This window comes from Blastococcus tunisiensis (genome assembly GCF_900112815.1).
GTDB classification, from domain to species: Bacteria; Actinomycetota; Actinomycetes; order Mycobacteriales; family Geodermatophilaceae; genus Blastococcus_B; species Blastococcus_B tunisiensis.
This window is the reverse complement of record NZ_FOND01000023.1, coordinates 1-56,361: the sequence shown is the minus strand read 5'-3', so window position 1 is coordinate 56,361 and position 56,361 is coordinate 1. Positions and strand designations below refer to the sequence as shown.

Sequence of the window (56,361 nt, the reverse complement as noted above, 5' to 3'; positions counted from 1 at the left end):
CGCCGTCCCCGGGCTCGAGGAGTGGGACGGCACGACGTTCTCCCGCGTGCTCGACCTGCCGCACGGCGCCGCCGTCGTGCGCCTCTCCCCCGCGCCCGGCGGCGGCACCGGCGTCGTCGCCCGGCTGCGGCTGGCCGAGCTGCGCGACCTCGGGGCGGCCGTCAGCCGCTGCCGGCGGATGCTCGACCTCGACGCCGACCCGGCCGCCGTCGACGACGTCCTCGGCGCCGACCCCGCCCTCGCCCCGCTGGTCGCCGCGGCCCCGGGACGGCGGGTCCCCGCCTCGCCCGACGCGGACGAGCTGGCGGTCCGCGCCGTCCTCGGCCAGCAGGTGTCGGTCGCCGGTGCCCGCACGCTCACCGCCCGCCTGCTGCGTGCCGGCGCCCCGCTCGCCGAGCCGGTGGGCACGCTGACCCACGCCTTCCCGCGCCCGGCCGCGCTGGCCGACGCCGACCTGGGCGAGGTCGGGCTGACCGGCGCCCGCCGCCGGACCGTCGCCGCGCTGGCGACCGCCCTCGCCTCCGGGGCCATCGCCCTCGATCCCGGCGCCGACCGCGAGGAGGCCGGCAGGGCGCTGCTGGCCGTCCCGGGCATCGGCCCCTGGACGGCGGCGCTGGTCGGCCTGCGCGGGCTGGCCGACCCCGACGTCTGGCTGCCCGGCGACCTCGCGCTGCGGAAGTCGCTGGCCGCCCTCGGCAGCTCCGACGCCGACGCCGCGACGCGCTGGCGGCCCTGGCGGTCCTACGCCGTCCTGCACCTGTGGGCGCTCGCCGTGCCCGCCCTCTTCACCCGCCCCGTCCCTGCCCCCGCCCTCCCGAGGAGCGCCTGATGACCGTCCCGACCCCGGCCCGGCACGCCACCGTGACCACTCCGCCCGGCCCGTTCACCGTCGTCGTCGACACCGGCCCCGACGGGCAGGACGTCGTGATCGCCAGCGGCTGGACCGCCGACGTCGCCGACCTGCTCCCGGTCGTGCACGCCTCGCTGCGGCCGGCCGGGAGCGAGCTCGTCGACCGGCTGCCGGTCCTCGACGAGGTGGAGAAGTTCTTCGCCGGTGACCTGACCGCCATCGACGGGGTCGTCGTCCGCCAGCGGTCGGGCCCGTTCCTGCAGGAGGCCTGGGAGGTGCTGCGGACGGTGCCCGCCGGCCGGCCGGACACCTACGCCGCGTTCGCCGCCCGCTGCGGGCGCCCGGCCGCGGTCCGCGCGGCGGCGAACGCCTGCGCCCGCAACGCCACGGCGCTGTTCGTGCCCTGCCACCGCGTGCTCGGGTCCGACGGCGGGCTGGGCGGCTTCCGCTGGGGCACCCCGGTCAAGCGGTGGCTGCTCGACCACGAGGCCGAGCACACCCACGCCGCCGCCTGAGTAAGGACCACCCTTCCCCCCACGCCTCGCAGGCTCGGCGCGGGCCCCTGAAGGGCGGCCGTTCCAGCACCTTCTGAGAACTGTCGGTGGCTTCCGGCACCCTGCGACGCATGGACGCCGCTTCCCTGCTCACCGGTCTCCTCGTGGGTGCCCTGCTGGCCACTGCCGTGACTCTCGGCGTCGTCGCCCTGCTGTCCCGCCGCCGGCCCGAGGGCGCCGGCCTCGACCCGGTGCACGAGTCGCTCGACCACCTGCACCGGCTGCTGGCCGGCATGGAGCGCGAGCGCGCCACCGCGCACGGCGAGCTCCGCGAGCAGATGGGCACCGTCGGGCAGGCCTCCGCCCAGCTCCGGCACGAGACGGCGGCCCTGGTGACCGCGCTGCGCACGCCGCACGTGCGCGGTCGCTGGGGCGAGGTCCAGCTGCGCCGGGTCGTGGAGGTCGCGGGGCTGGTGGAGCACTGCGACTTCGTCGAGCAGCCCGGGGGCACCAACGACGAGGGCGCCGGGGTCCGGCCCGACCTGGTCGTCACGCTCTCCGACGGCCGCCAGGTGATCGTCGACGCGAAGGTGCCCTTCACCGGGTACATCGAGGCGGTCCAGGCCACCGACCACTCGGTCCGCGACCAGCGGGTGGCGATGCACGCCCGCCAGCTGCGGGTGCACATCGACCAGTTGGCCGCCCGCCGCTACCCGACCGCCTTCCGTCCGGCGGCGCCGTTCACCGTGCTCTTCGTGCCCTCCGACGGCTTCCTCATGACGGCACTGGAGGCCGAGCCGGGGCTGCTCGAGTACGGCTTCTCCCGCGACGTCGTGCTGGCCACCCCGAGCACCCTGCTGGCGCTGCTCCGGACCGTCGCCTACTCGTGGCGGCAGGAGCGGCTGGCCCGCGACGCCGACCAGGTGCTCGAGGTCGGCCGGCGGCTGCACGCCCGCCTGGGCACGCTGTCCGGCCACCTGACCCGCCTCGGCTCCGCCCTGGGAACGACGATGACCCGCTTCAACGAGACGGTCGGCTCCTACGAGCGGTCGGTCCTCACCGCCGCCCGCCGGTTCGACGACCTCGGGATCGCCGAGAGCCCCGTGCCCACCCCGGAGCCGCTGGAGGCCAGCGTCCGCACCCTGCACCCCACCGGCCCGCCGTTCGACGGAGCGGACGTCGCGGACCGCCGCGATCGGGACGGCACGACCGGCTGAGCGGCCCGCCACGCCGTCACCGCACCGACCCCGGTCGTCCCACCGACACCACCCGTCCGTCCCGGGGCCCGTCCGGACGCGACTCGGTGGCGTCCTGCACGTCAGTGGGGCGCTCGGTGGTTACCGTGACCGCGAACAGTTCGGCCGTCCGAGGCCGACCACGGCCGCACGGGGACGGAGGAGTGCCATGGCGACAGCTGATGCATGGCCTCGCAACGGGGCCCGCCCGGGTCGGGTGCCGGGCGCTGCCGAGGCCCGTGCGGCCCGCCCGGCTCGTACCGGGCGGCCGCAGGGAGGCCCGCGGCCACCGTCGGCCCGCCGGAGCCCGGAGCCGCCCGCGCGTCGCCGCGCAGAGGCCCCCCGCCCCCGCGTCGACGACTACGACGAGTACGGCGACCCGCGCCCCGCCCCCCGGAGCTCAGCCGGGGCGCGCGGCCGCGAGACGGGCACGTCGGCCGGGCGGGGCGGCCGGATGCGCGGCGTCGTCGCCGTCATCGGCATGTTCCTGATCACCCTCACCGGCGCGGCCGCCGACTCGTTCATCGGCATCGGCCTGGGCCTGGTGACCCTGGGGTCGCTCGTCGGCGCCACCGTGCTGGCGGCACTCGTCGTCCGTCGTCGCGACCTGGTGTCCGTCGTGGTCGCGCCCCCGCTGGTCTTCGTCGGCGTGGCGCTGCTGAACATCGGCCTGGCCCCGTCGGCCAACTTCAACCTCGCGACGGTCGCGACCCTGCTGGTCCGCGGGTTCCCCACCATGGCGATCGCCACCGGGGTGGCCCTGGTGCTGGCCCTGGTCCGGGCGGCCGCCCGGCGCTGACCGGTCGCGGTCAGTCCCTGGCCGCCCCGGCCGCCTCGGCCGCCTTCTCGGCGCGGCGCAGCTCGTGCGGCAGGGCGAACACCAGCCGCTCCTCGGCGGCCTTGACCGTCTCGACGTCGGCGTAGCCGCGCTCGGCCAGCCAGTCGAGGACCTCGCTGACCAGGACCTCCGGCACCGACGCCCCGCTGGTCACGCCGACCGTCCCGACGCCGTCCAGCCACGCCGGGTCGATCTCGGCGGCGAAGTCGACCAGATGCGAGTCGCGGGCGCCGGCCTCCAGCGCCACCTCGACCAACCGCACCGAGTTCGACGAGTTGGTGGAGCCGACCACCAGCACCAGGTCGCACTCGGCGGCCATCTGCTTCACGGCCTGCTGCCGGTTCTGCGTGGCGTAGCAGATGTCGTCGCTGGGCGGTGACTGCAGCCCCGGGAAACGGTTCTTCAGCTGGTCCACCGTCGCCAGCGTCTCGTCGACCGACAGCGTGGTCTGCGACAGCCAGACCACCTTCTCCGGATCCCGGACCTGCACGTTGGCCACGTCGTCGGGCCCGTCGACCAGCTGCACGTGGGCCGGCGCCTCGCCGGCGGTGCCCTCGACCTCCTCGTGGCCGCGGTGACCGATGAGCAGGATGTCGAAGTCGTCCCGGGCGAACCGCTTCGCCTCCTGGTGCACCTTCGTCACCAGCGGGCAGGTCGCGTCGATGGTGCGCAGCTGACGGTCGGCCGCCTGCTCGTGCACCGCCGGGGAGACCCCGTGCGCGCTGAACACGACGACCGAGCCCTCCGGCACCTCGTCGGTCTCCTCGACGAAGATCGCCCCGCGCCGCTCCAGCGTGGCGACCACGTGCTTGTTGTGGACGATCTGCTTGCGGACGTAGACCGGGGCGCCATGGATCTCCAGGGCCCGCTCGACGGCCACCACCGCCCGGTCCACGCCGGCGCAGTAGCCCCGGGGATCGGCCAGCAGGACACGTCCGCGCTGATCAGCCATGCCACCCATCGTAGGCGGGGTCGGCACGGAGCCCCCGGTTCCGCCGGGTGGGACCGGACACGGCCACCTCCCCGGGTGGATCTGCCCACATCGGGTGTCGGCTCGCGGGATGTGGGGCAGGCTGTGCCCATGGCCCGAGAGATCCCTGAGGTTGTCCGCGCTGCCGCCGGTCTGGCCGCCACCGTGCTGGACGAGGCCCGCAAGCTCCCGGAGACGCTCCCGGGCATCCCGGTGCGCCTCATCGGCATGGCGATGCAGCACGCCATGAAGGTGCAGCAGCAGTACGCCGGCCTGGTGGCCCGCGGCGACGAGCTGTTCACCGGGCTGCGGGGCGAGAACGAGCCGGGCCTGGCCACCTTCGACGACGACGAGGACGTCGAACCGGTCACCGTCACCCGGCCGTCCAACGGCTACCGGGAGTCCGCGTTCGACCGGGCCGGGGACACCGTCGCCGTCGACGAGACGCTCCCCGACGGCGACGGCGACGTCGACGCCCTGCCCGCCGACCCGCCCGCGGACGCGGTCACCGCCGTCGTCGACGAGCTGGCCGACCAGGTCGAGACCGGCCAGCAGTCGATCGAGGAGATCGTCGAGGACGCACCGGAGATCGAGGAGATCCTCGACGAGATCGCCATCGACGAGCTCGTCGACCAGGCGCCCACCCTCGAGGAGACCGGTCCCGACGCCCCGCCGCTGTCCGTGGTCCAGGACGCCCCGGCCACCGAGGACGCCGACGCGCTGGAGTCCGCGCTGCTGGAGTCCGACGAACCGTCCACCGCCGCGAGCGAGCCGACCGCGGACGTGGCCACCGACGTCGACGTCCTCACCCCGGACGGGGAGGTCGCCACCGTCGAGGCCGCGGTCACCGACGAGGGCGTCGCCGCTCCGGAGGCACCCGGCGCCCCGGCCGCCGAGCAGCCGGCCGAGGCCGAGCAGCCGGCCGAGGCCGTGAAGCCGGCCAAGGCCACGAAGGCGGCCAAGGCCGCGAAGGCCCCCAAGCCGCGCAAGGCCGCCAAGGGCAAGGCCGGCAAGGCGTCCACCGACACCGACACGGCGGCCGCCGGCACGGACACCGCCACCGACACGGCCGCCACCGACACCGCCGCCACCGACACCGCTGCCACGGGCACGAACGCCGGGCCGGCCACCGCCACGGACGAGAGCGGTTCCGACGTGGCCGCGGCCGCCGGCGTCCGCACCGACGAGGGCCCGGCCGACACCGCGGCGGAGGACCGGGCGATCGCCGAGGGTGCGGCCGTCGACGCGGTCGGCGAGACGTCCGCCACCGCTCCGACCGACGACCCCCAGGGAGCCAGCGAGCTGTCCGGGTCCCAGGCCGCCGGTGCCGCGCCGGTCGACGGCTACGACAGCTTCTCCATCGCCCAGCTGCGCGGGCGGCTGCGCGGCTACACGCTCAGCACCGTGCAGGAGCTGCTCGCCTACGAGGAGGCCACCCGGGCTCGGGAGCCGTACGTGCGGCTGCTGCGCAACCGGCTGGAGAAGCTCGAGCAGCAGGCGGTCGAGTCCAGCCCGCTGGCCCCGCGCGGCACCTGATCGACGGCCCGTCTACCTCACAGGCTCGGTGCGGGGCCCTGCAGAGGGGCCATGACAGGCTCTCGGGGTGACCGCACCATCGTCTCCCGAGGCGCCCTGGCCGGTCCGCACCGTCGCGCGCAAGATCGCCGACTGGATCGGGCGGCTCGGCGAGGTCTGGGTGGAGGGGCAGGTGGCCCAGCTGTCCCGCCGCGGTGGGGCGGCGACGGTCTTCCTCACCCTGCGGGACCGGGCGGCCGACCTGTCCGTGCCGGTCACCTGCCACCGGGACGTCGCCGAGCGCCCCGGGCTGGAGCTGACCGAGGGCGCCCGCGTGATCGTGCGCGCACGCCCCGACTACTACGTGGCCCGCGGCTCGTTCTCGCTGCGGGCCACCGAGATCCGCGCCGTCGGCCTCGGCGAGCTGCTGGCCCGGATCGAGCGCATCCGCCGGCTGCTGGCCGCCGAGGGGCTCTTCGACGCCGCGCGCAAGCGTCCGCTCCCCTTCGCGCCGGCCGTCGTCGGCGTCATCACCGGCCGGGACAGCGCCGCCGAGCGCGACGTCCTGGTCACCGCCCGCCGACGCTGGCCGGCGATCCGCTTCGCGATGGTCAACTGCGCGGTCCAGGGCCCGCAGGCGGCGCAGAACGTCATCGACGGGCTGCGCCGGCTCGACGCCGACCCCACCGTCGAGGTCATCGTGATCGCCCGCGGCGGCGGGTCGGTCGAGGACCTGCTGCCCTTCTCCGACGAGGGCCTGGTGCGGGCCGTCGCCGCGACCCGCACGCCGGTCGTCACCGCCGTGGGGCACGAGACGGACACCACGCTGGTCGACCACGTCGCCGACGTCCGCGCCGCCACCCCCACCGACGCCGCCCACCGCGTGGTGCCGGAGATCGGCGAGCAGCGCCGGCTCGTCGACGGGCTGCGGTCCCGGGCCCGGCACGTGCTCACCGGCCGGCTCGAGCAGCAGGAGCGCTGGCTGGAGTCGATGCGGAGCAGGCCGGTGCTGGCCTCGCCCGACCGGCTCCTGCACGGGCGGGAGGAGGACGTCGTGTCGCTCCGCAACCGCGCCCGCCGGACCCTCGTGCACCGGGTCGAGGGCGCCGAGCGCGACCTCGAGCACGCCCGCGCCCGGGTCACCGCGCTCTCCCCCGCCGCCACGCTCGAGCGCGGGTACGCCGTGCTGCAGAAGGACGACGGAGCGCTGGTGCGCGACCCGGCGGAGGTCACGCCGGACGAGCGGCTGCGCGTCCGGGTCGCGGGCGGCCGGCTGACCGTGCGGGTCGAGGGCGGCACCGACGACGGCACCGACGAGGATGGGCAGCGATGACCAGCGCCGAGAACCCAGCGACCAGCGCCGAGAACCCAGCGACCGGCCCGGAGCCGACGACCACCTACGAGCAGGCCCGCGAGGAGCTCGCCGACGTGGTCCGCCGGCTGGAGACCGGCGGCCTCACCCTCGAGGAGTCACTGGCCCTCTGGGAGCGCGGCGAGGAACTCGCCACGCTGTGCCAGCACTGGCTGGACCGGGCCAGGGAACGCCTGGCCGCGGCCGCCCCGCCGGGCGGTGCCGAGCAGGCCTGACCGGCACCGCCCGCCGGGCGGTCAGGCGACCCGGGAGAGCCCGGTGTCCGCGGTGACCACGAGACCGGCAGCGGCCATCGCGGCGATCATCCGGTCGGCGCGCCGCCGCAGGATGCCCGACATCCGCAGGTCGTCCGGGCGGTGATCGGCGGCGTCCGCGGCCAGCGGGTCGCCGGGCCCGTCGTAGAGGCAGCGGGCCAGGAGGTCCCGCACGTCCGGCGCCACCAGGGGCAGCGGCGCCGGCAGGTCCGGCCGGCTCGGCACGCGGGTCACCATCCCGCAGTCGCACGAACCACCGGTGGACGGGGGCCGGTGGTCACCACCGGGGCAGTCGGCACGAAAGGGCATCGGTGCTCCTCCGAAAGCGTGCGAGGGGAACTCGCGTGGCTGATGGTGCGGAGCGTCCCGGACGCCGGAGCCGGCCACCACGCGACGCACCCGGCAGACACCAGGTCGTGATGTCCGACACGGGATCGTCATCCGGCCGGCCGGCCGCTCAGCCCCGGTAGGGCGCCACGGCCGCCGCCACCGTCTCCAGCTCCTCGTCGGAAGCCGAGCCGGTCACCAGGGCGGTGACCCCGTCCGCCTCCCGCCACAGCGCGGTCTCGCCGTCCACCGTCGTCGAGCGGGTCCAGCTCTCGCCGGCCAGGTCGACGCTGCCCTGCTCCTGCGCGCCGTCGAGCACCGCGGCCAGCGGATCGGCGTCCCGGTCGTCGCTCACCACGAAACCGGCGTACTCCTCCTCCGGCGTCAGGTAGCCGATCTCGAGGGTGACCGGGTCGCCCTCGCCGGCGTTGCCGGCGTCGGTGCGGGCACTGGTCGTGCGGTAGTCCTCGTCCAGCCCGGCCGGGACGAGCAGCTGGTACCCGGCGCGTGCGGCGGCGAGCTGGACCGACGAGGACGGGTCGACCGTCCGCACCCCCACGTCGGGACCGGAGCGGAAGGCCTGCCACGCGACGATCAGCAGGCAGATGACCACCAGCGGCAGCAGCGAGCGGACCATGTTGGCCGCGTTCATCCGGTTCGCCCGCTGGATCGCCGGGGAGACCGGCGGCACCTCCCCGGTGCGGTCGGTCGTGTGCTCGCTCGTCGGGCCGGGTCCGGTCATGCACCTAGGATCGCAGCAACGCTCTGCCACCTCGCCGCCCATGGCCCCGTCCTTGCCCCGAGTCCGCGGAGGGCGGGAGGACGGGGTCCGTTTTCCCAGGAGGTCCCGTGTCGCTGCCCGTGCCCGAAGGCCCCGTCCCGACGAGCGGCGGCTTCCGCACCGACCGGCCCGCCCCGGACCGCAACCTGGCCCTCGAGCTCGTCCGGGTCACCGAGGCCGCGGCCATGGCCGCCGGGCGCTGGGTGGGCCGGGGCGACAAGAACGGCGGGGACGGCGCGGCCGTCGACGCCATGCGGGCGCTCATCGGCACGGTCAGCATGCGCGGCGTCGTGGTGATCGGGGAGGGCGAGAAGGACGAGGCGCCGATGCTCTACAACGGCGAGCAGGTCGGTGACGGCCGGGGGCCGGAGTGCGACGTCGCCGTCGACCCGATCGACGGCACGACCCTGATGGCCAAGGGCATGCCCAACGCCATCGCCGTCATGGCCGTCGCCGAGCGGGGCGCCATGTACGACCCGTCGGCGGTCTTCTACATGGAGAAGCTGGCCACCGGTCCCGCCGCGGCCGACGTCGTCGACATCACCGCCCCGGTCGCCGAGAACATCCGCCGCATCGCCAAGGCCAAGAAGAGCGCCGTCGGCGACGTCACCGTCTGCATCCTCGACCGGCCCCGCCACGAGACGCTGGTCCAGGAGGTGCGGGAGGCCGGCGCCCGCATCAGGTTCATCACCGACGGCGACGTCGCCGGCGCGATCGCGGCCGCCCGCGAGGGCACCGGCGTGGACCTGCTGCTCGGCATCGGGGGGACGCCGGAGGGGATCATCACCGCCTGCGCGCTGAAGTGCATGGGCGGGGCGCTGCAGGGCCGGCTCTGGCCCAAGGACGACGACGAGCGGCAGAAGGCGATCGACGCCGGCCACGACCTCGACCGGGTGCTGCACATCGACGACCTGGTCCGCGGCGACGTCTTCTTCGTCGCCACCGGCATCACCGACGGCGAGCTGCTGCGCGGCGTTCGCTACAGCTCCGGGGGCTGCACCACGCAGTCGCTGGTGATGCGGTCCAGGTCGGGCACGATCCGCTCGATCGACAGCCTGCACTCGCTGGAGAAGCTGCGCGCCTACTCCGCCGTCCCCTTCGACCGGGAGCCCTGACCGCCCGGTCGTGCAGACCGGGACGGCGCCGTCCCGCCGCCGGTCAGATCGGCGGCGGCGGGAACGGCGGCGGCGCACCCGTCGCCGGCGGCCGCGGCGGGAGCTGCTTGCGGGCGGCCAGCTTCTCCATCAGGGCGCCCCAGCGGCTGGGTGAGTCCCCCGGTGCGAGACTGCGCAGCCGGAGGTCGCCGAAGATCGCCTTCGCGTGGACGACGACCAGCGGCGTGCCCGCCAGCCTCGGCAGGGGGGCCAGCTCGACCTTCCGGTCGCCGAACACGGTCCGGCCGTGCAGCTCCCCGTCCACCCCCTCGGCGACGATGACGTCGATGTCGCCGAAGACCGTGCTGAGCGTCAGGTCGATCCGGTCGGCGTCGGTCCGCAGCCCGCGCAGGTCGATGCGGATGTCGCCGAACACCGTGCCGACCCGCTGCGGTGGTGCCGCCGTCACGGTCAGCGTGATGTCGCCGAAGACGCTGGTCACCTCCTCCGCCGTGCGCTGGCCCACGATCTGCACGCGCGGAGCGGCGTCGGACGGCAGGTCGGCCACCAGCTGGTCCAGCTCGGCGCGGGTCGACGCCGCGTAGGCCGCCTCGGCGCGCTGGCCGAACTCGTCGAGGTCGAGACGCCCCTCGGCGACGGCGGTCTGCAGCCGCGAGACGACCACCTCCCGGTCGGCGTCGGAGGCCCGGACGGCCGGCGGGCCGGCGAGGTTCTCGTCGTCGGTCACGGGCCCGACGCTAGCCGACGGACACCGGCTCCGGACGACGCTCGGCGCCCGCACCCACGCCAGGTGCGGGCCGCCGCTCCCCCGGTCAGCCGTTCGGGAAGCTCTCCGTGCAGAAGGTGTCCGTGCCCGGTGGCTGCCGGCCGGCGCAGGTGTCGCCGTAGACCTCGTAGGCCGAGTCGGGCTCCGACTCGAAGTACAGCGAGTCGCAGGCCACCATGTCCCCGGCGTAGCAGTCCTGCGCGTAGGCGTCCATCACCGGGTCCTCGCCCAGCCCGTCGGGTGTGACGGTCGCCGGCGGGAGCTCCCCCGCCGGCTCGGACTGCGGCGGGGTGGCCGACGTCCGGGGGCTCGAGGAGGTGGTCCGTTCGGACGTGGAGGTGCGCGGCTCGCTGCTGCTCGTGCCCGGGGCCGAGCTCGTCGGCGCCGCCGTGGTGTCCACCCCGTCGTCGGCCAGCAGGATCCACAGCGCGATGCCGACGGCCGCCAGGACGACGACGCCGGCCACCGCCAGCGCGATCAACGTGCTCCGGTTGCCCGACGGCGGCGGCCCGCCGGGCGGGCCCCACTGCTGGCCCGGCTGCCCGTACCCGTAGGGCGGCTGGCCGTACGGCGGCTGCCCCGGTTGGCCGTAGGGCTGCTGACCGTAGGGCTGCTGACCCGCCTGGCCGTAGGGCTGCTGGCCGTACGGTGGCTGCCCCGGCTGGCCGTATGGTGGCTGGCCCGGCTGGCCGTACGGTGGCTGGCCCGGCTGGCCGTAGGGCTGCTGCCCCTGCTGGCCGTAGGGCTGCTGCCCCTGCTGGCCGTACGGCGGCTGGTCGAACTGCCGGGTCTCGTCGCGCCCGCCCTCACCCGCCGGTGGGCCGAACTGCCGGGTGGGCTCGTCGGCACCGTCCGGCGGCGGGTACGGCGGCTGCGACATGGGGACACTCCTCGGACGGACGGCGGGATCAGCGCTCGTGGATGGTAGGCCCGGGTCCTCCCGCCACAGCCGGTGCCCGGCCCGGGCCGCCCACGTCCGGTGACCGCCGCCCCCGCCGGTGTCTAGGGTCCCTCCCGGAGCACTGTCACCATCGACCACAACCGGGAGCGCAGCGTGGCCCCTCAGCAGGACGGCAGCGAGTACCGCATCGAGCACGACTCCATGGGGGAGGTCCGCGTCCCGGCCTGGGCGAAGTGGCGTGCGCAGACCCAGCGCGCCGTCGAGAACTTCCCCATCTCCGGCACGCCCATCGAGCGCGAGCTCATCGGTGCCCTGGCCGCCATCAAGGGCGCCGCGGCGACGGTGAACGCCGAGCTCGGGGTGCTGGACGGCGAGATCGCCGAGGCGGTCACCGCCGCCGCCGCCCGGGTCGCCACCGGCGAGTTCGACGAGCACTTCCCGATCGACGTCTTCCAGACCGGGTCGGGCACGTCGAGCAACATGAACACCAACGAGGTGATCGCCACCCTCGCCACCGAGGCCCTCGGACGGCCGGTGCACCCGAACGACCACGTGAACGCCTCGCAGTCGTCCAACGACGTCTTCCCGTCGGCGATCCACGTGGCCGCGACCGGGGCGATCGTGCGCGACCTGATCCCGGCCCTGCAGCACCTGGAGCTGTCGCTGTCGCGCAAGGCCGACGAGTTCGCCACGGTGGTCAAGAGCGGCCGCACGCACCTCATGGACGCCACCCCGGTCACCCTCGGCCAGGAGTTCGGCGGCTACGCGGCGGCGGTCCGCTACGGCGTGGAACGCCTGCAGGCCTCCCTGCCCCGCGTCGGCGAGCTGCCCCTGGGCGGCACCGCCGTCGGTACCGGCATCAACACCCCGCCCGGGTTCGCCGCCGCCATCATCGAGCGGCTGGCCGGGCAGCTGGACCTGCCGCTGACCGAGGCGCGCGACCACTTCGAGGCGCAGAGCTCCCGCGACGGGCTGGTGGAGGCGTCCGGCCAGCTGCGCACCATCGCCGTCGGCCTGGTGAAGATCGCCAACGACCTGCGCTGGATGGGCTCCGGTCCGCGGACGGGCCTCGGGGAGATCTTCCTGCCCGACCTCCAGCCGGGCAGCTCCATCATGCCGGGCAAGGTGAACCCGGTGATCCCGGAGGCGACCGTCCAGGTCGCCGCGCAGGTCATCGGCAACGACGCCGCCGTCGCGTTCGCCGGGACGACCGGCAGCTTCGAGCTCAACGTGACGCTGCCGCTGATGGCGCGCAACGTGCTGGAGTCGATCCGGCTGCTGGCCAACGTGAGCCGGCTGCTGGCCGACCGCTGCGTCGACGGCATCACGGCGAACGTGGACCGCTGCCGGGAGCTGGCCGAGTCCTCCCCCTCGATCGTCACGCCGCTGAACAAGTACATCGGCTACGAGGAGGCGGCGATCGTGGCCAAGCAGTCGCTCAAGGAGAAGAAGACCATCCGCCAGGTCGTCGTCGAGCGCGGCTACGTGGAGCAGGGGAAGCTCACCGAGGAGCAGCTCGACGCCGCCCTCGACGTCCTGTCCATGACGCATCCCTGATCGGCGTCCCGGGGCGGGGGGTCATGACGAACTCGTGACCGCCCGCCCCGCGGGGACGGCCCGGGCGGCGACCCGCCGCCGGGCGCAGTAGCGTCCGAGATCGTGACCGACTCTGATGTAGCCCTGCGCTATCCCGGTGGAGAACTGCCCCTGCCCGTCGTGAAGGCCTCGGAGGGGTCCGACGGCTACGACACGAGCAAGCTCCTGTCGACGACCGGCAAGGTCGCCCTCGACATCGGCTTCGTCAACACCGCCGCCTGCACCTCGGCGATCACCTACATCGACGGTGACGCCGGGATCCTGCGCTACCGCGGCTACCCGATCGACCAGCTCGCGGAGCACTCGAGCTTCCTCGAGACCAGCTACCTGCTGATCTACGGCGAGCTGCCCACCGCCGACCAGCTCGGCGAGTTCGACCAGCGGATCCGCCGGCACACCCTGCTGCACGAGGACCTCAAGCAGTTCTTCAAGGGCTTCCCCCGCGACGCGCACCCGATGCCGGTGCTGTCGTCCGCGGTGAGCGCGCTGTCGACCTTCTACCAGGACTCGCTCGACCCCTTCGACGAGGAGCAGGTGGAGATCTCCACCCTCCGCCTGCTGGCGAAGCTGCCGACCATCGCGGCCTACGCGTACAAGAAGTCGGTCGGCCAGCCGTTCCTCTACCCGGACAACTCCTGCGGGCTGGTCGAGAACTTCCTGCGGATGACCTTCGGGTTCCCGGCCGAGCCCTACGAGCAGGACCCGGAGCTGGTGCGGGCCCTGGACCGGCTGTTCATCCTGCACGCCGACCACGAGCAGAACTGCTCGACGTCGACCGTGCGCCTGGTGGGCAGCTCGCACGCCAACCTGTTCGCCTCGGTCTCCGCCGGCATCAACGCGCTCTTCGGCCCCCTGCACGGCGGCGCCAACCAGTCGGTGCTGGAGATGCTGGAGGCGATCCAGGCCGACGGCGGGAACATCCCGCGCTTCGTCGAGCGGGTGAAGAACAAGGAGCCCGGCGTCAAGCTGATGGGCTTCGGCCACCGCGTCTACAAGAACTACGACCCGCGCGCGGCGATCGTGAAGTCCACCGCCGACACCGTCCTCGACAAGCTGGGCGGGAACAACGAGCTGCTCGACCTGGCCCGCCAGCTCGAGGAGATCGCGCTCAACGACGACTTCTTCATCCAGCGCAAGCTCTACCCGAACGTCGACTTCTACACCGGCCTGATCTACCGGGCGATGGGCTTCCCGACCCGCATGTTCACCGTGCTGTTCGCCCTCGGCCGGCTCCCCGGGTGGATCGCGCAGTGGCGGGAGATGATCGCCGACCCGGCCACCAAGATCGGCCGCCCGCGTCAGCTCTACACCGGCGAGACCGAGCGGGGCTTCGTCCCGCTGGGCGAGCGCTGAGCCGACCGCCGCCTTCGGCGACACCGGGCCGGGCAGACCTCCCACCAGGGAGGAACTGCCCGGCCCGATGCCTGTCCGGAACACCGCGCCCTACGGTGGGACCGACCACCGCACCTGAGGAGGATCGTCTTGGCCGAGCCGCCGTCGCGCGACGACGTCCTCGTCGTGCCCCCGATCCCCCTCGCCAGCGGCAGCGTGCTGGAGCCGGAGGACGACGGGCCGCCCGTCCGCATCACGCTGGTGGAGGTCGTGGTCTCCACCGAGGACGGCGGCGAGCTGCGCATCCCGCTGACCCACCGGCACGGCGCCTGGTGGGCGCCCTGACCCCTCCCCCGCACGGGTCACCCGGCGTCCCGCCGGTCGAGGTTCACCCTCACCCGGAGGGGTGAGACCGCCTCACCCCCCGTTCAGCGCGCCCCCTCGGCACGTCGATACGAGGCCTGAACGCTCCTGCTGCACCCGCAGCCGGAGCAGGCCACGCACCGACGAGACCGCCGGGGGACGCTGCAGTGCCTGCACCACGCACGTCCCGACCCGTGCTGTCCGCCCGCGAGGCCCAGGCGCTCCGCGAGGCCCTCGCCCTGCGCGCGGCCCTCGCCGAGGGGCAGTCCCTCACGCCCGCCCAGGCCGCCGCGCTCCGCACCGCGACCGCTGCCGCACTGCGCACCGGTCCGGGCGCCGCCCGCCCCCCGGCTCGCCGTGGCGCTGCCCCGGGCCGGCCCGCCGCCCGGTCGACGGCTGCCCGCAGGGCCCCGTCGCGCTCGACGACGGCACGTCCGACGGTTCGCCCGGGCCGCCGCAGGACCGCGCGCCCTGCCCGCCGGACCGGTGTCGCGTGGTCGACCCGGCTGCGGGTGGTCGCCCTGAGCACCCTGCTGGTGCCCGCCGTGGCGGCGCTGGTGCTCCCCGGCACCGACGGGGGCGGCCTCGGCGACGGGCCGCTGGACAGCACGGCCCTCGCCCTGACGGCGCAGACCTCGCTGCTCGAGGAGGCCGGGCGCTACCGGCAGCTGGAGCAGGAGGTCACACAGCGGCAGGTCGAGCTGCAGCAGGCCCGCGACGCCGAGCAGGCGGCCCTGCTGCACCTCCGGGACCAGCAGACCGCGGTGGGCGCCACCGCGGCGGACCTCTACCGGGCGACCGCGCAGCAGCGGTACCCCCTCCTCGGCCTCACCGTGCACGACGACGCCGCCACCGCCGGCGCCCTCCTCGGTCAGGCCGTGGCCGAGCGCAGCGGGCAGGTGCTCACCGGGGAGGTCCTGCGCGCCCGACGCAGCACCCTCTCGCTCGCCGTCGCCCGGGACCGGGTGGCGCACGCCGAATCCGAGGTCCGGGCGGCCGCCGCACGCGCCGACGTGGTCCTGGCGACCGTGCGCTCGCAGGTCGACGACCTGACCCCCGAGATCACCTCCGCACTGGCCGGGCTGGGCTCGACCCCCGTCAGCGGCCCGCAGGAGGAGCGCAACCAGCGGGCGACGGCGCGCTGGCAGCAGTACCTGGGCCGGCTCGCCGCCGCCGGGATCGCGCCGCCGCCGGCGGCGGCGATCACCGACCCGGAGAACCTGCCCGCCGGGTTCTCGCCCGCCCTGTCCCCGGCCGGGCAGCCGGTGCCGGGTGTCGTCTGGGCGATCGTGGACACCAGCCCCGTCACGGTGCTGCCCGCCGAGACCGTCGCCGCGGTGAGCAGCGCGCTGTCCCAGCTGGGCAAGCCGTTCGTCCCCGGGACCAGCGGTCCCGACACCTACGACTGCGGCGGGTTCACCGCGGCCTCCTGGCTGCTCGCCGGGTACGCCGTCCCGGGCACCCCGCAGGACCAGTGGGCGGCCGGTGCCGCGGTGCCCCTGGCGGACGTGCAGGTCGGCGACCTGGTGCACGCCCCGGGCGGTCAGGACGTCGGCATCTACCTGGGCGAGGGCGAGGTCATCGGCGCGTCCGCCGGCACCTACCAGGTGTCGGTGCAGCCCCTGGCCGCCGGCTCGTCGGCGACCCGGGTGACCCTGCCGGCTCCGGCGGCGGCCAATCCGCCGCTGCCGGTGGCCGAGGCGGGCGCCTGCGGCGCCCCCCTCCCCCCGCCGGGCGAGCGCACCGCTGCCTGGGGCGGCTGGAGCAACGGCCAGATCCCTGGCGACGCCCTGTGCCGGCTCGGGGTGCACCGGCACGCCCTGCGCTGCGACGCCGCGGCCTCCTACGGGCAGCTCGACGCCGCCTACACCGCGGCCTTCGGCACCCGGCTGTGCATCACCGACTCCTACCGGCCGTTCGCGGCGCAGGTCTCGGCGTTCACCCGGAAGCCGAAGCTGGCCGCCGTGCCCGGCACCTCCAACCACGGGTGGGCGCTCGCGGTGGACCTGTGCGGCGGGATCAACGTCGGCGGCTCGGTGCAGTGGAGCTGGATGAGGGCCAACGCCGCGCGGTTCGGCTTCGTCCAGCCCGCCTGGGCCTCACCCGGCGGGGAGAAGCCCGAACCGTGGCACTGGGAGTACGGCTACATCTCCTGAGCCGGCCCCGCCCAGAGGCTCGCTGCGAGCGGTGAGGAGGGCGGGGTCCTTCGTCAGAGCCAGGGGAGGTCGGCGACCAGCGGCCAGGGCAGCGTGACGCTGGCCTCCGTCGTCTCGCCCGCGAGGCGGGCGGCGATCGACGGGCCGGCGCAGGCGACCGGTCGCCGCGGCGTCACGACCACGTGCATGTCGGGCATGACCAGGCCGGCGGCGCTGAGGCGCCGGAGCATCCGCTCGGGTGCGACCAGGACCGCGCTCGCGAGCACCGGCAGCCGCGGGTGCGACCAGAGGGCCACCGGCCCCTCGACCCGGAGGTCGAGGGCGACCTCGTGCGCCCTGCGGCCGGCCCCGCGGCGCACACGGTCCAGTTCGGCGCCGTCCGCCGAGGGCGACGGCGTCCACGGGAGGGCGAGGGCACCCCGGCGGACGACGATCCGCCAGCCGATCGCGGTCTCGCCCCGGTCGGCCCAGTCGAGCACCGCGATGCCCGACGTCGCCGCGGCCACGTCGGTGACCGGGCGGTGCGCCACCCAGGCGGCCAGGGCGGCGGCCATGCCCTCCGGCGTCGGGGTCACGCCGGCCCGCGACATCTCGTCCGCGAGCTCGGCGAGAGGGACGCGCACGGTCCGCTCGTCCTCCTCCAGCACGACCAGCGAGCCGGCGCCGGAGCGCTGCACCAGGTCGATCCGCAGTCCCGCTGCGGCCAGTCCCGGCAGGACCGCGTCGGCCACCTCGCGCAGGTCGTCGACGCCGATGCGGACCGGCCGCATGCGCTGCAGCAGGCCGGCCGAGCCCCCGAACCGGGCACCGGTCATGCGGCGGTCCCGCCCAGCAGGGCACGGACCGCGTCCGGCAGCTCGGGGAGGGCCAGCACGCTGGCCAGCTCGGCCGCGCTCAGCCGGACCGGGAGCACGTCGTCGTCCCAGCCGGTCGCCAGCCGCACCCGGGCCGCCGAGGCCGGCCACACGGCGTCGCGGGCGGCGGCGACGTGCAGCTCGGTGAGCACGTCCTCGAGGTGCAGCACGGCGACCGGAGGAACCGATCGGCCGGTCAGCGCCTGGCGCACCACCGTCGCCAGCTCGACGCGCTGCGAGGCGGCCAGCCAGTACGGGACCAGCACGTCGGGCCCGGGGACGCCGGTCGAGAGCGCGCTCACGCCGCCACCCCCGCGCCGTGTCGCCGCACCGACCCTGCGCGCACCCACGGCGGCACGCCGTCGCAGGTCGGGGGGCGGGCCGTCACGCAGTGGATATCGGCAGCGCAGCGGGCGGTTGGACCCTCCCGTGCCGCATTTCTGTCCCCCCGTCCCACGGAGTCCGCGTAACCCCACGCCGGTTCGCGCGTTGGCCTCGGCGTCACCGTCCGCCGGGAGGCCCGTCCATGCACCGCATCGCCGTCCTCGTCCCCGCACTCACCCTGACCGCCGCGCTCACCACGGGCGTCGTCGGCTCGCCGGCCGCCGCGCAGTCCCCGGCCGGCAGCGCCCCGCACCCGGTCATGTTCGTCGGCAACAACTGGGACGGCACCGCCACGGTCGTCGACGCCCGGACCCACCGGCCGATCCGGACGGTGGACACGATCCCCGACCGCGCGCAGCGGATGGCCGAGATCCTCACCAGCCCCGACAAGCTGGTCTTCTACCTGGCCGTCCAGGCCGCCATCGGGGAGGGCCACGCGCAGTACACCGACGACATGTTCACCACCCACGACGGCCGGTTGCTGGCGGTCAGCCGGCCCAGCTTCGCCGACGTCGTCGGCATCGACCTCGCCGGCGGCGACATCGTGTGGCGCTTCCCGATGGAGGGGTACCGCTCCGACCACATGGGCGTCTCCCCCGACGGCGAGCGCCTCCTGGTCAGCGACTCGACCGCGAACACGGTGCACGAGCTCGACATCCGCACCGGCGCGAAGACCGGTGAGTTCCCCAGCGGCGACAGCCCGCACGAGAACAACTACACCGCCGACGGCGAGCGCGTCTTCCACGCCAGCATCGGGCGGGTGTACACGCCCACGGACCGGCCGGTGCTCCGGCAGCCCTACGACACCCTGAAGGGCGAGCGGTACCTGCAGATCGTGCGCACCGACGGGCTGGCCGTGGAGTCGCGCTGGGACATGGGCAGGGAGCTCGAGGAGGCCGGCTACCCGGGCATGGCGTCCGCCGTCCGCCCGATGGCGCTGGCGCCCGACGAGCGGTTCGTGTACCTGCAGGTGTCCTTCTTCCACGGCTGGATCGAGTTCGACACCCAGGCGCCGGACCTCGACGGCGCCACCGGCTACGCGGGCGAGCCGGCGACCGGAGCGGTGACCCGCGTCGTCGACCTGCCCCGGCGCACCACCGAGCCGCGGGAGCGCTACGTGCTCGACTCCGCCCACCACGGCATGGCGATCAACCGTGCGGGGACGACGTTGTGCGCCGCCGGGACCATGGACGGGTACGCCGCGATCATCGACCGGGAGACCGAGGAGTTCGCGCTCGTCGAGGTGGGCGAGAAGCCGTACTGGTCGACCAACGGGGTGCGCGATTCCGAGTGCTGGGTGTCGGTGAGCGGCACCGACCAGGTCGTCGTCATCGACTACGAGACCGCCCGCGAGGTGGCCCGGATCGACGTCGGCGACCACCCCCAGCGGGTGCGCGAGGGCGTCGTGGCGCGGGACGTCCTCCGCACCTGGCGCTGACCCCACCGCCCCGCTCCATGATCAGGTGACCTGATCGTCGGGCGTCCTCCCTCACCGTGTGCGCCGAGGGAGGACGCTGCGCGGTGAGGGAGGACGACGAGCACCTGGGGCGGCCGGGCCGGATGCCCGCCGGCCTCGTCCGGACGGGCCGCCCGTCGGCGAGGTGCCGCGATCTGCCCACCGCGCCACATCCTCCCCCACGGTGGCGCGTCCTCCCCCACGGTCTGCGGTGCGGGAGGACGCCGTGGGATCAGGGAACCTGATCGTGGCGGGGCGGCGCGGGGCGGGCGGGGCGGGGCGGGGCGGGGCGGGGCGGGGCGGGTCAGTCGACGAGTTCGGCCAGGCGCTGCTTCATGGCCTGCTCCACCCGGTCGGCGTACACGTTCATGTTCCGCACCGAGGTGTTGAGGTCCTGCGACAGCTGGGTCTTGGTCTGGCCGCCCCAGGTGGTCAGGTACCAGGTGGCCCAGCCCAGCACGTTGGGCTGACCGGCCCGCTGGTCGCGGCGGGCCTCCGGGTCGGGGGCGCAGGCCGCGGTCAGCGCGTGCGACAGCAGGGTCTGCTCCGCCTCGCCCATGATCTCGTCCGGGGCCTCCGAGGAGTCCGGCAGCAGGATCTCGGTCGCGTCCGGGCCGCCGTCCAGCGACTGCAGGTTCCGCAGGCCGTTCAGGGTCGCCACGGTCTGGGAGTTGCGGCGCAGGGTGGCCACGCTCTGCCCCATGTAGGCGGCCAGCTCCTTCTCGCTCGGCCGTCGCTGGTGCTCGGTGATGAAGGCCGCGATCGCCTTCTGCTGCTTGTGCTCGGTGTCGGCCGCGGTCCGCCCGTGCGCGTTGCGGCCCAGGTCGTGCACCCACTTGGACAGCTGGGTGGCGAGGAAGGCGCCGAACGGGACGCCCTTGGTCTCGTCGTACTGCGCCACCGCCTTGAGCACCCACTCGTACACCTGCTGACCCAGGTCGTCGGGGTCGGGCAGGTGCAACCGGATGGTGCTCATGTTCCGCTGCAGCCGCTTGAGGCTGACCGGCCCGTAGTGCCGGCACAGGTCGTTCAGGAAGTCGGCGGGCAGGTCCCGCGGGGCGCGGCGGCGCACGCCGGTCTCGGCCCGCAGACCGATCGTCGAGGCCCCGTGCCGGGTGGTCCAGGCGCGGATCCAGTCCGCGAGCACGGCGGCGGACCCGCAGGCCCCGTCGACGCGGTAGAGGCCGTCGCCCTGGTCGTAGGTCGCCGTGACGCCGTCAGGCAGGTCGCTCCGGAACTCCGCCAGGGGCAGCTCGTGGTCGACGCGGAAGTGGACCCGGTCGCGGGGGGTGATGGGCGCGAGCGCCCAGCCCTCGGCCTCGGGGATGCCACCGAAGACGAGCGGTGGGCGGATCCGGCCGGGGGTGTCGGTGGCTGTCGAGGACGGGGCGTGGTCGGTCACCGGAGGCTCCTGAAACTGCGGGGAAGACGGGCCGCGGGGAAGGCGACCCGGGTAGTTCCGAGCGGCCCTCAGGCCGGGATGCGCTCACCCGGCCCCGGCATGCGGGGCGAGGGGACGGGGAACGCCGGCGTCGAGGGCATCCCCTCGAGCACGTCGGCGGCGGGCACGCCGGCCGCCGACCGCTCGAGCAGGGTCGCCGCGGCGGCGCGCTCGGCGCCGCTCGGCTCGGCGGTGTAGACGGGCATGTGGTCGTACAGCGTGGTGAAGACCGCGCTGACGAAGGCGTAGGCGGCCTGGGCCTGCGGCGAGAACTTCGCGACGGCGGCGCGGGGGCCCAGGTCGATGCCGACGGTCACGCGGACCACCCGGTCGTCCTTGCTGAGGCCGGTCACGGCGAAGGAGACCTCGTCGTGCTCGGCGGCCAGCGCGGCGAGCGCCGCCAGACACTTGCGGGTCGCCCCACGGCGCGGTCGGAGCTGGACGTGGACGACCACCGATTCCGGCTCGTCCTGGTCCTCGCCCCGGCCCTGTGCCTGTGCGTTGACTGCACTGCGTTCCATGCTGATCGCCCCCTGTCACTTGCGTGAAGGGAAATCTGCCCTATGCGGTCGGCAGCGAGGGGCACAACACTCGCCGTGTCCTACGCACTTGTGAGCACATTCTTCGGCAGAACTTGCCCGTGTCGCGCCCCGGTTCGAGCCAGCGGGCCGACACGTTGGCAGCGTCTGCCGAATTCAGCGCCGCACACGCCGTCCAGAACTGTCAGGAGGACGCGTCGTCCGGCTCGTCGGCGGTTCCGGCGGCCGCGTCCACCGACGACGCGGACGGCGCGAAGGCGGCGAGCGCACCCAGACTGTCGGCGGTCACCTGCGCGGCCAGGAGGTTGGCCTCGGCGATCTGCCGGTAGACCTCCTCGCGGTGGATCGCCACCTCGCGGGGCGCCTTGAAACCGAGCCGGACGGTGCCGCCCCGGACCTCGACGACGTGGACCTCGATGTCGTCACCGATGCGGATCGTCTCGCCGACGCTGCGGGTGAGTGTGAGCACGGGTACCCCTCCATGGGTGTGTGAACGGCCGTCCTTGGCATGTGGTGCGGGTGCTGCCCGACGCGCGGGCGGTCGGCTGCAGGATCGCACAGCCGCTCGGGACAGTTATCGGCGCAGCGGCCTCCGGAGCGGATGCGCGCCGTCCAGCAGGACGATCTGGCGGGCCTGGTGGGTGGCGGGGTTCACGACGACTGGGGCGCGCAGGTTCGCCGTGGCCGAGGCCACGTCCCCGTCCGGCACGGTGACCAGGCAGTAGAGCCGGGCGTCGGCCACGTCGCCGAGCCCGAGCTCGTCGCACGCGGCGGCCGGCAACCGGGGGGCGTACTCGGGGAAGTACGCCCCGGCCGGCACCGCCAGGAACCGCGGACCGTCGGGAGCCACCGACTGCAGCCAGAAGAGCCGGCCACCGTCCTCCGCCGGGACGAGCACGTAGTCCCGGTGACCGGGGAACCCGGGCAGCGGTTCGGCCAGGGTGAGGGCCTGGACCAGGAGCGGGGCAGCAGCCGGGACGCCGGCCTGCGGACGCGCGGGGGCACACGCGGGCGCGGGCAGGGTCGCGGTCGAGGGCGGCGTCATGCGGGCAGCCTCCCGGACGGGGACGGGTGAGGGGTGCTCATCAGCGGAGGTAGTCCAGCAGCGTGGGTGAGATCGCCTTGGCCGTGGCGGCCAGGGCCGCTTCGTAGCCCACCTGCTGCATCTGCAGCCGCATGATGGTCTCCGGCAGGTCGACGTTCTCGGTCTCCCCCAACCGGGCCGTGAGGGACAGCGACCGGTCGAAGTTCAGCTGCTCCGCCCGGTCGACCCGGGATGCGCGCGAGCCGACGTCGGCGACCGCGGTGGACATCCGCTTGATCGCGACGTCGAGGTCCGCGAGGTCGGTCTCGAGCAGCGCCCCCGCGTTCGGGTCGGTGAGGTTCGCCGTGATCCGCCCGACGATGTCGAACAGGTTGGCGCCGTCCGGGCCGAACGCCTCGGTGCCGGTGAGGTCGACCCGCACCGTCTCGCTCTCCGACAGCCGGCGGGTCACCGGCGGACCGGCCTGGCCCGCCCACGTGCCGTCGGCGTTGTAGGCCTTCGACCCGGTGGTGACCCCGCCGAACAGTGGCCGGCCCTGCACCAGGGTGTTCGCCAGGCTGAGCAGGCCCTCCCGGAGCGAGGCGACCTCGGTGGACAGCGCCTTCTGGCTGGCCTCGGACACCGCGCCGGTGTTCAGCCCCTGGACGGTGAGGTCGCGGACCCGGCGGGTGGTGTCGAGCATCTCGCGGAGGGTGGAGTCGCCCTGCCCGAGCCAGCCCTTGGCATCGCTGATGTTGCGGGCCTGCTGGGCGACGGCGGCCTGCTCGGCGCGGGTCTGCATGGCCTTGTTCGTGCCGGTCGGCGAGTCCGACGGCGCGTTGATGATCCGGCCGGAGGTGAGCTGCTGCTGCAGCTTCCCGACGGCGTCGAGGTTGCGGTTGAGGCCCTGCAGGCTGGTGAGCGCGACGGCGCGCTGGGTGATCCGCATTCAGCTCACCGCCCCACGAGCCCGGTGCGGTTGATCAGCGTGTCGAGCGTCTGGTCGATCGCGGTGATCATCCGGCTCGCCGCGGAGTAGGCGTGCTGGAAGGACAGCATGTTGGTCATCTCCTCGTCGAGGTTCACGCCGGCCACCGACTCGCGGGCGGCGTCGACCTGGGTGGAGATGACCGCCTGGATGTCCTGGTTGCGGATGGCCACCGCCGCCTGCACACCCAGTTCCACGATCATCTTCCGGTAGTCCGCGTCCGTGCCGAGCGGGTCCTGCCGCAGCTGCGACATGACGTCGGCGTTGCCACCGTCCAGGGAGGGCTCCGGGGCGGCCGGTGGCACGGTGCCGACCGACGACGCGGCGATCGCCTTGGGGTCGGTGACGACGACGCTGAGCGTGGCTGCGGTCGTCCCGCTCAGCAGCGGCGTGCCCTGGTTGCCGTACCGGTCCCAGCCCAGGGCCTGCTGGGTGTTCAGCGTCCCCGCGAGCTTGTTCGCCAGGTCGTCGAGCTGCTTGCGGTACCCGGGGATGATCGTGTTCAGCGCGCTCAGCTGGCCGCCGCCGGTGCCGCTCGCGGCCACCGGGTAGCCACCGGACTCCGTCACGATGCGCGGCTTGTCCGTCGCCGTGATCAGGTCGGGGTCGGTCGGTCCGGCCACGGCGAGGCGGCTGGCGCTGCTGCCCGACACCAGGGCCATGCCGCCGACGACGACGTCGAGCGTGCCGTACTGGCCCGGCCGCACCGTCGCGCCGACCTGGTCGGCGAGCTTCATGATCAGCACGTCGCGCTTGTCGGAGAGGTCGTTGGCCGGCAGGCCCGCCTGCGTCGCCACCCGGATCGCCTTGTTCAGCTCCGCGACGGTCTCCGCGGCGGCGTTCACGTCCTTGACGAGGACGTTCAGGTTGTCCCGGGTCTGGTCCCACTGGGCCTCGAGGGAGGCGTTGCTGAACTGGATGCCGCCGACGAGGGTCTCCATCCGCTGGATGACCTGGGCCCGGGCGGCGTCGGTGTCGGGCTGGTTGGCCACGTCCTCCCAGCCGTCCCACATCTCGGTGAGCAGGCTCTGGATGCCGGTGTCCCCCGGCTCGCGGAAGGCGGTCTGGACCTGCTCGAGCGCCTCCGCCTCGACGAGCAGCCGTGCCCCGTTCGCGTGCTCGGTGTGACCGCGCCCCTCGAGGAAGGCGTCCCGGATCCGCTGGACGTCGTCGGCGCTCACGCCGGCGCCGATGCCCGGGCTCGTGGAGTAGAACGCCGGGACGGCGCTGCCGCCGATGGCCTGCAGGTCGACGCGCTGCCGGGAGTAGCCCTCGGTGTTGACGTTGGCGATGTTCTGGCCGGTGACGTCGAGCGCGCGCCGCTGCGCCCAGAGCGCCGTCGTCGCCGCGTTCAGGCTGGAAAACGTACTCACATCGCACCGTCCAGGGTGACCGCGCGCTGCGGGCCGCCGTCGGTGCTGCGCCCGGAGGCCCCGTAGGTGCCCGCGGTCGGCGTCTTGACCTGCAGCAGGGCGTCGCCGATCGCGGACAACCCGCCCTCGATCAGCTCGCGGTTGGCGTCACTGAGGCTGCGCAGGTCGGTCACCAGCACCAGCAGCGCCTCGTGGTGCTTGGCGAACAGGTCGTTCCACGGTGCGGGAGCCGCGTCGGCGACCTGGCGCAGCGAGGGGTTCGCGTCCAGCCCGAGGGAGACGGCGATCGCCTCCGTGGCCGCGGCCCGCTCCACCTCGAGGGTGCGCAGCTGGTCGAGGACGACCTCGATCTCGTGCGCGATGCGCGCCAGCCAGCGCGTCTTGCCGGTGAGGATCAGGTACTGCTTCTCCTCCGCCTTGAACAGCAGCAGGTCCAGGAGCTCCTGCTCCCGCCACAGCAACGTCGACAGGTGCTGGTAGTCCACGTGTCCACCGCCCTTCCGTCGTCTCGCGAGTCGTGTGACGGCTGCCCGCCGGCCAGGTCGTGACCGGCCCCGGCGGACGTCCTCGTCGAGCTGCCATCGGCACCCCGCGGCGGGCCCTCAAGCCGAAGCGACAAGTCGGCGCTCAAGTCGGGGGAGGTTTTTGCCGAGGGCGGTGCCGGAGGCCCCGCGGTCCGCCGAGAAGGAGGACGTGAGTGCAGCCCGTGCCATGGCGACCGAACGGCCACCGCGTGAGCGGCCCACAGCTGAGCGTCCGAGGACCGTGCACGACAGGTCGCAGCGGGACCGGACCTCCTCCGGCCCCACGCCCTCCGCGCACCGGAGCCGCTCGCAGGCCGAGATCGACGCCCTGGTCACCGAGCACCTCCCGCTGGCCTCCTTCGCGGTGAACGCGGTGGCCGCCCGGATCTCCCTCCCCGCGCACGTCAGCCGCGACGACCTGCTCTCCTGCGCCTCCGTGGCCCTGGTCGAGGTGGCCAAGCGGTTCGACCCCTCGGCCGGCGCCTCGTTCGCGACCTACGCCCTCGCCCGGCTGCAGGGTGCGGTCCTCGACGAGCTCCGCTCGGGCGACTGGGCCAGCCGGTCGGTGCGTGCCGCCGCGCGGCGCAGCGACGCGGCCGCCGACGCGCTGACCGTCTCCCTCGGCCGCCCCCCGACGCGCGAGGAGCTCGCCGCCGACCTCGGCATCCCCCGCAGCGAGCTCGACAACCTGCAGGTCGACGTCCACCGCGCCGTCATGGTGAGCATCGATGCCGAGTCCGGGACGGACGGCACGACCCTCGACCTCCCGGACACCGGCGAGTCACCCGAGCGCGCCGTGCTCCGGACCGAGCGCGCCCGCTACCTGCACGAGGCCATCCGCGCGCTGCCCGACCGGCTGGACGAGGTGGTCGAGCGCAATTTCTTCGGTGACGAATCGCTCACCGACATCGCCCAGGACCTCGGCGTCACGCTGAGCCGGGTCTCGCAGATGCGAGCCCGCGCCCTCACCCTGCTGCACGCCGCGATGTGCGAGGTGTGGGAGGGCCGGCCCGTGCCCGCCGACGGGGGCGTCCGGGCCCGGAACCAGCAGCGTTCCTACGTCGACCGGGTCGCCGGCCGATCGCGGATGCCGGCCTCCCTGCCGCACCCCCGCTGGCCGGTGAACGGCCACGGCGCCGCCCAGCCCGCCTGAGGCGGCACCCGGCCGGGTGAACGGCGAAAAAGAAACCCGGTTCGCCTCAAGTCCCAGCCGCCCCACGCCGTAATCAGCAGTGCGACACCAGCACGGCCCGCAGCACGGATGCAGCGGGAATTCCAGTAAGACCCCTTCCAAGGAGGAAAACCATGGGTCTGCGCGTCAACACCAACATCGCGGCGCTCAACGCTTACCGCAACCTGTCCGTCACCGACGGCCAGATGAGCAAGTCGCTGGAGAAGCTCTCCTCCGGCTTCCGCATCAACCGCGCGGCCGACGACGCCGCCGGTCTGGCCATCTCCGAGGGCCTGCGCTCTCAGATCGGTGGCCTCAAGGTCGCCGTCCGCAACACCCAGGACGGCGTCTCGGTCGTGCAGACCGCTGAAGGTGCGCTCACCGAGACGCACAGCATTCTCCAGCGCATGCGCGACCTGGCGGTGCAGGCCAACAACACCGGTGGCCTGAACGACGACGCCAAGAAGAACATCCAGTCGGAGATCGGCCAGCTCAAGCAGGAGCTGAACCGCATCGCCGACACCACGACGTTCAACGGCACCAAGCTGCTGGACGGCAACTACACCAAGGCCTTCCAGGTCGGTGCGAACGCCGGGGAGACCATCTCCGTCAACATCGCCACCGCCATGGGCGCTGCCGGCCTCAAGGTCGACGGCGTGGACGTGACGGCGAAGGGGGCGTACGACTTCTCCACCGGCGCCGCCGCCAACGGCACCGTCCGGGCCACCACCGCTGCCGCGTCCGGGGCCGCTGCGGTCCTGACGCTGCAGGAGGCCTCGGGCTCCTACGACTTCACGGCTGCCTCCGGCACCGCGGCGTCGTTCGAGTCGCTCTCGGGCACGATCAGCTTCGGTGGCAAGTCCTTCGACCTCGGCGCCGTCGAGTACAAGGACACCGACGGCAACGGCACCACGACCGGTACCGAGATGCTGGCGACGCTGAACACCGCCGCCAAGAGCGCCCTGGGCCTGACCACCGACCCGTTCGCCAGTGGTGGCGCGACGGCGAACGGTCTGACCTTCAGCGTGACCGACGCCGTGGCCGGCTACACCGGCACCGGTGGTGTCGCGCTGAGCGACTCGGCTCAGGACAAGGCCAAGGCCACCGCCACCTTCACCGCCGCCAGCGGTGCCGAGGGCGCGATCACCAAGCTGGACGCCGCCATCAAGTCGGTGTCGACCCAGCGGGCCGACCTGGGTGCCATCCAGAACCGGTTCGACCACACGATCAACAACCTCAACGTCGCGGTGGAGAACCTGACCGCGTCGGAGAGCCGCATCCGCGACGCCGACATGGCGCAGGAGATGGTCCAGTTCACCCGGAACCAGATCCTGTCCCAGGCCGGCACCGCGATGCTCGCGCAGGCCAACCAGGCCTCGCAGGGTGTCCTGTCGCTGCTCCGCTGATCCCGGTCAGCGCGGTAGCTGAGGACGCGCAGCTCCTCTAGCACCACCCGGGTGAGGGGGGAGGCCGAACCGGCCTCCCCCCTCACTCACACCCCCCACCGTCCCCGTCCCCGTCCCAGGAGGCACACACATGAGCATGAGCGTCGACGGGCTGATCTCGGGGATGGACACCACCACGCTCATCCAGCAGCTGCTCTCGGCCGAGGCGGGCCCGCAGACCGCGCTCAAGAGCAAGCTCAGCACCACGCAGACCACCGCGTCGGCCTACCGCACGGTCAACACGACGCTGGCCGCCGTCCGCGCCGCCGCCGAGAGCCTCACCGCGCCGGAGAACTGGTCGGCCACCAAGGCCACCAGCACGGCGGGCAGCGTGGCCATCAGCGCGACGTCCACCGCGCCAACCGGTTCCCTCACCTTCACCGTCGAGAAGACGGCCCGGGCCCACTCCGTCCTCAACCGCAACGCCGGCACCTGGACGTCGGCGACGTCGGCCTACGGGGCGTCGAGCATCACGGTCCTGGACAAGCTGGGGGTCGCCAAGACCCCCGCCATCACGATCACCGACACCGACGCCGACGGCACCCTGTCGCTGACCGAGGCCGCCGCCGCCATCAACGCCGACACCGAGCACGGGCTCAGCGCCACCGTCGTGCAGCTGAACGACACCGAGTTCGCCCTGCAGGTGACCAGCAGGACCACCGGCGCCGCCGGCCAGTTCGGCCTGTCGGGCACCGGCACCTACACGACGCCGATGCTGGGCCGCGACGCCGAGATCAAGGTCGGGGAGGGCACCGGCGCGTACACCGCGACGTCCTCGACCAACACGTTCACCGGCCTCATGCCCGGCGCCACCATCACGGTCAGCCAGGTGGAGACGGCCAACCCCGTGACGCTGAGCGTCTCGGCCGACCCGAACGCCGTCGCCGCCAAGGTGCAGACGCTGGTCGACGCGGTGAACTCCGCGCTCGGCACCATCAAGACCTACACGAGCAACGCCAAGGGCAGCACCGCCGCCCTGAAGGGCGACTACTCCGTCTCCCAGCTGTCCGGTCAGCTCCTCGACGCCGTCTCCTACGCCGTCGGCACGGACGGGTCCCCCGCGCAGGTGGGGTTCTCGCTGACCCGCGACGGCAAGATCACCTTCGACAAGGCCGCGTTCGTCGCCGCGCTCGCCGACGACCCGGCGCTGGCCCAGCGGATGGCCGGGGGGACGTCGACCCCGGCCAGCGCCGGGGTCGACGGGCTCAGCGGCACCGCCGACGACGTGGCCGCGGTCACCGGTATCGCCGGACGGCTGCTCGACGTGGCCAAGGCCGCCTCCGACAGCACCACCGGCAGCCTGCTGAAGCTCGCGGAGAGCCAGGACTCCATGGGCAAGGACATCCAGACCCGCATCGAGGCGTGGGACCTGCGACTGGCCAAGCGCAAGGAGATGCTCACCCGCCAGTTCAGCGCGATGGAGACGGCCCTGAGCGCGCTGAAGAACCAGTCCACCTGGCTGGCGGGGCAGATCAACAGTCTGCCGTCCTACAGCTGACCTCCCAGATCCGCAGCACCTCCCCCACGCTCCAGGAGACCTCCGCATGAGTGCCGCTTCCCTCCGCGCCCGCTACCTCGGCGACGCGGTCGCCACCAGCTCGCCGCAGCAGGTGCTCGTGATGCTGTACGACCGCCTCGCGCTCGACCTCGAGCGCGCCCAGAAGGCCGTCGCGGCCGGCGAGCGCGAGGCCGCGAGCGAGCAGCTGCAGCACGCCCAGGCGATCGTCCTGGAGCTGCTGTCCAGCCTGCAGGTGGACGCCTGGGAGGGCGGCCCGCGGCTGGCGGCCCTGTACAACTGGCTGATCGGTGAACTCGTCCAGGCCAACGTCAAGCTGGACACCAACCGCATCTCCTCCTGCCGCCAGGTGGTCGAGCCGCTGCGGGACGCCTGGCGCCAGGCCGCGAACAGCCTGGCCACGAGCTCGTCATGAGCGCGGTGGGCCCGGTGACCGGCTCGGCCACCGCCGGCTTCGGGTACAGCCCGTACACGCCACCCTCCCCCGGCGGCAGGCCGTCGGCGGGCGGGGAGAAGAAGAAGCGGCCGGTGGACTGGCACTCGGTGCTCACCGAGCTCGAGGGCGAGGTCCTGGCCGCCGAGGAGACCATGGCGCGCGGCCGCGCCGAGGAGATCGCCACCTGGGGCCGGCGCGCCACCGACTGGGTACCCCCGTCGGACCTGGGCCCGCTGCCCGACGACCTGCGCGAGCGAGCAGCTCTGCTGCTGCAGCACCAGCTGGCCGTGGCCGAGGCCCTGGTCGAGCGGATCACCCAGTCCCAGAAGCAGCGGGAGGTGGCCGCCCGCATGTCCTACACCCCCAGCCGGACCGTGCCCTCCTTCTTCGACGAGGCCCTGTAGACGCGTACCGGCGTGGCCCGTGGGGCGCCGGGGGTGGGGGCCCCGCGTGGCTCCCTCCGGCCCCCTGACCCCGCGGGCAGACTCCCCGGGGCCGCGCCGGACGGGCGCGCAGGACGCCCGGACCGGCGATCGGACGAGGAGGTGCACGCGTCGTGAGGTACTTCAGCGTGGCGTACCGGCCACTGGAGTGGCCGCTGCCCGACTACATGGAGGCCGTGTCGACCAGGCCCGCAGGGGCCGGCGTCACCGACCTCTCCCCCGCGTACCCGCAGCTCGCCGGCCGCGACGGCGTCATCGGTGAGTACGCCACGCTCTTCGCCGTGCGGCGCCTCCTCGAGGAGGCCCGCGAGCGCGGGGAGTCCTCCGGCAGCGGCATGGTCGGGGTGTCGCACTACCGCCGCTTCGCGGTGACCCGGCCGACGGGTACCCGGTCCTACCTCTACGGGGCCGTCACCCCGGCCGACTTCACCCGGCTGCCGCGCGACCTGTTCGTGCCGGGCGGCAGCACCGTCGTGTTCCCCACCCCGGTCCCCGTCGCGCCGACGGTGCTGGGGCAGTACGCCCGCCACCACCACCCGCGCGACCTCCTGCACTTCATGGCGATCGCGATCGACCTCGGCGTGGTGAGCGACGCCCGCGTGACCGAGTGGCTGGCCGGCCAGGTCATGGTGCCGGCGGCGTCGATCGGCGTGTACCCCGAGGAGTGGTGGGTGCGGACGATGACGGACCTGGAGCGGGTCGTCGACGCCTTCGAGTCCACCGTCGCGATCCCCCGCGAGGGGTACCAGAGCCGGATGGTCGCCTTCTGCCTGGAGCGGCTGAACGGGTTGCTGCTGTCCGGGCTGGTCGAGACCTGCCCGCAGGACGGCTACCTCGCCCATCCCGCACTGCTGGTCAGCCCCGACGGGGTCTACCACCCGAGCGGGGAGTCGCAGCCCGGGACCCCCGCGCAGGACCGGCCGCTCGCCGCGGCCGGCGGCCGCCGGTGAGAGGAACTCGTCCGTGAGCTACTACGTCGTGACGCACCGCCCGCTCGAGTGGCCCCTGCCCTCGTTCATGCAACCGGTCTCCACCGTGCCCGCCGGCGAGGGCGTGCTCGACCTCTCCGCCGAGTACCCGGACATCCCGGGCCGCAGCGAGTACGCGACGCTGTTCGCGCTGCGCCGGCACCTGCAGCGGACGTGGGGCCGGACGGACCCGCCCGCCGGCGAGGAGTGGATCGGTGTCGCGCACTACCGCCGCTTCGCCGTCACCCGCCCGACCGGTACCCCGGACGACATCTACGGCGTGGTGAGCCCCGAGGAGTTCGGCCGGCTCCCCGAGGACACGTTCCTCCCCCCGGAGGGGTCGCTGCTCCTGCCGTCGGTCGCCCAGGTGGGCACGCTCCTGGGTCAGTACGGCCGGGTGCACGTCATGCGCGACCTGCTGCACTTCATGGCGATCGCCATCGATCTCGGCGTCATCGAGGAGCGCGCCGCGGCCTCGCTCCTCTCCCAGGGGCTGCTGGTCGCCGCGCCGTCGATCGGCGTGTACCCGACCGCCTGGTACCTGGACGTGCTGGAGAAGCTGGAGCGGGTGACCGAGGCCTTCGAGTCGACCGTCGCCGTGCCCCGGGAGGGCTACCAGCGACGCGTCGTCGGCTTCTGCTGCGAGCGGCTCAACAGCATGCTCACGACCAGCCTGCTGCCCGAGTGGAGCGGCGGCGTGCTCGCCAACCCTGCGCTGATCGTGAGCGGGGAAGGCGTCTACGCGCCCAACTCCGACGGCGTGCCCGCGGCCACCGCCGCCTGAGGCGGCCCGGCGGACGGCACGGACGGGTCCGGGGCTGCCGATGTAGGAGGTCGAGCACCTCCCATCCCTGGCCCCGGCTCCGCGCACCGGCGCGGACGCTCCTCGCCGGGCCGCACCGAAGGGTCTGATCCGATGCGCGTCCTCCTCGCCCAATCGGCCGCCGCCGCCTCCGCCTACTACCGGATCGACGAACCGGCCGCCGCCGTCCGAGCCGCCGGACTGGACGTCGAGGTGACGGTCCGCCGGGGGCTGGCGACCACCACCAGCCGCGGTGGCGACGAGGTCCTCGACGTCGACTCCGAGGGCGCGGACGTCGTCGTCCTCCAGTTGCCCAAGACCGAGGCGATGCTGCAGTGCATCCGCGTCCTGCAGGAGCGGGGCGTGGCGGTCGTGGTCGAGATGGACGACCTGCTCACCGGCGTGCCGTACGGCCACACCGCGCACAAGACGCTGGTGCGCCAGGGCAGGGGCAAGTTCGCCCTGCAGTGCGGCCGGGAAGCCGACCTCGTCACCGCCTCGACGCCGGCGCTGCTCCAGGAGTACGCCTCCCACGGGCGCGGGGTCGTCGTCCCCAACGCCATTCCCCGCCGCATCGCCGAGCTGCCGCCGGCCTACGAGCGCACCCCGCAGACGGTGACCGTCGGGTGGAGCGGGAACGTGCTGGGCCACCCCTACGACCTGCAGGAGATGGGGTCGGGGCTGCAGCAGGCGCTGGACCGGACGCAGCCGCTGAGCCGGCTGGTCGTCCTCGGCCAGAAGTGGGACCTCCGCAACCGGCTGCGGCTGAGCCAGGAGCCGGAGGAGGTGCCCTGGGTCTTCGACGTCGACGGCTACACCACGCGGATGGGAGAGCTCTTCGACGTCGGGCTGGCCCCGCTGCGGCAGGACCGGTTCAACGAGTGCAAGAGCTGGCTCAAGCCGCTGGAGTACTCCGCGCGCGGGGTCTTCTGCGTGCGTGCCCGGACCTCCGAGTACGAGCGGCTCGGGCTGGGCCTGCCGGCACGGGCCCCGAAGGACTGGGCGAAGTGGATCAGCCTCGGTGTGCAGGACGGCGACCGGCGGCGCGAGGTGGCCGCGGCCGCGCACGAGCAGGTCCTGGCCCACCACCTGACCGAGCACACGGCCGAGCGCTGGGTCCAGGCCTGGCGGGCCGCTCTGGACAACCGCGCGCGCGCTGCCGTGCCGTCGGGACACGCCCGGACGGCGTCCTCGGCGGTACCCGTTCCCTCGGCCTGACCGCCGCCCCGGGTCCGGTGCGCCGGCACGCGCCGACCGCCACCGCCCCGAACGACGACCCCGCCACCGGTCCCCGGTGGCGGGGTCGTCGTTCGTCGAGTCTTGTCCGATCGCGCCCTCCCGGGCGCACTGGTGCACCGATGCTGCCAACTCCTGCGCCCCGGTGCTCCCGGGACACGGCGAGGTCACCGCTGGTCACACCGGCCACGGCCGCCCCGCCCGGCCCGTGGGTCCCCCGAGTGGGCGACGAGGGGTCAGGCGCGGACGCCCGGGTGCCGATGAGGCAACTGCACGGAGAGCACCACTTCGCCACGGATCGGCGGCCCCGCACTCGCTCGCGAGTGCTCTTCCGCCTACCCCGGAGGTCGAACGTGTCCTGCTGCGCCCGTCGACGGACCGTCCCGTGATCGGCGAGATCACCCCCGCCGCACTGCACGCCAGCCTCTCCGGGCTGGCCCAGCGCCAGCGGGTCACCGCGGACAACATCGCCAACGTCAACACGCCCGGCTTCCTGGCCGGCCGCGTGGACTTCGAGGGCTCGCTGCGCGGCGCCCTGCGCAACGGCGAGACGCCGGCGATCAACGGCGGCACGGTCGCCCGGTCACTGGAGCCGACCAACACCAACGGCAACAACGTCAACCTCGATGCGGAGACGCTCATCGCCACCGAGACCGGCCTGCGCTACCAGCTGGCCCTGAACGCGCTGGACGGCAAGTACAACAGCCTCCGCACCGCCCTCAGGACGTCCTGACATGGCCATCTTCGACACGCTCGGGATCTCCGGCTCCGGCCTCATGACCCACCGCAAGTGGCTGGACGCCGTCTCGGACAACATCGCGAACATCAACACGGTCAACCCGACGGGCCAGGACGCCTTCCAGGAGCGCTTCGTCGTCGCCCAGGCGGTCGACTACGGCACCGGCAACGGTGGGGTGCGCGTCGCGCGGGTCGAGTTCGGCGACGCCGAGGGCCGCATGGTCTACCAGCCCGACCACCCGCTCGCCGACGACGAGGGCTACGTGAAGTACCCCGACATCGACCTCGGGGACCAGATGACCCAGCTGATGATGGCGCAGCGCGGCTACCAGGCCAGCCTCGCCGTCGTGGAGCGGTCCACGAACATGTACCAGGCTGCGCTGCAGCTCGGGAAGGGCTGACCATGACCGCCCCCATCAGCGGGATCATCCCGGTCGGCCTCGGCGCCGTCGGCGGCGTCACCGAGGCCGGCCCCCAGGCCGCCGCGGGCGCCGACGGGTTCGCCTCGGTCCTCGCGTCGACGTTCGACAAGCTGCAGAGCACCCAGAACGCCGCGGACAGCCTCGGCGCCCAGGCCGCCACCGGCGACCTCAAGGACGTGCACGACTACATCATCGCCAGGACCGAGGCGTCCCTGGCCACCGAGATGGTCGTGACCTTCAAGAACAAGGCCGTTGAGGCCTTCAACGAGATCATGAGGATGCCGGTCTGATGAATGCGGCACTCGCCGGGACGATGGAGCGCGCCCGCTCCACGTTCTCCACGGTCAGCCTGGGGCAGAAGGTCGTCATCGGCCTCCTGCTCGTCGGGCTGCTCCTCGGCGGGTTCGTGTTCCTGCGCTGGATCACCGCTCCCACGCAGGCTCCGCTGTTCACCAACCTGGCCTCCACCGACGCCGCCGCGATCACCGAGGAACTGGACGCCGCCGGCGTCACCTACTCGCTCACCGACGGCGGCGGAACGATCATGGTCGCCAAGGACTCCGTCTACGGGCTCCGCCTGGACATGAGCGCCCAGGGCCTGCCCGCCGGCGAGGACACCGGGTACTCGCTGCTCGACGAGCAGGGCATCACCACCAGCGAGTTCCAGCAGCAGACGACCTACCAGCGCGCCCTGGAGGGCGAGCTGGCCACGACGCTGGAGTCGCTGGCCGGTGTCCGCGACGCCACGGTCCACGTCGCGCTGCCCAAGGACGAGGTCTTCGTGACCGACCAGGCGAAGCCGACCGCGTCGGTGCTGCTGGACCTCGCGGCCGGCACCGCCCTCTCCGGACAGCAGATCCAGGCGGTCACGAACCTGGTCTCCTCCAGCGTCCAGGGCATGGAGCCCGACCAGGTGACCGTGGCCGACACGACCGGTCGGGTGCTCTCCGCCGCCGGGCAGGGCATGACCGCGGCCGCCGGCGACGCCCGCTCCCAGGTGGAGTCGGAGTACGAGAGCCGGCTGTCGGCCAGCGCGCAGAAGATCCTCGACTCCCTCGTCGGCCCCGGCCGCTCCGTCGTCTCGGTGCGCGCGGACGTCGACCTCTCCCAGCGCGAGACCACCGCGGAGACCTACGTCTACGAGGAGGGCACGCCGCCGCTGTCCGAGCAGACGACCACCGAGGAGTACACCGGCGGCGGCGCCCCGGTCGGCGGCGTCCTGGGCCCGGAGAACATGCCCGACGCGGCGGAGAACGCCGGTGGCGGCGAGTCCGCCTACAACAAGGAGTCGACGACGGCGAACAACGCCGTCGGCAAGACGACCGAGGTGATCCAGGGCGCGCCCGGGGCGCTGAACCGGCTGACCGTCTCGGTCGTCATGGACGAGGCGATCGCCGGGAACCTCAACCAGCAGCAGATGCGCGACCTCATGGAGACCGCCGTCGGGCTGGACGAGGAGCGCGGCGACGCCATCACGGTCGCCTCGCTGCCCTTCGACACCACCGCGGCCGACGCCGCCGCCGCGGAGATGGAGGCCGCCCGCGAGGCCGAGGCCAACGAGCAGATGTGGTCGATGATCCGCACCGGTGGCATCGCCGCCGGCATCGCGCTCGTCGTCCTCATCGTGTGGCTGCGCTCCCGGCGCCGCGGTGACGTCGAGGAGGACTACGAGCCGCTCGAGCTCGACGCCGACATGCTCGCCGAGCTCGACCGGCTGCGGGTGGCCAGCAGCCGTGAAGAGGTGCAGGTCGACAACCGCCAGATGGAGCTCGAGGCCGCCGAACGGCAGAAGGTGCGGGGGGAGATCTCGGCCATGGTCAGCGAGAAGCCGGACGAGGTCGCGGCCATGCTCCGCGGCTGGCTGACGGAGAACAAGTCATGACCCTGGCCGGTATGGAGCAGATGGTCGGGATCGGCGGCGGTGGCGGGGGGAACCTGCCCGCCGTCGCGTCGCCCGCGCGTCCCGAGCTGCCCGGCCTCCGCAAGGCCGCGGTCTTCCTGGCCCAGATGTCCAAGGAGGAGGCCGGCGTCCTGCTGTCCAAGCTGCGTCCCCGCGAGGTGGAGTCGCTGACCCGTGAGCTGATGCGCCTGGGCTCGGTGGAGTCCGAGGACGTCGACGGCGTCATGAACGAGTTCCACAGCCTCATGACCGCCCAGCACTTCATCGGCCGCGGTGGCGTCGACTTCGCCCGCGAGATCCTGGCCGCCGGCCTGGGCGAGGACAAGGCCGAGGGCATCCTGTCCCGGCTGAACGTCGTCTACACCGAGGTGCCCTTCGCCTCGCTGCGCAACGCGGACGTGCGCCAACTCGTCACCTTCCTCAAGGACGAGCACGCGCAGATCATCGCGCTGGTGCTCGCCCACCTCACCGCCGCGCAGTCGGCAGAGGTGCTGTCGGGGTTCGCGCCGGAGCAGCAGGCCGAGGTCGCGCACCGCATCGCGACGATGGACCGCACCTCACCGGAGATGGTCCGCCTCGTCGAGGAGGAGCTGGGCCGCCGGATGGGCTCGCTGCTCGCGCACCAGGACATGACCACCGTCGGCGGCGTCGAGACCCTCGTCGAGATCATCAACCGTTCGCCGCGGCCGACCGAGCGCTCCATCCTCGAGTGGCTGGACAACACCGACCCCGAGCTCGCCGAGCAGGTCCGGTCGCAGATGTTCGTCTTCGAGGACATCGTCACGATCGACGACCGGTCGCTGCAGCAGGTGCTCCGCGAGGTGGAGGCCAACGACCTGGCCACGGCGCTCAAGGGTGTGCGCCCCGACGTCCGCGACAAGGTGGTCCGGAACCTCTCCGAGCGTGCCGCCGAGAACCTCAACGAGGAGATCGAGCTGCTCGGCCCGGTGCGCACCCGCACCGTCGAGGAGGCCCAGGCCAAGGTCGTCGGCATCATCCGCACGCTCGAGGAGCAGGGTGTCCTGACGCTGACCCGTGGACAGGACGATGAGTTCGTTGCCTAAAGGACCCCGTCCTCCCCGCCCCTCGCAGGCTCGGGGCGGGCCCCTGGACGGGGCTGACCGATGACGTTGCGTGAGGGTGTGCTGCTGCGCGGGGACGGGGCCTCCCGGGCCACCCCTTACCGGGACGCCCCGCGGGAGCCGCACCACCAGTCGACCCCGGTCCAGCGTCCGGAGCAGACCGTCGAGCGCCGCTCGACGATCCGGCGCGCGGCCGACCTGCCCGTCGTGGACGGCGGCGGGACGACGTTCCGGCTCGGCGACGTCTACGCCGAGGAGCTGGCCCGGCTGCGGCAGCACGCGCACGCGGAGGGGTTCACGGCGGGGCACGCGGAGGGCATGACGGCGGCCGCCCAGGTGGTCGCCGAGGCCGAGCGGGCCGCCGCGGAGCGGCTGGCGGACGTGCAGGCGCGGTGGGAGCGCCGGATGGCCTCGGCCGCGGCCGCACTGACGGCGGCCGCGACCCGCTTCGAGGAGGCCTCGGTCCCGACCGCCGACGAGATCCGTGAGACCGTGCTCGGCACCGTCCTCACGCTGGTCGAGGACCTGCTGGGCCGCGAGCTGGCCCTCGCCGACTCCCCCGTCCTCGACGCCGTCCGGCGTGCGCTCGCGCTGTGCCCGACCGACGCCCCGGTGGTCGTGCGGCTGCACCCCGACGACCTGGGCGAGATCCCGGACGAGGCCATGGCCGAGCTGCCGGCCGGCGTCCGGGTCGTCGCCGACCCGGCCATCGAGCGGGCCGGTGCGGTCGCCGAGACCGGCCCTCGGCGGATCGACGCGCAGCTGGGCGCGGCCCTCGAACGCGTCCAGGCGGTCCTGTCCGCATGACGTTCCCCGCCACCGTCCTCACCCGCGCCCGCGCCGCCGCGCGGCCGCAGGTCACCGGGTCGGTCACCGGCGCCATGGGTCTCACCCTGAGCGTCGACGGCATCCGGGCCGCCGTCGGCGACCTCGTCGAGGTCAACCCCGGCGAGCGGCCGCTGCTGGCCGAGGTGGTCGCCGTGGGCCGGGACCGGCTCACCTGCATGCCGCTCGGCACCCTCTCCGGCGTGCACGCCGGGGCGCCCGTCCGTGCCACCGGGATGCCGCTGCAGGTGCCGGTCGGCGAGGCGCTGCTCGGCCGGGTGCTGGACGGCCTGGGCCGGCCCGTCGACGGCGGCCCCCCGCTCGGCTCCCGCGTCTCCTTCGTCGACCTGTCCAGCGAGACGCCGCACGCGCTCACCCGGACGCGGGTCGAGGAACCGCTGACCTTCGGCGTCCGGGCGCTGGACACCCTGGTGCCCTGCGGCAAGGGGCAGCGGCTGGGCATCTTCGCAGGGTCCGGCGTCGGCAAGTCCAGCCTGCTGGCGCAGATCACCCGGGGCACCGACGCCGACGTCCGCGTCATCGGGCTGATCGGCGAGCGCGGCCGTGAGGTGCGCGAGTTCCTCGAGGAGAACCTGGGCGCGGAGGGCATGGCGCGCACGGTCGTCGTCGTCGCCACCTCCGACGAGCCGCCGCTGGTCCGGCTGAAGGCGGCGTTCGTGGCGACCCGCATCGCCGAGGCGTTCCGGGACGAGGGCCGCGACGTCCTGCTGCTCATGGACTCGATCACCCGCACCGCCATGGCCCAGCGCGAGGTCGGCCTGTCGGCGGGCGAGCCGCCGGCGACGCGCGGCTACCCGCCGAGCGTCTTCGCGATGATGCCGCAGCTGCTGGAGAAGGCCGGGACCGGCGTGACCGGCTCCATCACCGGCCTCTACACGGTGCTGGTGGAGGGTGACGACCACAACGAGCCGATCGCCGACACCGCCCGTTCCATCCTCGACGGGCACATCGTGCTGACCCGCAAGCTGGCGACGGTGGGCCACTTCCCGGCCATCGACGTGCTGGAGTCGATCTCCCGGGTGGCGACCGCGGTCGTCCCGCCGGCGCAGATGGCCGACGCCCGGGAGGTCCGCCGGCTCATGGGCGCGCTGCGCGACGTCCGCGAGCTCATCGAGATCGGCGCCTACCAGGCCGGCAGCGATCCCCTCGTGGACCGGGCCCGGGCACTGGCTCCCACCATCGAGGCGTTCCTGCAGCAGCCGATGGGCGAGAGCACCCCGGCCGAGGAGGCCTGGGGCTGGCTGCAGCGGATCGTGCGAAGCGCATGACAGCGCGACCGACACGGCCTGCGGAATTGCGCGGAGGTAGGGCGTGAAGCGGGCGGCCTTCCGGCTGCAGCCGGTGCTGGAGCTGCGCCGGACCGAGGAGCGCGCTGCGGCCGCGGCCGCGGCCGAGGCGGCGAACGCGGCGGCCGAGGCCGACCGGCGGGCCGCCGAGTACGAGCGGTCGCTGTCGTCCGCGGTGCTCCCCCGGTCGCTGCCCGCGGGCCAGTTCCTGGCCACCATGGCGATGCTGCGCACCGCGGCCACGGACGCCTCCGACGCCCGCGCCATGGCGACCGCGACCGCCGAGCAGTCGGAGCTCGTCCGCGCCCGGTGGACGGCGGCCGCCCAGCGCACCAAGGGCCTGGAGCGACTGCGCGACCGGCACCTGGCGGCGCTGCGGCACGCCGAGGACGCCGCGGAGGAGCGGGCCGTGGACGACCTCGTGACCGGCCGGGTGGGCAGGTCGGGTGCCCGGCCTGCCGATGACTGTGCCGACGACCCTGCCGACGGCGGGGACCAGCGACACGAGACCCGGGAGGTGCCGTGGAGGGCGTGACCCAGGTGCAGGCGCGGATCAGCGAGATCCAGACCCGGTTCGTCCCCCGCACGCCGTCGACGTCGGGGAACTGGGCGAGCGCCGCCGCTGCCGCCGGGCTCACCGGGACGAACGGCGCGACCTTCGCCGGTGCGGGGGCCACCGCCGGCGAGGGCGCCGTCGTCGCCGAGGCCCAGAAGTACCTCGGCGTCCCCTACCTGTGGGGCGGCACCGATCCGGCGAAGGGGCTGGACTGCTCGGGCTTCACCCAGCTCGTCTACAAGAACCTCGGCGTCGACCTGCCCCGCACCTCGTCGCAGCAGGCCACGAGCGGCCGGCCGGTGGCCTCGCTGGCCGAGGCCCGCCCCGGCGACCTGGTCTTCTTCGACAACTCCTCCAGCCGGGCCGGCATCGACCACGTGGGGATGTACATCGGCAACGGCAAGATGATCGCCGCCCCCCAGGCCGGTGAGGTCGTCAAGGTGCAGGACGTCGGCAACCCGACGGTGATCCGCCGGGTGCTCCCGGCGCAGGCACCCGCGCTGCCGACCACGTCCGCCGGCGGCGCGCTGGCCGGCGTCCCCTACGCCGACCTGTTCACCCGCGCCGGCGCCCGGCACGGCGTCGACGCCTCGCTCCTGGCGGCGGTCGCGGCCCAGGAGTCCGGCTTCAACCCCTCGGCGGTCTCGTCGGCCGGCGCGCAGGGCCTCATGCAGTTCATGCCGGCGACGGCGAAGGGTCTCGGGGTGAACGCGCTCGACCCGACGTCGGCGGTCGACGGCGCCGCGCGCTACCTGAGCAGCCTGACGAAGCAGTTCGGCTCGACCCCGCTGGCCCTGGCCGCCTACAACGCCGGCCCGGGCACGGTGTCCCGGCACGGCGGCATCCCGCCCTATCCCGAGACCCAGAACTACGTGCGCGCCGTGATGAGCAAGGCGGAGGCCTACCGATGACGTCGTCCCCCGGGGTCCTGCCCCTCCACCCGGCCGCGAGTGCCGCACGGGCGCGCGCGGCCGGCGGAGCCGACGCCCGCAGTGCCTCCGGGGCGGCCCCGTTCGCGTCCGCGCTGGACGACGCCCTGTCCACCGACCGCGCGACGACGGGCCGGGAACGGTCCGCCGAACGGCGCAGCACCCCCGACGACCGCGCGGCCCGCGCCCAGGACCGGGCGGCGGACGCCGGCGCCCGGGCCGCCGCCGCGGACGCCCGGGCCGCCGCTGCGGACGCCCGGGCCGCCGCGGCCGACGGACGGGCCGCCGAGCGCGCCGCGCACCGGGCAGCGGAGCGCCGCTCGCACCGGGACGGCGCCGCGGCACAGCGGCCGGCGGGCGGGCCCACCGATGCCACCGGGCCCACCGAGCCCGTCGTGCCGGCCACCGATGCCGCGGTGACCGACGCCCCGGCCACGACTCCCGGCGACGACCCCGCGGTTCCCCTTCCGGCCGTCCCGCCGGCCGCCGTCGAGGCGGCGGAGCCCACCCCGACGGGCCTGCCGGCCCTCTGGGCCCTGTCCCTGGGCGGTGCTCCCGGCACCGGTGCGCCGGCGGACGCCGCTGCCGTCGTGTCCGGCCCCGCGCCGGGCGGGGGCGCCCCCGCGGGGGCCGTGCCCGTCGGCCCCGCACCCGTCCCGGCGGTGGCGGAGGGCACGCCGGCGACGGCCCCCGTTCCCCTCCCGGCGGCTGCAGCGACGCCGCCGGGGGCCGCCGCGACGGCTGCCGCGACGCCCGCGACGGCCGGCCCCCCCGCCGTTCCGGTGGTTCCTCCGGCCGGCCCGGCGCCCACCGCCCAGGCGGCCGCGGCTACCCCGCCGGCCGCCGTCGCGACCCCGGCCGCCGCACCCGTCCCCCTCGTCGTCGTCCCCGGCCCGCCGGCCGGGGAGCCGGTGGTCACGACTCCCACGACGCCGGTGGCCGTCCCGGTCACCGCTCCCTCGCCGGTCGCGGCACCGACGCCGGCCGGCGACGGCGCACCGACCGGCACCGCGTCCGGTAGCACCGCCGCTGCCGCCGTGGTGGTACCGGCCGGAGCCGGCGGCGGCACGTCGGCAGGAGCCGGGAACCCCGGCGGTGGCTCCGGGTCGTCGGGTGCGCCCACCGGCGACGGGGCCGACCCCACCCCGATCGCCGCGGGGGCGGCGCCCGCACCGGCTCCGGTGACGGCGGCCCCGGCCGCCGGAGCCACCGGGGCGGCGGCCGCGGCCCTGCCCGTCGGCTCCCAGGTCGCCCGGCAGGTGGCGGTGCTGGGTCGCGGGCCGGACGGCAGCCAGACGATGACCCTCGTGCTCAACCCCGAGAACCTCGGGCCCGTCGAGGTCTCGGTGACCCTGAGCAAGGGTGCCCTCGACCTCACCCTGCGCGGCGCGCACGAACTCGGCCGGGCCGCCCTCCTCGACGGCCTGACCGACCTGCGCCGCGACCTGGAAGCCGCCGGGCTCAACCCCTCGAAGGTCGAGGTCGACCGCGAGACGGGCGGCTCCTGGCTGTCCCGCCACGCGCAGCAGCAGGCCGAGCAGCAGGCGTCCGGGCAGCGCGGCCAGCAGGATCGCGGCGCCGAGCCGGGCGACCGGTCACGACCGTGGGGCACCCCTGCCGATACAGCAGTCAGCGGACCGACCCCGGCGTCCCAGCGATCCACGTCGTCCGGCGTGGACCTGCGCGTCTGAGCGAAGGAGGAACCGACCGATGACGACCCCAGGCGTGACCGGGGCGACGGGGGCCTACTACACCCCCGCGTCCTCCACGGTCGACCGCCCCGACCAGCTGGGCAAGGACGTCTTCATGAAGCTCCTGGTCGCCCAGATGCGCTACCAGGACCCGGGCAACCCGGTCGACAGCAGCCAGATGATGTCCCAGACGGCGACCTTCAGCCAGGTCGAGAAGCTGGAGCAGCTGGTCAACCAGAACGCCTCCATGCTCGTCCTCCAGGAGTCGGCCACCGCCGGCGCGCTCGTCGGCCGCACCGCCACCTACACCGACACGACCGGCGCCTCGAAGACCGGGGTCGTCAGCGCCGTGCGCCTGGCCAGCCGGGACAGCGAGGCCGTCGCCGTGATCGACGGGCAGTCGGTCCCGGTCGGCCGGCTCACCGAGATCGCCGTGACGAAGTGACCGCCTGACCCGCTCCGCTCCCCCGCCGTCCCTCCCCGAGGAGAACCTCCCGTGCTCCGTTCCATGTTCTCGGCCATCTCCGGCCTCCGCGCCCACCAGACCAAGATGGACGTCACCGGCAACAACATCGCCAACGTCAACACCGTCGGCTTCAAGGGCTCCCAGACGGTCTTCCAGGACACCCTGTCCCAGGTCATCCGCGCCGGCGGCGCCCCGGCCGCGGACCGTGGCGGCACGAACCCGGCGCAGGTCGGCCTGGGCGTGAAGGTCGCCGCGATCACCACGAACTGGACGCAGGGTGCGACCCAGTCCACCGGCCGGTCGACCGACTTCATGATCGAGGGCGACGGCTTCTTCGTGACCCGCGGCAACGGCAACGAGCAGCTGTTCACCCGGGCCGGGTCCCTCGACTTCGACGCCTCCGGGAAGCTGGTGACCCCGGACGGCGCCGTCCTCCAGGGCTGGATGGCCGACGCCGACGGCGTGGTCAACCCCAACGGCCCGATCGGTGACCTGTCGGTGCCCTACGGCCAGATCGTGGCCCCCAAGGCGTCCGGGGGCGGCGTGATCGCCGGCAACCTGCCGTCGAACACACCGGTCACCGTGCCGCCCACGAAGCTGCAGACCGGCATCACGATGTTCGACGCCCAGGGCGTCGCGCAGAAGGTCTTCTACAACCTGTCGCCGTCGCCCGCCCCGGCACCGGCCAACACCTGGACCGTGGAGGTGGCGCACGAGAACGGTGACGTCCTGCAGACGTTCGCCAACCTGCGCTTCGACACGTCCGGCAAGCTCGACACCGCCGCGTCGGGGCTCCCGGTGACCGGCCTGCTGCCGGCCTTCAACCCGAACGTCGACGCCGAGGTCGCCGGTGTGGTCACCGCGGGCAGGTACCCGAGCTGGGACAACCCCGTCCAGATCGACATCTCCGGGCTGACCCAGTACGGGGACACCAACACCCTGGGCGCCCCGGAGCAGGACGGCTACGCGGTGGGCTCGCTGCAGTCCTTCCAGCTCGGCGCCGACGGCACGATCATGGGCGTCTACTCCAACGAGCTGCGGCAGCCGATCGGCCGCCTCGCCCTCGCCTCGTTCAACAACCCGGGCGGCCTGGAGAAGGCCGGCAACAGCTCCTTCCGGGTCGGCGTGAACTCCGGGGTCGCGCAGGTCGGCACCGCCGGCGTGGGCGGCCGCGGCGCGCTGATGTCCGGCGCCCTGGAGATGTCGAACGTCGACCTCGCCGAGGAGTTCACCGGGCTGATCGTGGCCCAGCGCGGTTTCCAGGCCAACAGCCGCGTGATCACCAGCTCCGACGAGATCCTGCAGGACCTGGTCAACCTCAAGCGCTGATGACGGTGCCTCTCCGCCGAGAGGTTCCAGCACCTCCCAGCGAGGCCGTCGGGCGGCCCGGTCACTCCTTCGGGGTGGCCGGGCCGCCGTGCTTTCGCCGGGACGGCGGGGGTCGGCGCCCGCCATAGCAGGGAATTCGGCTCAAGCAAAGTCCCCGGTGGGCCGATGAGAAGGAAGCCGTCCCCTCCCCTGCCCGCCGCACCCACCCGCCCCACCGAGCTAGAGGAACCGAACCGTGATCCGTGTGACGCGCCTGAACGGTGAGCAGTTCGCGCTCAACCCCGACCTGATCGAGAAGGTCGAGGCGCACCCCGACACGGTCGCCTTCCTGCTGGACGGCACCAAGTACGTGGTCAAGGAGAGCGTGGACGAGATCCTCGCCGAGATCCGCGAGTTCCGCGCCGGCATCCTCGCCACCTCCTACGAGATGGACCGGGGCGAGTACCGCCCGCGGACCCCCGCCGAGGACGCCGCCGGCATCTCCTCGGTCGTGCCCTTCCCGAGCCGAGAGGAGCGCTGACCCGTGGATCCCGCCACCCTGATCGGCTTCGCCGTCTCCATCGTCGCCCTCTTCGTCTTCATGACGCTCGAGGGCGTCTCCCCGGGCGCGCTGATCTTCCTGCCGGCGATCGTCCTGGTCGTCATCGCCACCTTCGGTGCGGCGGCGGCCAGCCAGACGATGGACGACCTGAAGAAGGTCGGCAGCTGGTTCAAGATGGCCGTGATGCCGGCCAAGGTGCCGCCGCCCACCGAGCAGATCCAGACGCTGGTCACCCTCGCCGAGAAGGCCCGCAAGGAGGGCCTGCTCGCGCTCGAGGCGCAGGTCAAGGCGATCGAGGACCCGTTCCTGCGCCGCGGGCTGCAGATGGGCATCGACGGCACCGACCCGGAGGAGCTGCGCGCCGTCCTGGAGAGCGAGATCTCGGCCAAGAAGGCCGAGGACAAGGTCGCCGCCAAGTTCATGAACGCCATGGGCGGCTACGCGCCGACCATCGGCATCCTGGGCTGCATCGTCGGCCTGATGAACGTCATGGCCAACCTGAACACCCCGGAGCTGCTCGGCCCGATGGTCTCCGCGGCGTTCATCGCCACCCTGTGGGGCGTCATGGCGGCCAACTTCTGGTTCCTGCCGATGGGCGCCAAGATCCTCCGCGTCAGCGAGCTGCAGGCCGCGCAGATGGAGCTGCTCGTCGAGGGCATCACCGAGATCCAGGCCGGCACCAGCCCGCGCGCCGTGCGGCTCAAGCTGACCTCGCTGGTGCCGCCGGGCTCGCTGGCCAAGGAAGCGGCGTGATCCCGTGAGCACCGGTCACGGCCGCCGGAGGGCGAAGAAGCACGAGGAGCACGAGGAGCACGAGAACCACGAGCGGTGGCTGGTGTCCGCCTTCGACATGATGACCCTGCTGTTCGTGCTGTTCGTGGTCCTCTTCGCGATGAGCCAGGTGGACCAGGCGAAGTTCGCCGCCCTGGCCAAGGGCCTCGCGTCGGCCTTCGGCGGCCCGATCAGCGTGCAGACCTCCCCCACGCCCGAGGGCTCGGTCCTCGACGGCCTCAACGGGGCGATCGACATCGCCTCGGCCATCCCCCCGGACCCGACGGTCCAGCGCGCCGAGGTCGACGCCGCGGCCGCGGCCGCGGCCGCCGAGCGGGCCCAGCGGATAGCCGCGGAGGCGGCCGACGCCTACGACGACCTGGCCGCCGCCCGCGACGCGATCGCGGCCGCGCTGGCGGCCGCCGGCTACCCGGACGCGGCCCGCTTCGAGATCGACGAGCGCGGGCTCGTCGTCCACATCGTGGCCGACGCGGTCCTCTTCGACGCCGAGGCGGCCGTCCTGCGGCCCGAGGGGCGGCAGATCCTGGACGCCGCCGCTCCGGCGCTGGTCGGCCTGCCCAACGTGCTGCGCGTCGAGGGTCACGCCAACCACCTGCCGGTCACCCCCGGTGGTCTGTGGCCGTCCAACTGGGAGCTCTCCGGCTACCGCGCCAGCACCGTGCTGCGGCACCTCGCGGCCGGCGGGGTGCCCGAGCCCCGCATGTCGGCGACGGGCTACTCCTCCACCCGCCCGCTGGTGCCCGAGTCCAGCCCCGATGCCCTGTCGATCAACCGCCGCGTCGACATCGTCGTCCTGTCCACCGCCTCGGCAGAAGCCAACGCGCTGCTGCCCGGCATCGACGCCACCCAGCAGGAGGCAACACCATGAGCAAGGACAAGAGCGCCGAGACCGACGAGGTCGAGGCCAAGAGCGGCAAGAAGAAGCTGGTCATGATCCTGGGCGTCCTGCTCGTGGCGGCGGCCGGGGCGGCGTACTTCTTCCTGTTCGCCGGCTCGGGCGAGGCCGAGGCGGCCGCTCCCGAGCACGGCGGCTACACGGCGCTGGAGCCGGTCGCGGTCAACCTCGCCGGAGGTGGCTACCTCAAGATCGGGGTCACCCTCGACTACACCGCGGCCGCCGCCGGCGGTGGCCACGGCGCGGGCGGCGTCGACGGCGCCAAGGCCTACGACCAGATCATCTCCACCTTCTCGCAGGCCAGCCCGGCCGACGTGACCGGTGCCCGTGACGCCCTCAAGGCGGCGCTGGAGCAGAAGATCATCGAGGCGTACACCGACGAGGAGGGTGTCCAGCACGTCATGGGCATCTACTACACCGAGTACGTCACGCAGTAGCCCGCGCCGTCCACCGGTCCGCCACTGCCGGCGGGCCGGTGGACGTCACGCGACGGGCACACCACGCCCCACCCGTCACACCCCTCCCCCGGCCGTGACCGGCCGCTGACAGCCGGTCAGGGTCCACTCCGATTCCGCCGATGAGGTGGAACGTGACGTCACCCGAGACCGGACCGGCCCCCAGCGAGGCGGCCCCCCAGTCCCCGGAGGAGTCACCCGCCGAGGCGCCCGCCCCGGAGCGTCCCGCTCCCGCCGCCACGGTGACCGGCCCCGGCCGCAGCCGCCGCGGCGAGCCCCGCACGTACGACTTCCGCCGGCCGACGAAGCTCTCCCGTGAACACGTCCGGGTCCTGCAGATCGCGCAGGAGGGCTTCGCCCGCCAGGCGACGACGATCCTCACCACGTTCCTCCGCGCCGGCGCGCGCATGGAGCTCGTCGGGATCGAGCAGTTCTCCTACGACGACTACCTGGCGACGCTGCCCAACCCGGTCTTCATCACCACGTTCACGCTGGAGCCACTGGCCGGGAAGGGTCTGCTGGCCTACCCCCTCGACATGGCGATGGCCATCGTCGACCACATGCTGGGCGGTTCCGGCCGGGCGCAGCAGCCGAACCGCCCCATGACGGCGATGGAGTCCTCCATCACCAACCACCTGCTGGGCCGGCTGCTCGACGAGTTCGCCGCCTCGTTCGCCTCGATCACCGAGATCCAGCCGGCGTTCAACGGCATCGAGTACAACCCGCAGCTGGCCCAGGCGGCATCGGGCTCGGACACGGTGATGGTCGCCAGCTTCGCCATGGCCGTCGGCGCCCGGGAGGGCGAGGCCACTCTCGTGCTCCCGTTCTCCTCGTTCGCTCAGGCGCTCAACAACGCCGCGTCCCCGCAGCTGTCGGAGACCGCCCTGGCCAAGCGCAAGCGGGCCGCGGAGGCGCTGACCGAGCGGCTGAACCTCGTGCCGGTCGACGTCAGCGTGCGGTTCTCCCCGCTCAGCGTCTCCTCGGCGGACCTGCTCTCCCTGGCCGTCGGCGACGTCCTGCTGCTGCGGCACCCCCCGGACGCGCCGCTGGAGGTCACCACCAACGACGTGACCTTCGCCTACGCGATCGCCAGCAACCACCGGCGCCGCCTGGCCGCCGCCATCGTCCCGACCCCGTACGCCGCCGCGAAGGACACCGCATGAGCACCGACACCTCCCAGGACTCCCAGACCGTCTCCGCGGTGGTCACGGCGGCCGCCCGCGCCGCCGCCGCCCTGGTCCCGGCGACCGTGGAGCTCGTCCCCGGCGCCCCGGTCAGCGACCCGGACAGCGTCCCGCTGCCCCCCGGGGCGACGTCGGCCGTCGCGGCCGGCCTGTCCGGCGAGGTCAGCGGCGACATCGTCCTGGTGGTCTCCCCCGAGGTCGTCGAGGCCCTGAACAACTCCCCCGTGGGCCGGATGGACGTCGCCGCGGCACTGCGCCCCGCCCTCGAGGCCGCCGCGGCCACGCTGGGCCGGGTCCGGATCGCCTCCGAGCGGGTCGAGGAGCCCGTGGCCGCCCTGGACGGCATGCGCGACAAGGGCATGTTCGTCGCGGTGCCGCTCATGGCCGGCACCGAGCACCAGGCCACCTTCGCGCTGCAGGTGACCCTGCCGACGGCGCAGACCCAGCGCGGCAGCCTCGACCTGCTCCGGCACGTGGCGATGGAGGTGACCGTCGAGATCGGCCGCACCCGGATGACCGTCCAGGAGCTGCTCTCGCTGCACCCCGGCGAGGTCGTCGAGCTCGACCGGGCCGCCAGCGCCCCCGCCGACCTCCTGGTCAACGGCACCCTCATCGCCCGCGGCGAGGTCGTGGTCGTGGACGAGGACTTCGGCCTGCGGATCAGCGAGATCGTCACCGACGCGGCGGCCCAGGAGCTGGGGAAGAACGCATGACGTGGATGATCATCCGGCTCGTGCTCTCGCTGGCCTTCATCGCCGCGGTGCTGCTGTTCGCCGCCCGCATCGCCAAGAAGCGGGGCCTCGGCCAGGGCAACGGGCTGATCGAGGTCATCGCCCGCCAGCGGATGGGCCGCACCAGCACGGTCAACGTCGTCCGCATCGGTGACGTCGTCCTGGTCGTCGGCGCGACCGAGGAGCAGGTCACCCTGCTCGCCGAGGTGGACGCCGAGACGGTCGACGCCGCGCTGCGCGAGCGCCGGGTGCCCGTCGTCGTCGGGGCCTCCGAGGAGGCCCCCGCGGCGACCAGCCACGCCCTGGCGGCCCGGTCGTCCAGCCCGGCGCTGGCCGGCTCGGTGTTCGACCGCAACGGCTGGGGGATGTTCGTCAACCAGCTGCGCGAGCGCACGGTCCGCAAGTCATGACGCCGTCGGTGCGCCCGGCCCCGGCGCACGGCGGGCGCACGCTGCGTCGCCGGGCAGCGCTCGTGCTACTGCTGTCGGTGCTGTGCACCGCGGTGGCGCTGCTGCTGGCCGGCCCCGCCTCGGCGGCGCCCACCGACCCGGTCGCCCCCACGGCCCCGGTCGCGCCGGTGGTGCCCGGTGACGGGAACATCGACATCTCCATCGGCGACGGCTCGCCGAGCAGCTCGATCACCCTCATCCTCGCCATCACGGTGCTCTCGGTGGCGCCGTCGGTCCTGCTCCTGGCGACGTCGTTCACCAAGATCATCGTCGTCCTCGGGCTCACCCGGAACGCCCTCGGCCTGCCGTCCTCGCCGCCCAACCAGGTGCTCACCGGCATCGCGCTCTTCCTGACCCTGTTCGTGATGGGCCCGGTGTTCTCCGACATCAACGAGGTCGCCCTGCAGCCGTACATGGACGGCACGATGACGGTGGCGCAGGCCTACGACTCCGGCGTCGTCCCGCTGCGGGAGTTCCTGCTCGGCAACACCCGCGAGGACGAGCTGCAGCTGATGATCGGGCTGTCCGGCGAGGAGGCCCCTGCGACGCCGCAGGAGGTCAGCATGACCACGCTGATCCCGGCCTTCGTGCTCTCGGAGCTCAAGAGCGCCTTCATCATCGGGCTGGTCGTCTTCATCCCGTTCCTGGTGCTGGACATGCTGGTCAGCGCCTCCCTGATGGCGATGGGCATGATGATGGTGCCGCCGACCATCGTGTCGCTGCCGTTCAAGCTGCTGCTCTTCGTCGTCGTCGACGGGTGGTCGCTGATCACCACCGCGCTGGTGGGCAGCTACGGGGGTGGCGGCTGATGCTGCACGAGCTCGCGAGTGCACCGACGACAGAGCCGACCGCGTCGCCCGCGACGGCGACGAGCGCCAGCGAGGAGCTGTCGTGAGCGATGCCGACGTCACCCAGATCGCCGCGCAGACGATGATGGTCGCGGCCAAGGTCGCGGCCCCGATCCTGCTGACGGCGCTGCTGGTGGGCTTCCTGATCTCGCTGTTCCAGGCGGCCACGCAGATCCAGGAGCAGACCCTCTCCTTCGTGCCCAAGATCATCTGTGTCGCGATCGCGCTGCTGGTCACCGGCAACTGGGTGCTCGCCGAGCTGGTCAGCTTCACCCAGAGCCTGTTCGACCAGCTGCCGGCGCTGCTCGACCGGACCTGAGGCCGCGATGGACCTGTCGGTCCCGGCAGTCACGCTGGCGGCACTCCTCCTCGGGACGGCGCGGGCCACCGGCTTCGTGCTGCTGGCCCCGCCGTTCAACTCCCGGACCATCCCGGGTCCGGTGAAGGCGGCGTTCGCCCTCGCGCTCTCCGTGCTGCTCTCGACGCAGATCGCGCCCACCCTCCCCGAGCCGACCGCCGGGTTCCTGGTGGTCGCCGCCGTCACCGAGGTGGTCATCGGTGCGGCGCTGGGCTTCGTCGTCCAGGTGCTGTTCACCGCGGTTCAGATGGCCGGGGACCTGATCGACGTCACCGGTGGCTTCTCGCTGCAGCCGGCCTACGACCCCCTGGCGATGACCCAGAACTCCTCGGTCGGCCGACTGCACTACCTGCTGGCGATCACGCTGCTGTTCACCAGCGGCGGGCACCTGCTGATCGTGCAGGGGTTCGCGACCTCCTACGACGGACTCCCCGTGGGCGGGGACGTGCCGACCGACCAGATCGCCTCGGTGCTGGTGACCGCGTTCGCGATGATGTTCCTCGCCGCGCTGCAGATCGCCGGGCCGATGGTCGCCGTCCTGCTGCTGGCCGACGTCGCGCTGGCGCTGCTCAGCCGGGCCGCGCCGGCGCTGAACATCTTCGCCTTCGGCTTCCCGCTGAAGATCCTGCTGACCCTGACCATGCTCGGCCTGACCTTCCCGCTGCTCCCGCCGGCGCTGGACGTGCTGCTCGAGCACGCCGCGCGGGCCATGGTCTCCCTCCGGAGCGGGTGAGGAGGTGACTCGTGGCTAAGGACGGTCCCGGCGGGGAGAAGACCGAGAAGCCGACTCCCCAGCGCCTGAAGAAGGCGCGCAAGGAAGGGCAGATCCCACGCACCCAGGAGCTGGGGACGTGGCTGGGCGTGGCGGCCGCGAGCTTCCTGCTGCCGATCCTCGTCGGCAACGCGTACGACTCGGCGCAGGGCCTGTTCGTGCAGATCGGGGCGGTGGCCGCCGACCCCCGCCCCGAGAAGATCTCGATCCTGCTGGGCGAGGCGCTCAGCGTCTTCATGTTCACGCTGCTGCCCATGGCCATCGGGATGATGGTCGTCGGCACCGTGGCCTCGGCGGCCCAGGGCGGGGTCACCTTCGCGACCAAGTCGATGAAGCCGTCGCTGAAGAAGTTCAACCCCTTCCCCGGGATCAAGCGGATGTTCGGCACCCAGGGCATCTGGGAGGCGGCCAAGGCGCTGATCAAGACCTCGGCCCTGGCCACGGTGGTGATCATCACCAGCGACCGCGCGCAGGCACTGGTCGCCTCGGCCGGGGCGCTGCCGCTGTCGGCCGTGGCCGCCACGTTCACCGACTCGGCGATCCTGATGTTCCGCGTCGTCGCCGTCACCGGTCTGGTCATCGCGGTCGCGGACTACGTCGTCGTCCGCAAGAAGACGATGAAGAAGCTCAAGATGAGCCAGTACGAGATCAAGCAGGAGCACAAGCAGGCCGAGGGCGACCCGTACATGAAGGCGCACCGCCGCGGGGTGCAGCTGTCGATGTCGCGCAACCGGATGATGGCCGAGGTCGCCGACGCCGACGTCCTGCTGGTCAACCCCACGCACGTCGCCGTGGCGCTGAAGTACGACCCGGCCAAGGGGGCGCCGCGGGTGGTGGCCAAGGGCGCCGGGGAGGTCGCCGCCAAGCTCCGCGCCCTCGCCGAGGAGAACCGGGTGCCGATGGTGCAGGACATCCCCCTCGCCCGCGCGCTGCACGCCTCCTGCGAGCTCGGCCAGGAGGTGCCCGCCCAGCTGTTCACCGCCGTCGCGCGGGTGCTGGCCTTCGTCATGCACCTGGGGGCGCGCGGGGTGAAGGGCGGGTTCCACCGGCCCGGCTTCGAGGCGCCGGACACCGCGGACCTGCCGAAGGCCGGCCGCCGCCGCGCCGCCGCCTGAGCCCCCCGCCCCCCGCGCCACGATCAGGGGACCTGATCATCGGGCGTCCTCCCCCACGGTGGGCGGTGCGGGAGGACGCCGCACGGTGAGGGAGGACGACGCCGCCCCGCCGGTACCGCCGTCGCCGGGGCCTGCCGATGAGAAGGGCGTGAGCCGCCGCCCGTCCTGCGTCCCCGGAGCGGGCGCGTGAAGGGGCTGACCAAGGTCGCCGTCCCCGTCGGGGTGGTGTCGATCGTCCTCATGCTGGTCGTGCCGCTGCCGGCCGCCGTGCTGGACCTGCTGCTCGGCCTCAACATCACCGTCTCGCTGCTGATCCTGCTGGTCGCCATGCAGATCAGGAAGCCGCTGGACTTCGCCGTCTTCCCGTCGCTGCTCCTGGTCGCGACCCTCTTCCGGCTCTCGCTGAACGTCTCCTCCACCCGGCTGGTGCTCAGCGACGGCTACGCCGGCAAGGTGATCGAGGCCTTCGGGCACTTCGTCATCGGCGGCTCGCTGATCGTCGGTCTGGTGATCTTCGTGATCCTGACCATCGTCCAGTTCGTCGTGATCACCAACGGTGCCGGCCGGGTGGCCGAGGTCGGCGCCCGCTTCACCCTCGACGCCATGCCCGGCAAGCAGATGGCGATCGACGCCGACCTCAACGCCGGGCTGATCAACGAGGCCCAGGCCCGCAGGCGCCGCCACGAGGTCACCGCCGAGGCGGACTTCTACGGCTCGATGGACGGCGCCTCGAAGTTCGTCAAGGGCGACGCGATCGCCGGCATCATCGTCACGCTGGTCAACCTGATCGGCGGCTTCGCGATCGGCGTCATGCAGAAGGGCATGGCGCCGGCCGAGTCGGTCAGCACCTACTCGCTGCTGACGGTCGGCGACGGCCTGGTCTCCATGATCCCGGCCCTGCTGCTCTCGACCGCGACCGGCATCATCGTGACCCGGTCGGCCACCGAGGGCGACATGGGCAGCGACCTGATCGCCCAGCTCGGCCGGTTCAAGCAGCCCATCCGGATCGCCGGCGGCGCGGCCATCGCGCTGTGCCTGATCCCGGGACTGCCCAAGCTGCCGTTCCTCGTCATCGGCTCGATCTTCCTCGTCGCGGCGTCCCGGATGACGGAGACCCCGGACGTCGACGAGGAGGCGGAGGCCGCGGCCGCCGCGGCCGAGAACGAGCCGCAGCCGGACTCCCCGGAGGCGATCGCGGAGAAGATGCGGGTCGACCCCCTGGAGCTCGAGGTCGCCTTCGACCTCGTCGACCTCGTCGACCCGGCCCGCGGTGGCGACCTCCTCGACCGGGTCAAGGCACTGCGCCGCAAGGTGGCGATGGACACCGGCCTGCTGATCCCGCTGGTGCGCACCCGCGACAACCTCGACCTGCCCGGCTCGCAGTACGTCATCTGGCTCAACGGCGTCCCCGCCGCGAAGGGCATCTCCCCCGCCGGGACGATCCTCGCGATCGGCGACAACCTCGACGGCATCCCCGGCAAGGCCACCCGCGAGCCGGTGTTCGGCCTGGCCGCCAAGTGGGTCCCGGTCGAGCTGCAGCGCCAGGCGGAGATGGCCGGCGCGACCGTCGTCGACCGGTCCTCGGTCATCACCACCCACCTCGCGGAGGTCGTCCGGCAGAACGCCGCCGACCTGCTCGGCCGCGAGGACGTCCGCCTCCTCGTGGAGATGGTGCGCCGCACTCACCCCGTCGTCGTGGAGGAACTGACCCCGGCCCTGCTCACCCTGGGGGAGGTGCAACGCGTGTTGCACGCGTTGCTCGAAGAGGGTGTGTCGATCCGGGACCTGGTGCGCATCTTCGAGGCACTCTCTGTCCGTGCAAAGTCGTCCACCGAACTCGACGCCCTCGTCGAGGCGGCCCGGGCGGCACTCGGCTCGGCGATCAGCCATCCGTACGTGACGCCCGACGAGCGCCTGCACGTCCTCACCCTCGAGCCCGGCTTCGAGCAGCGCCTGCTCGAGTCGATCCGGCAGAGCGACGCGGGCCTGGTCCTGGCGCTGGACGCCGCGGGCATCGACGCCCTGGTGAACGGCTGCAGCGGCGTGCTCGAGGAGGCCGAGCGCTCCGGCCTGTCCCCCGTCCTGGTGTGCTCGCCCCAGGTGCGTGCCGCACTCGCGCGCCTGATGCGCCAGGTCCTGCCCCGGCTTCCGGTGATCTCCTACGCCGAGGTCTCCCGGACAGCGCAGATCGAATCGCTGGGAGTTGTGAGCGGTGCCGTTGCGATCCGTTGAGGCCGCCTCGCGCGACGACGCGATCGCCGCCGCGCGCGAGCAGTTCGGGCCCCAGGCCCGCGTCGTCGGCGTGCGCCGCGTGCGCTCCGGCGGCGTGCTGGGGTTCTTCGCCACCGAGCGCTACGTCGCCGAGGTTGCCGAGCCCGCTCCTGCGACGGCGCCCCGTCCCACCGTCCCGGCCCGTCCGGACGACGGGGCGGCGCCCGCCGACTTCTCCTCACCCCTCGCGTCGGCCGCGCCTGCACGCGCCCGCGCCGCCGCCCCGGCACGCAACGGCGCAGCGGCCTGGGCCGCCGCCGCCCGGCCGGACGACGACATCCCGGAGGCGGTCCGCCTGGCCGCCGCGGCCGCCCGCGCCGAACGCACGGCGGCGCCCCCCCGCGGCACCGGCCCCGCAGCCGCCGACCGCGCCCCCGCCCCGGCGTGGGCCGGGGCCGGCTCCTCCTCCGGCATGGCACGGACGTCGGCGTCCGCGGCCCGCCCGGTGGACGACGACCGCGTCAGCGAGCTCGTCGGCCTGCTCACCGCGCAGCAGCAGAGCGAGGCCGCCGCGCCGGTCTACTCCCGCGTCGAGTTCCCGCGCGGCTCGGCGCCGCGCACGGGGCCCGCCTCCCGGCCGGCCCCCGTCCTGGACGACGGGGACCTGGCAGGGCCCGCCCCCGGCGGCGGCCAGAAGGTCATCCCGGCCGCCGCCCCCGCCACGCCCTCGCCGTTCACCGCCGCGCTCGCGCGGATGGTCGCCGGGGACCAGGACGTCCGGCAGGCGGTCCAGGACGCGCTCGCCCGGCCGGCGGAGGCGCGGCCACGCGCGGATGCCGAGCCCTGGCCGGTGCGATCCGAGAGCAGCCGAACCGCACAGACATCGGTGCCGCCCGTGGCGGACCAGGAGGAGGACACGGTGGGAGAACAGGTCGTCGCACCGCCCTCTCCGGCGGACCGACCGGTCGAGGTGCCCACCTGGGCGGCCACGCCCGAGGCGGCGGCGGTGTCCCCGCGGGAGGAGGCGATCGCCGAGATCCTGCGTGGCGCGCTGGCGCAGGGGCACTCCGACGAGGCGCTGGCCGGCATCCTGCGCAAGGTCCTCGCGGGGGCCTCCCCCCAGGCGGCCCTGGCCGAGCCGGTCGCCACGCCCGCCGAGCCGGTGTTCGCGGTGCCCAGCCACCCCGTGCCGGCGCCGGCGCCTCCCGTGGCGGAGCCGGTGCTCGACCTGCCCGTCCGCGACCTGCCCGTGGCCGAGCTGCCGGTCCCCCCGGCACCCGCCGTGGCGGAGCCGGTGCTC

Annotated in this window: 59 protein-coding genes and 1 pseudogene (1 of these 60 only partly in view); 46 read left to right on the top strand and 14 right to left on the bottom strand. The window is 73.7% G+C overall.

The window, feature by feature from the left end:
- From BM142_RS21155 to BM142_RS21140, 4 genes are all read left to right on the top strand, one after another.
- Positions 1-829: the 3' portion of an AlkA N-terminal domain-containing protein gene (locus tag BM142_RS21155; RefSeq protein ID WP_305764378.1), read on the top strand. Its footprint begins 662 nt before the window's first position; 829 of the gene's 1,491 nt are visible here — the last part of the coding sequence; its start codon lies beyond the left edge, outside the window; the stop codon is at positions 827-829.
- Positions 829-1,365, top strand: a complete 537-nt coding sequence (locus BM142_RS21150) for a methylated-DNA--[protein]-cysteine S-methyltransferase (protein ID WP_092202995.1) — start codon at positions 829-831, stop codon at positions 1,363-1,365. Before BM142_RS21155 ends, BM142_RS21150 begins: the two co-directional genes overlap by 1 nt.
- Positions 1,366-1,475: 110 nt before the next feature.
- Positions 1,476-2,561 (top strand): DNA recombination protein RmuC, encoded by a 1,086-nt coding sequence (locus BM142_RS21145; RefSeq protein WP_092202993.1) that lies wholly within the window; start codon positions 1,476-1,478, stop codon positions 2,559-2,561.
- A 472-nt stretch (positions 2,562-3,033) separates the two neighbouring features.
- The gene (locus BM142_RS21140; protein ID WP_092202991.1) at positions 3,034-3,378 is read left to right on the top strand and encodes a DUF6542 domain-containing protein; all 345 of its coding nucleotides are present in this window, start codon (positions 3,034-3,036) and stop codon (positions 3,376-3,378) included.
- 10 nt (positions 3,379-3,388) lie between these two features.
- Here BM142_RS21140 and BM142_RS21135 read toward each other — a convergent pair whose 3' ends face one another.
- Positions 3,389-4,369, bottom strand: a complete 981-nt coding sequence (locus tag BM142_RS21135; RefSeq protein WP_092202989.1) for a 4-hydroxy-3-methylbut-2-enyl diphosphate reductase — start codon at positions 4,367-4,369, stop codon at positions 3,389-3,391.
- Between the two features lie 129 nt (positions 4,370-4,498).
- On the opposite strand from BM142_RS21135, the gene BM142_RS21130 reads away from it, so the two are divergent.
- The 3 genes from BM142_RS21130 to BM142_RS21120 all read left to right on the top strand — a co-directional run bounded on the left by BM142_RS21130 (position 4,499) and on the right by BM142_RS21120 (position 7,489).
- A complete protein-coding gene (locus BM142_RS21130; protein WP_139228975.1) occupies positions 4,499-5,923 on the top strand; it encodes a hypothetical protein in 1,425 nt (474 codons plus the stop codon).
- A gap of 67 nt (positions 5,924-5,990) precedes the next feature.
- Positions 5,991-7,235, top strand: coding sequence for an exodeoxyribonuclease VII large subunit (xseA, locus tag BM142_RS21125; RefSeq protein ID WP_092202985.1), 1,245 nt, complete (start codon positions 5,991-5,993; stop codon positions 7,233-7,235).
- Positions 7,232-7,489, top strand: coding sequence for an exodeoxyribonuclease VII small subunit (locus BM142_RS21120; RefSeq protein ID WP_092202983.1), 258 nt, complete (start codon positions 7,232-7,234; stop codon positions 7,487-7,489). The genes xseA and BM142_RS21120 overlap by 4 nt, the downstream gene beginning before the upstream one ends.
- A gap of 21 nt (positions 7,490-7,510) precedes the next feature.
- Here the strand turns inward: BM142_RS21120 and BM142_RS21115 are convergent, their stop codons facing one another.
- Both BM142_RS21115 and BM142_RS21110 read right to left on the bottom strand, forming a co-directional pair.
- On the bottom strand, positions 7,511-7,837 hold the full coding sequence (locus tag BM142_RS21115) for a hypothetical protein (RefSeq protein WP_139228974.1): 327 nt from the start codon (positions 7,835-7,837) through the stop codon (positions 7,511-7,513).
- Between the two features lie 148 nt (positions 7,838-7,985).
- Positions 7,986-8,597 (bottom strand): DUF4245 domain-containing protein, encoded by a 612-nt coding sequence (locus BM142_RS21110; protein ID WP_092202980.1) that lies wholly within the window; start codon positions 8,595-8,597, stop codon positions 7,986-7,988.
- Between the two features lie 107 nt (positions 8,598-8,704).
- Between BM142_RS21110 and glpX the strand changes: the two genes are divergently transcribed.
- Positions 8,705-9,751, top strand: coding sequence for a class II fructose-bisphosphatase (gene glpX / locus BM142_RS21105; RefSeq protein WP_217640831.1), 1,047 nt, complete (start codon positions 8,705-8,707; stop codon positions 9,749-9,751).
- Between the two features lie 43 nt (positions 9,752-9,794).
- Here the strand turns inward: glpX and BM142_RS21100 are convergent, their stop codons facing one another.
- The gene (locus BM142_RS21100) at positions 9,795-10,478 is read right to left on the bottom strand and encodes a DUF1707 SHOCT-like domain-containing protein (protein WP_092202978.1); all 684 of its coding nucleotides are present in this window, start codon (positions 10,476-10,478) and stop codon (positions 9,795-9,797) included.
- Positions 10,479-10,563: 85 nt separating this feature from the next.
- Positions 10,564-11,397 (bottom strand): hypothetical protein, encoded by an 834-nt coding sequence (locus BM142_RS21095; RefSeq protein ID WP_092202976.1) that lies wholly within the window; start codon positions 11,395-11,397, stop codon positions 10,564-10,566.
- 174 nt (positions 11,398-11,571) lie between these two features.
- On the opposite strand from BM142_RS21095, the gene BM142_RS21090 reads away from it, so the two are divergent.
- The 4 genes from BM142_RS21090 to BM142_RS21075 all read left to right on the top strand — a co-directional run bounded on the left by BM142_RS21090 (position 11,572) and on the right by BM142_RS21075 (position 16,865).
- Positions 11,572-12,975, top strand: a complete 1,404-nt coding sequence (locus tag BM142_RS21090) for a class II fumarate hydratase (RefSeq protein WP_092202974.1) — start codon at positions 11,572-11,574, stop codon at positions 12,973-12,975.
- A 102-nt stretch (positions 12,976-13,077) separates the two neighbouring features.
- A complete protein-coding gene (locus BM142_RS21085) occupies positions 13,078-14,367 on the top strand; it encodes a citrate synthase (protein WP_254791121.1) in 1,290 nt (429 codons plus the stop codon).
- Positions 14,368-14,496: 129 nt separating this feature from the next.
- On the top strand, positions 14,497-14,691 hold the full coding sequence (locus BM142_RS21080; RefSeq protein WP_092202970.1) for a hypothetical protein: 195 nt from the start codon (positions 14,497-14,499) through the stop codon (positions 14,689-14,691).
- Positions 14,692-14,876: 185 nt separating this feature from the next.
- A complete protein-coding gene (locus BM142_RS21075; RefSeq protein ID WP_254791120.1) occupies positions 14,877-16,865 on the top strand; it encodes an NlpC/P60 family protein in 1,989 nt (662 codons plus the stop codon).
- A 53-nt stretch (positions 16,866-16,918) separates the two neighbouring features.
- On the opposite strand, the gene BM142_RS21070 is transcribed toward BM142_RS21075, so the two are convergent.
- Complete coding sequence (locus tag BM142_RS21070; RefSeq protein WP_092202968.1) at positions 16,919-17,680, bottom strand: hypothetical protein; 762 nt, start codon at positions 17,678-17,680, stop codon at positions 16,919-16,921.
- Positions 17,677-18,021 carry a hypothetical protein gene (locus BM142_RS21065; RefSeq protein WP_092202966.1) on the bottom strand — a complete coding sequence of 115 codons (345 nt, stop codon included), beginning with the start codon at positions 18,019-18,021 and terminating at the stop codon, positions 17,677-17,679. Before BM142_RS21065 ends, BM142_RS21070 begins: the two co-directional genes overlap by 4 nt.
- A gap of 224 nt (positions 18,022-18,245) precedes the next feature.
- Here BM142_RS21065 and BM142_RS21060 point away from each other — a divergent pair, with 224 nt between their 5' ends.
- Positions 18,246-19,541 carry a YncE family protein gene (locus BM142_RS21060; RefSeq protein WP_092202964.1) on the top strand — a complete coding sequence of 432 codons (1,296 nt, stop codon included), beginning with the start codon at positions 18,246-18,248 and terminating at the stop codon, positions 19,539-19,541.
- Positions 19,542-19,863: 322 nt separating this feature from the next.
- Here BM142_RS21060 and BM142_RS21055 read toward each other — a convergent pair whose 3' ends face one another.
- From BM142_RS21055 to BM142_RS21025, 7 genes are all read right to left on the bottom strand, one after another.
- Positions 19,864-20,961 carry a sigma-70 family RNA polymerase sigma factor gene (locus BM142_RS21055; RefSeq protein ID WP_092202962.1) on the bottom strand — a complete coding sequence of 366 codons (1,098 nt, stop codon included), beginning with the start codon at positions 20,959-20,961 and terminating at the stop codon, positions 19,864-19,866.
- Between the two features lie 68 nt (positions 20,962-21,029).
- The gene (locus BM142_RS21050; protein ID WP_092202960.1) at positions 21,030-21,521 is read right to left on the bottom strand and encodes a hypothetical protein; all 492 of its coding nucleotides are present in this window, start codon (positions 21,519-21,521) and stop codon (positions 21,030-21,032) included.
- Between the two features lie 202 nt (positions 21,522-21,723).
- Entirely contained in the window at positions 21,724-22,008 is a 285-nt protein-coding gene (gene csrA, locus BM142_RS25420; protein ID WP_092202958.1) for a carbon storage regulator CsrA, read from the bottom strand.
- Positions 22,009-22,113: 105 nt separating this feature from the next.
- Positions 22,114-22,584: a flagellar assembly protein FliW gene (gene fliW, locus BM142_RS21040; RefSeq protein ID WP_092202956.1), complete on the bottom strand. Its 471-nt coding sequence runs from the start codon at positions 22,582-22,584 to the stop codon at positions 22,114-22,116.
- Positions 22,585-22,624: 40 nt separating this feature from the next.
- Positions 22,625-23,512 carry a flagellar hook-associated protein FlgL gene (gene flgL / locus BM142_RS21035; RefSeq protein ID WP_092202954.1) on the bottom strand — a complete coding sequence of 296 codons (888 nt, stop codon included), beginning with the start codon at positions 23,510-23,512 and terminating at the stop codon, positions 22,625-22,627.
- A 5-nt stretch (positions 23,513-23,517) separates the two neighbouring features.
- On the bottom strand, positions 23,518-24,924 hold the full coding sequence (flgK, locus tag BM142_RS21030; RefSeq protein WP_092202952.1) for a flagellar hook-associated protein FlgK: 1,407 nt from the start codon (positions 24,922-24,924) through the stop codon (positions 23,518-23,520).
- On the bottom strand, positions 24,921-25,409 hold the full coding sequence (locus BM142_RS21025) for a flagellar protein FlgN (RefSeq protein ID WP_092202950.1): 489 nt from the start codon (positions 25,407-25,409) through the stop codon (positions 24,921-24,923). The genes flgK and BM142_RS21025 overlap by 4 nt, the downstream gene beginning before the upstream one ends.
- Positions 25,410-25,689: 280 nt before the next feature.
- On the opposite strand from BM142_RS21025, the gene BM142_RS21020 reads away from it, so the two are divergent.
- The 33 genes and pseudogenes from BM142_RS21020 to BM142_RS20860 form a co-directional block, all read left to right on the top strand.
- Positions 25,690-26,601 (top strand): sigma-70 family RNA polymerase sigma factor, encoded by a 912-nt coding sequence (locus tag BM142_RS21020; RefSeq protein WP_254791119.1) that lies wholly within the window; start codon positions 25,690-25,692, stop codon positions 26,599-26,601.
- 152 nt (positions 26,602-26,753) lie between these two features.
- Entirely contained in the window at positions 26,754-28,025 is a 1,272-nt protein-coding gene (locus BM142_RS21015) for a flagellin N-terminal helical domain-containing protein (protein ID WP_092202948.1), read from the top strand.
- Positions 28,026-28,155: 130 nt separating this feature from the next.
- On the top strand, positions 28,156-29,562 hold the full coding sequence (gene fliD / locus BM142_RS21010) for a flagellar filament capping protein FliD (RefSeq protein WP_092202946.1): 1,407 nt from the start codon (positions 28,156-28,158) through the stop codon (positions 29,560-29,562).
- A gap of 46 nt (positions 29,563-29,608) precedes the next feature.
- Positions 29,609-29,995 (top strand): flagellar export chaperone FliS, encoded by a 387-nt coding sequence (gene fliS / locus BM142_RS21005; protein WP_092202944.1) that lies wholly within the window; start codon positions 29,609-29,611, stop codon positions 29,993-29,995.
- Positions 29,992-30,420, top strand: a complete 429-nt coding sequence (locus BM142_RS21000; protein WP_092202942.1) for a hypothetical protein — start codon at positions 29,992-29,994, stop codon at positions 30,418-30,420. The genes fliS and BM142_RS21000 overlap by 4 nt, the downstream gene beginning before the upstream one ends.
- A gap of 152 nt (positions 30,421-30,572) precedes the next feature.
- Complete coding sequence (locus BM142_RS20995) at positions 30,573-31,409, top strand: hypothetical protein (protein ID WP_092202940.1); 837 nt, start codon at positions 30,573-30,575, stop codon at positions 31,407-31,409.
- A gap of 13 nt (positions 31,410-31,422) precedes the next feature.
- Positions 31,423-32,211, top strand: a complete 789-nt coding sequence (locus BM142_RS20990; protein ID WP_092202938.1) for a hypothetical protein — start codon at positions 31,423-31,425, stop codon at positions 32,209-32,211.
- Positions 32,212-32,343: 132 nt separating this feature from the next.
- Entirely contained in the window at positions 32,344-33,447 is a 1,104-nt protein-coding gene (locus BM142_RS20985; protein WP_092202936.1) for a glycosyltransferase family protein, read from the top strand.
- A gap of 403 nt (positions 33,448-33,850) precedes the next feature.
- Positions 33,851-34,198: a flagellar basal body rod protein FlgB gene (gene flgB / locus BM142_RS20980; protein ID WP_092202934.1), complete on the top strand. Its 348-nt coding sequence runs from the start codon at positions 33,851-33,853 to the stop codon at positions 34,196-34,198.
- A gap of 1 nt (position 34,199) precedes the next feature.
- Positions 34,200-34,604: a flagellar basal body rod protein FlgC gene (gene flgC / locus BM142_RS20975; RefSeq protein ID WP_092202932.1), complete on the top strand. Its 405-nt coding sequence runs from the start codon at positions 34,200-34,202 to the stop codon at positions 34,602-34,604.
- Positions 34,605-34,606: 2 nt separating this feature from the next.
- Positions 34,607-34,915, top strand: coding sequence for a flagellar hook-basal body complex protein FliE (gene fliE, locus BM142_RS20970; protein WP_092202930.1), 309 nt, complete (start codon positions 34,607-34,609; stop codon positions 34,913-34,915).
- Complete coding sequence (gene fliF / locus BM142_RS20965) at positions 34,915-36,507, top strand: flagellar basal-body MS-ring/collar protein FliF (RefSeq protein WP_092202928.1); 1,593 nt, start codon at positions 34,915-34,917, stop codon at positions 36,505-36,507. Before fliE ends, fliF begins: the two co-directional genes overlap by 1 nt.
- A complete protein-coding gene (fliG, locus tag BM142_RS20960) occupies positions 36,504-37,589 on the top strand; it encodes a flagellar motor switch protein FliG (protein WP_092202926.1) in 1,086 nt (361 codons plus the stop codon). Before fliF ends, fliG begins: the two co-directional genes overlap by 4 nt.
- A 60-nt stretch (positions 37,590-37,649) precedes the next feature.
- Positions 37,650-38,414, top strand: coding sequence for a FliH/SctL family protein (locus BM142_RS20955; RefSeq protein WP_092202924.1), 765 nt, complete (start codon positions 37,650-37,652; stop codon positions 38,412-38,414).
- Positions 38,411-39,721: a FliI/YscN family ATPase gene (locus BM142_RS20950; protein ID WP_092202922.1), complete on the top strand. Its 1,311-nt coding sequence runs from the start codon at positions 38,411-38,413 to the stop codon at positions 39,719-39,721. The genes BM142_RS20955 and BM142_RS20950 overlap by 4 nt, the downstream gene beginning before the upstream one ends.
- A gap of 43 nt (positions 39,722-39,764) precedes the next feature.
- Entirely contained in the window at positions 39,765-40,274 is a 510-nt protein-coding gene (locus tag BM142_RS20945) for a flagellar FliJ family protein (RefSeq protein ID WP_092202920.1), read from the top strand.
- Complete coding sequence (locus BM142_RS20940; protein ID WP_254791118.1) at positions 40,271-41,206, top strand: transglycosylase SLT domain-containing protein; 936 nt, start codon at positions 40,271-40,273, stop codon at positions 41,204-41,206. The genes BM142_RS20945 and BM142_RS20940 overlap by 4 nt, the downstream gene beginning before the upstream one ends.
- Positions 41,203-42,915, top strand: coding sequence for a flagellar hook-length control protein FliK (locus BM142_RS25540; protein WP_092202916.1), 1,713 nt, complete (start codon positions 41,203-41,205; stop codon positions 42,913-42,915). The genes BM142_RS20940 and BM142_RS25540 overlap by 4 nt, the downstream gene beginning before the upstream one ends.
- A gap of 19 nt (positions 42,916-42,934) precedes the next feature.
- Positions 42,935-43,360: a flagellar hook assembly protein FlgD gene (locus BM142_RS20930; RefSeq protein WP_092202914.1), complete on the top strand. Its 426-nt coding sequence runs from the start codon at positions 42,935-42,937 to the stop codon at positions 43,358-43,360.
- A gap of 51 nt (positions 43,361-43,411) precedes the next feature.
- On the top strand, positions 43,412-44,710 hold the full coding sequence (locus BM142_RS20925) for a flagellar hook protein FlgE (RefSeq protein ID WP_092202912.1): 1,299 nt from the start codon (positions 43,412-43,414) through the stop codon (positions 44,708-44,710).
- A gap of 244 nt (positions 44,711-44,954) precedes the next feature.
- Positions 44,955-45,230 (top strand): flagellar FlbD family protein, encoded by a 276-nt coding sequence (locus BM142_RS20920; RefSeq protein ID WP_254791117.1) that lies wholly within the window; start codon positions 44,955-44,957, stop codon positions 45,228-45,230.
- A 3-nt stretch (positions 45,231-45,233) separates the two neighbouring features.
- Complete coding sequence (locus BM142_RS20915; protein ID WP_092202908.1) at positions 45,234-46,004, top strand: motility protein A; 771 nt, start codon at positions 45,234-45,236, stop codon at positions 46,002-46,004.
- 4 nt (positions 46,005-46,008) lie between these two features.
- A complete protein-coding gene (locus tag BM142_RS20910) occupies positions 46,009-46,911 on the top strand; it encodes a flagellar motor protein MotB (protein ID WP_092202906.1) in 903 nt (300 codons plus the stop codon).
- Positions 46,908-47,375: a flagellar basal body-associated FliL family protein gene (locus BM142_RS20905; protein WP_092202904.1), complete on the top strand. Its 468-nt coding sequence runs from the start codon at positions 46,908-46,910 to the stop codon at positions 47,373-47,375. The genes BM142_RS20910 and BM142_RS20905 overlap by 4 nt, the downstream gene beginning before the upstream one ends.
- A 152-nt stretch (positions 47,376-47,527) precedes the next feature.
- The gene (locus BM142_RS20900; protein ID WP_254791116.1) at positions 47,528-48,556 is read left to right on the top strand and encodes a flagellar motor switch protein FliM; all 1,029 of its coding nucleotides are present in this window, start codon (positions 47,528-47,530) and stop codon (positions 48,554-48,556) included.
- Positions 48,553-49,290 carry a flagellar motor switch protein FliN gene (gene fliN, locus BM142_RS20895; RefSeq protein ID WP_092202900.1) on the top strand — a complete coding sequence of 246 codons (738 nt, stop codon included), beginning with the start codon at positions 48,553-48,555 and terminating at the stop codon, positions 49,288-49,290. Before BM142_RS20900 ends, fliN begins: the two co-directional genes overlap by 4 nt.
- Entirely contained in the window at positions 49,287-49,718 is a 432-nt protein-coding gene (locus BM142_RS20890; RefSeq protein ID WP_092202898.1) for a FliO/MopB family protein, read from the top strand. The genes fliN and BM142_RS20890 overlap by 4 nt, the downstream gene beginning before the upstream one ends.
- The gene (fliP, locus tag BM142_RS20885; RefSeq protein ID WP_092202896.1) at positions 49,715-50,566 is read left to right on the top strand and encodes a flagellar type III secretion system pore protein FliP; all 852 of its coding nucleotides are present in this window, start codon (positions 49,715-49,717) and stop codon (positions 50,564-50,566) included. Before BM142_RS20890 ends, fliP begins: the two co-directional genes overlap by 4 nt.
- A gap of 82 nt (positions 50,567-50,648) precedes the next feature.
- Positions 50,649-50,924 carry a flagellar biosynthesis protein FliQ gene (gene fliQ, locus BM142_RS20880; RefSeq protein WP_092202894.1) on the top strand — a complete coding sequence of 92 codons (276 nt, stop codon included), beginning with the start codon at positions 50,649-50,651 and terminating at the stop codon, positions 50,922-50,924.
- A 7-nt stretch (positions 50,925-50,931) separates the two neighbouring features.
- Positions 50,932-51,696, top strand: a complete 765-nt coding sequence (gene fliR / locus BM142_RS20875) for a flagellar biosynthetic protein FliR (protein WP_092202893.1) — start codon at positions 50,932-50,934, stop codon at positions 51,694-51,696.
- Positions 51,697-51,707: 11 nt separating this feature from the next.
- On the top strand, positions 51,708-52,850 hold the full coding sequence (locus tag BM142_RS20870) for an EscU/YscU/HrcU family type III secretion system export apparatus switch protein (RefSeq protein ID WP_092202891.1): 1,143 nt from the start codon (positions 51,708-51,710) through the stop codon (positions 52,848-52,850).
- 186 nt (positions 52,851-53,036) lie between these two features.
- Positions 53,037-55,082: a flagellar biosynthesis protein FlhA gene (gene flhA, locus BM142_RS20865; RefSeq protein ID WP_092202889.1), complete on the top strand. Its 2,046-nt coding sequence runs from the start codon at positions 53,037-53,039 to the stop codon at positions 55,080-55,082.
- Positions 55,063-56,361, top strand: a pseudogene (locus BM142_RS20860) (hypothetical protein); the annotation flags it as partial. The gene flhA and the pseudogene BM142_RS20860, both read left to right, overlap by 20 nt.

What these genes read in the sequence shown, in the direction of transcription:
- fliF (WP_092202928.1), top strand. Translation starts at nt 34,915, where the DNA reads ATGAATGCGGCACTCGCCGGGACGATGGAGCGCGCCCGCTCCACGTTC.
- fliN (WP_092202900.1), top strand. Translation starts at nt 48,553, where the DNA reads ATGAGCACCGACACCTCCCAGGACTCCCAGACCGTCTCCGCGGTGGTC.
- BM142_RS25540 (WP_092202916.1), top strand. Translation starts at nt 41,203, where the DNA reads ATGACGTCGTCCCCCGGGGTCCTGCCCCTCCACCCGGCCGCGAGTGCC.
- BM142_RS21000 (WP_092202942.1), top strand. Translation starts at nt 29,992, where the DNA reads ATGAGCGCGGTGGGCCCGGTGACCGGCTCGGCCACCGCCGGCTTCGGG.
- BM142_RS21130 (WP_139228975.1), top strand. Translation starts at nt 4,499, where the DNA reads ATGGCCCGAGAGATCCCTGAGGTTGTCCGCGCTGCCGCCGGTCTGGCC.
- fliG (WP_092202926.1), top strand. Translation starts at nt 36,504, where the DNA reads ATGACCCTGGCCGGTATGGAGCAGATGGTCGGGATCGGCGGCGGTGGC.
- BM142_RS21015 (WP_092202948.1), top strand. Translation starts at nt 26,754, where the DNA reads ATGGGTCTGCGCGTCAACACCAACATCGCGGCGCTCAACGCTTACCGC.
- BM142_RS21120 (WP_092202983.1), top strand. Translation starts at nt 7,232, where the DNA reads ATGACCAGCGCCGAGAACCCAGCGACCAGCGCCGAGAACCCAGCGACC.
- BM142_RS20950 (WP_092202922.1), top strand. Translation starts at nt 38,411, where the DNA reads ATGACGTTCCCCGCCACCGTCCTCACCCGCGCCCGCGCCGCCGCGCGG.
- fliR (WP_092202893.1), top strand. Translation starts at nt 50,932, where the DNA reads ATGGACCTGTCGGTCCCGGCAGTCACGCTGGCGGCACTCCTCCTCGGG.
- BM142_RS21050 (WP_092202960.1), bottom strand. Translation starts at nt 21,521, where the DNA reads ATGGAACGCAGTGCAGTCAACGCACAGGCACAGGGCCGGGGCGAGGAC.
- BM142_RS20985 (WP_092202936.1), top strand. Translation starts at nt 32,344, where the DNA reads ATGCGCGTCCTCCTCGCCCAATCGGCCGCCGCCGCCTCCGCCTACTAC.
- BM142_RS21140 (WP_092202991.1), top strand. Translation starts at nt 3,034, where the DNA reads ATGCGCGGCGTCGTCGCCGTCATCGGCATGTTCCTGATCACCCTCACC.
- BM142_RS20930 (WP_092202914.1), top strand. Translation starts at nt 42,935, where the DNA reads ATGACGACCCCAGGCGTGACCGGGGCGACGGGGGCCTACTACACCCCC.
- BM142_RS20905 (WP_092202904.1), top strand. Translation starts at nt 46,908, where the DNA reads ATGAGCAAGGACAAGAGCGCCGAGACCGACGAGGTCGAGGCCAAGAGC.
- fliP (WP_092202896.1), top strand. Translation starts at nt 49,715, where the DNA reads ATGACGCCGTCGGTGCGCCCGGCCCCGGCGCACGGCGGGCGCACGCTG.
- fliD (WP_092202946.1), top strand. Translation starts at nt 28,156, where the DNA reads ATGAGCATGAGCGTCGACGGGCTGATCTCGGGGATGGACACCACCACG.
- BM142_RS21060 (WP_092202964.1), top strand. Translation starts at nt 18,246, where the DNA reads ATGCACCGCATCGCCGTCCTCGTCCCCGCACTCACCCTGACCGCCGCG.
- BM142_RS20890 (WP_092202898.1), top strand. Translation starts at nt 49,287, where the DNA reads ATGACGTGGATGATCATCCGGCTCGTGCTCTCGCTGGCCTTCATCGCC.
- BM142_RS20955 (WP_092202924.1), top strand. Translation starts at nt 37,650, where the DNA reads ATGACGTTGCGTGAGGGTGTGCTGCTGCGCGGGGACGGGGCCTCCCGG.
- BM142_RS21145 (WP_092202993.1), top strand. Translation starts at nt 1,476, where the DNA reads ATGGACGCCGCTTCCCTGCTCACCGGTCTCCTCGTGGGTGCCCTGCTG.
- flgL (WP_092202954.1), bottom strand. Translation starts at nt 23,512, where the DNA reads ATGCGGATCACCCAGCGCGCCGTCGCGCTCACCAGCCTGCAGGGCCTC.
- BM142_RS21110 (WP_092202980.1), bottom strand. Translation starts at nt 8,597, where the DNA reads ATGACCGGACCCGGCCCGACGAGCGAGCACACGACCGACCGCACCGGG.
- flgC (WP_092202932.1), top strand. Translation starts at nt 34,200, where the DNA reads ATGGCCATCTTCGACACGCTCGGGATCTCCGGCTCCGGCCTCATGACC.
- BM142_RS21095 (WP_092202976.1), bottom strand. Translation starts at nt 11,397, where the DNA reads ATGTCGCAGCCGCCGTACCCGCCGCCGGACGGTGCCGACGAGCCCACC.
- BM142_RS21070 (WP_092202968.1), bottom strand. Translation starts at nt 17,680, where the DNA reads ATGACCGGTGCCCGGTTCGGGGGCTCGGCCGGCCTGCTGCAGCGCATG.
- fliS (WP_092202944.1), top strand. Translation starts at nt 29,609, where the DNA reads ATGAGTGCCGCTTCCCTCCGCGCCCGCTACCTCGGCGACGCGGTCGCC.
- BM142_RS21115 (WP_139228974.1), bottom strand. Translation starts at nt 7,837, where the DNA reads ATGCCCTTTCGTGCCGACTGCCCCGGTGGTGACCACCGGCCCCCGTCC.
- fliW (WP_092202956.1), bottom strand. Translation starts at nt 22,584, where the DNA reads ATGACGCCGCCCTCGACCGCGACCCTGCCCGCGCCCGCGTGTGCCCCC.
- fliE (WP_092202930.1), top strand. Translation starts at nt 34,607, where the DNA reads ATGACCGCCCCCATCAGCGGGATCATCCCGGTCGGCCTCGGCGCCGTC.
- BM142_RS21135 (WP_092202989.1), bottom strand. Translation starts at nt 4,369, where the DNA reads ATGGCTGATCAGCGCGGACGTGTCCTGCTGGCCGATCCCCGGGGCTAC.
- BM142_RS21150 (WP_092202995.1), top strand. Translation starts at nt 829, where the DNA reads ATGACCGTCCCGACCCCGGCCCGGCACGCCACCGTGACCACTCCGCCC.